The sequence below is a fragment of the Yersinia sp. Marseille-Q5920 genome (assembly GCF_946902935.1).
Taxonomy (GTDB): domain Bacteria; phylum Pseudomonadota; class Gammaproteobacteria; order Enterobacterales; family Enterobacteriaceae; genus Yersinia; species Yersinia rochesterensis.
The window spans coordinates 114,162-171,832 of record NZ_CAMPQA010000003.1 but is presented as its reverse complement, the minus strand read 5'-3'; the positions used below and the strand labels follow the sequence as shown (position 1 = coordinate 171,832).

Sequence of the window (57,671 nt, the reverse complement as noted above, 5' to 3'; positions counted from 1 at the left end):
TAGAATGTGTCACAGGTAAGTATTTGTTTATTGTCTGAAACAGGTGCCGAACCCGGCGCTTTGTCTATTCTGGCGGAACGCTGGGGTTTGGTGTCTGACGAAGAGTCCATTATGGCGCTGGTGCTAACCCCTGAGCGCCTTGAGCTGCGCAAGCGCGATGAGCCGAAACTCGGCGGAATTTATGTTGATTTCGTTGACGGCACACTCGCCCATCGCCGTAAATTTGGTGGCGGGCGCGGTGAGGCGGTTGCTAAAGCGGTTGGTATCAAAAAAGGGTATCTTCCGCGCGTGGTGGATGCCACCGCCGGCCTTGGGCGGGATGCTTTTGTATTGGCGGCACTGGGCTGCCATGTGCAAATGTTGGAACGCAATCCGGTGGTCGCCGCCTTGCTGGATGATGGTTTGCGCCGTGGTTATCAGGATGCCGAGATTGGCCCGTGGTTACGCGAGCGGCTAACATTGTTGCATGCGTCCAGTTTAACCGCGTTGGCGGATATTGAACCTCGGCCCGAAGTGGTTTATCTCGATCCAATGTATCCGCACCGGCAAAAAAGTGCGTTGGTTAAGAAGGAAATGCGGGTGTTCCAATCGCTAGTGGGCGCTGACGAAGATGCCGATGGGCTATTGGCACCGGCGCGGGCATTGGCGACCAAACGCGTGGTGGTTAAGCGCCCAGATTATGCAGAACCTCTGGCGGGGATTGCTGCGCAGGGCGCAGTGACCACTAAAAGCCACCGTTTCGATTTATATACCCATCTTCCTTGACGCCGCAGTGGTGTTAGCGGCACTCACTTACCCGAATCACTGACTTGTGTCAGCTCATCGGGATGCGTTTGTTTGCTGCCTTACTGCAACGCCAATGACTTTGGGTAATACCCATCTTCCTTGACGCGGAGTTGGTCAGTGTTAAAAAAGCGGCGGCAAACTATTGCCGGCGCTTTTGATTTTAAACATTCATTATTAGGCAGTGAGCAGCGGGCTGATGATAAAGTTATTTAATGTAAGTTGATGCTTGCCGGTGAGCTTGATCATCATGTCGGCTTCATGCACCTTATTATCAAAATCAACCATTAAATAAGTTATGTCCCTGACTTCATCATATTTCTGCATTATTTCTGTCTGACCACTAAAACTGAATTTGTCGACTAGAGCAATATCTTCATTACCATATATAAGTGGAGATAAATCTATTTTATCGTCACCTGCGTTAAAATCATGAATAGTGTCAGCGGAGGTTGTTAAAGAATCTTTAACATGGTGGTAGATAAAAGTATTATTTCCCTTACCTCCCCAAAGATGATCGGCCCCGTTGCCACCTGATAAACTATCATCGCCATCCCCACCCGCCAGGACATTAATTTCCTTATTACCCCATAATTGATCATTACCACTACCGCCAATAGCATTTTCTATCACCACGCCATAGGCAATGGAGATGTTGCCTTTTAGTCCCCCGATATGAGAGAAGCTGCCTGCGGCAAGGTTAATGACCTGATCTTGGGTTTGATGAGAAAAATCAAGAGTATCAATACCGTCGGCATCCCATATACAAAGTATGGGGGCATGGCTGGAATAGGTATAAATATTATTCCCGGTTCGGGTGCTCATATTCGGGCCATAAAGATATTGGAGTGCGGCGATATCGTACATTTGTGGTGTGGATGCGTTATATCCAGCATAGTTTCCACCTGAGTTCCACTCAGAGGCATAGCTCATGACGCTTTCTTGTTGTGTCAACCCAACAGTGTCATGAGTGTGTTTCAGGCCAACAGTATGCAAGATTTCATGGACAATAACGTGACCACCATAGTTTGACTGGGTGGGGGTAAGATTCTCCGGGAAATCAGCATTAATACACACCGGGCTGAGATTTCTTTGATTAGGACTATAGGCATAACCTGCGGCACTGATAGGTTGCTCGGGGTGGACATTGACAATGGGAATATTAGCGTTAACACTTTCATTAACTTCAATGAATCTGATGTTTGCCACATCGGATATGCTCTGCATCGCGATTCTTGTCTGCGATATTTGCCACTGATTAAGCGCAGAAATCGGGCCGTCATTCTTGAGTCGATAATAATGATACTCTTGAGAAATACTCTGCTTAAATGAATAAGTCACAGCGGTCATGTTGTGATTATCTTTATTTTCCCATTTGTATTCATAGACTATTGCTGAGAGTTCCATATTGTTTGGTATATTATTAATACTTGTTTTTTCATTGCTATTTATAACGTCAGTGTGAGTTTTTAAATATTCCTTTAACATTCCCATTCCTTAATCATTAAAAATGAATTATTTTAATATCTATTAATCCGAGAAGGGAATGTCACTGATTAGGTTCTTATTTTAAATAAGCGAAATCTTAAAGAGAAATTTTAATATAAATACGTTGGATTATATAAATACGATGGTTGAATGCCATTGGGTAAAAACATCCCATATTCTTATCAATGCTTATCTCAAAGAATATGGGTGTTTTATTATTTACAGCACGCCTTGGGCCAGCATGGCATCTGCCACTTTGACAAAGGCCGCAATATTAGCACCATGAACATAGTGGGTTTGCTTACCGTCACCGCCATACTCGACACAGGATTGGTGAATATCCAGCATGATGTGGTGCAAACGAACGTCAACTTTCTCTGACTTCCAGCTCAGGCGGGCCGCATTCTGGGCCATTTCCAGACCTGAGGTCGCAACGCCACCGGCATTGGCCGCTTTACCCGGTGCAAACAGAACGCCGGCATCCAAGAAAGCATCAGTGGCCTGAATGGTGGTCGGCATATTAGCGCCTTCAGCGACGGCTTTAACCCCATTGGCAATCAACTGACGGGCGGCAGGTAAATCCAGCTCGTTCTGTGTTGCACAAGGTAAGGCGATATCAACCGGGACACTCCACGGCTGTTGGCCCGCTAAATAGACCAGATTACGTTCACGGGCATAATCTTCGATGCTGCCGTAACGCTTGTTTTTAATCTCAGCCAAATGGGCCAATTTCTCCGGCGTAAAGCCTTCTTCATCAACCACAGTGCCACAGGAGTCAGAGGCGGTAATGACTCGAGCGCCCAGTTCCATAGCTTTTTCAATAGTGTATTGAGCCACGTTACCTGCGCCAGAAACAGAGACTCTTCTACCTTCAAAACCTAAACCGTGGCGCTTGAGCATGGCGTCGGTGAAATAAACTAAGCCGTAACCCGTGGCTTCCGGGCGAATAAGGCTGCCGCCGAAAGAAAGCCCTTTGCCGGTGAAAACACAGGCGGTGTTATTGGACAGTTTCTTCATCATGCCGGACATAAAGGCAACTTCGCGGCCGCCAACACCAATGTCACCCGCAGGAACATCAGTATCCGGGCCGAGATGACGATAAAGCTCGGTCATCAATGCCTGACAAAAACGCATAACTTCCGCCTGACTTTTCCCTTTCGGATTAAAATCAGAACCGCCTTTACCGCCACCCATTGGCAGTGTTGTTAGGGCATTTTTAAAGGTCTGTTCAAAACCCAGAAACTTAAGAATGGATAAGTTTACTGACGGGTGGAAGCGCATCCCGCCCTTATAAGGGCCAATCGCTGAGCTAAACTGAACACGCCATGCGCGGTTAACCTGAACTTTACCTTGGTCGTCAGTCCAGGCAACACGGAACTGAATGACTCGCTCTGGCTCGACTAAACGTTCCAATAAGCCTTGTTCACGGTAGTGAGGGTTTTGCTCCAGAAAGGGCCAAAGTGAGGTGAAAACTTCACGTACAGCTTGGAGATATTCTGGTTGGTTGGCATCACGTTGTTGTAAAGATTCTAAAAATGACTCCAGAGAGTTTAAACAATTCATCACTAATAATTCCTTGTACCCATTGAGACTCTCCTAACAGATTTTTTGCGGTCTATTATTATTATCCAAAATAGTGAGGAGACGATGTTGTGCATCTTCGACTATATCACTGGTTTATATTCATGCCGCAAGGGATTTTGACAAAAACTTAGTAGGGTTATTAATGTGTGGAGATATAGGGTGGGTGTGGGATTCAGCATAAAAAACGCCCGCTAAAGGCGGGCGTCAAAGGTGATTGATGCTAAGCTAATGAGACTCAGCAGCTTAATCGTCTTCACCATTCTCATCATCGCGCAGTGGTACGATGAGCATATCGACATGAACGGTATTGATCAACTGGCGTGCTGAAGACATCAACTTGCTCCAGAAATCCTGATGATGGCCGCATAATACCAAGTCCATATCGTATTTCTTAATGGCATCAACCAAGACCTGACCCAAATCACCACTGCCACTCAGTGTTTGTTCAATGGGATAACCGGCATTTTGAGAAAGTTCGGTCAATGCATTGTGCGTTTCTTCAGAAATGCGTTTCTGCATATCGCCAAGATTAACGTCGATCAGGCCGGTATAAAGGTCTGAATAGTTAACATCAACATGGATCAGGGAAACTTTGGCATTGTACGGCTTGGCCATAGAGACCGCTTTTTCCACCAACACCTTACTTTCCGGAGATAGGTCAACCGCAATCAGAATGTGTTTGTAAGCCATAAGTAAACTCCTTCCATAATGTTAATTAATGGGTAAGCAAACATTCAACCGTTGAACGGGTGCTAACGCGATATCGACATAGTACCATTATGACCCCTAACTGAAGTGTTTCACGGATCACAACACACTGTTTTGATGATGATCACTAAAATTAGCGTATGTCTTTTTACACCAATGTCCCATCAATCTCTACCGCGCATTGCCCTAATATAAGGTCATATTGATTGAATTTAAAGCAGTTCATTACCCTAAGTATAGCGCGGATTAGACATTGTGATTGACGTAATTCCATATTTTCTGCGCAAACATAACCTATAAGAAATGGCGATTGAATTAATGTAATTTAGTTAAGAAAGTTTAATATTTAGCCAGCTTTAGGAGGGGATAACAGCATTTTCGTACCAGAAAAGTTTGTTATAAGTTAATACTAATCGATACTTAATAAACGCCAAAATAGGCTTAATTTAGAGATTATCAGGCTATTTTTCATTTCATTTCCTACACTCATAAAGGGAGTCCAACACGTTCGGATAGTGTGTCGAGGGAATAATGCATCGAGCCACAATCAGAAAGCGAACGATAGGGGGTGGCTTTTGAAGCCCTGGGGGTGTTTGTATCAGCTAGAGTGAGCGATGGCGCACAGGCTCAGGGGAACTGACCTAATGCGGGTAATATCGCTGGGAGGATGATTATGATCAGTACCGTCGCGCTTTTTTGGGCTTTGTGTGTGGTATGTGTGATTAATATGGCGCGTTATTATTCATCATTGCGTGCTTTATTAGTGGTATTACGGGGTTGCGACCCGTTGTTGTATCAGTATGTTGATGGTGGTGGATTTTTTACCTCCCACGGTCAGCCGAGTAAGCAGATTAGATTAGTCGGCTATATCTTCGCTCAACGTTATCTGGACCATCACGATCCGGAGTTTATTCGTCGTTGTGATAGGTTGCGTGGGCAATTTATCCTGACCAGCGCATTATGTGGTTTGGTCGTGGTCAGTCTGGTGGGCTTAATGTTGTGGTATTAGTATGAAATTTTGGCATAAAAATAAGTAAAAAGGCGACCTGAAAAGGCCGCCTTTACTTTACCCAAATTCGAGTATAACTGTTTCGCTGGATTTAGATAAACTTCAACGCTATCCAGTACAAGCCACCGGAAAGAAGAATAGAGATTGGCAAGGTTAATACCCACGCCAACATAATGTTCTTCACCGTCTTACTCTGCACACCACCACCATCCACTAACATGGTGCCGGCAACAGCTGAAGAGAGCACTTGAGTTGTCGATACTGGCATACCGGTATAACTTGCAATACCGATGGAGACCGCTGCAGTCATCTGGGCAGAAACCCCTTGTGCGTAGGTCATGCCTTTCTTACCGATTTTTTCACCGATAGTCACTGCCACACGTCTCCAGCCAACCATGGTACCCAAAGACAGGGCCAGAGCGACGGCAACGATAATCCAGGTGGGTGCATATTCCACAGTTTCTAACAAATCTGTACGCAGATTATTGAGGAAACGGCGGTCTTCAGCACTGGTTTCTGGCAGTTTGGCAACAGTTCCTGCGGTTTCTGCAACACACATCAACAAGCGACGCATTTGGCCACGTTGGTCGACCGTTAGGTCGCTATAGCTTTGCAAATTGGCCAGCAGTGTTTGTGCGCGGTCAATCGCTATCATGGCGCGTGAGTTGTCACAATGGAACTGCGCTGGTGTACCCGGCAATGTATCTGGCTCAGGCACCAAGGGTTTCAGTGCGACGGCATGCGGCAATACCTCAACATGTTGCTGATAATATTGTTGCAGGTTAGTCACTGCATCGCGGGTGCGGGCAATGTCATAACCGGTTGCATTCATATTCACAATAAAGCCTGCCGGAGCCACGCCAATTAATACCAGCATGATCAAGCCGATCCCTTTCTGACCATCGTTAGCGCCGTGAGAGAAACTCACGCCAATAGCCGATATGATCAGTGCTGTACGGGTCCAGAATGGCGGTTTACGTTTACCGTCTTTCTTTTCACGTTCCGCAGGTGTCAGGTGAATACGTTGCTGCTTTTTGGTTCCGTTCCAGTAACGACGTAACAGGAACACCATCAAACCGGCAATAACCAAACCCACAATCGGGGATAAGATTAATGACAGGAAGATTTGAATCATCTTAGGAACGTTCAGCGCATCAACAACAGATGTGCTGGTCATTAATGCATTGGTTAAACCAATACCGATGATTGCACCAATCAGCGTATGCGAACTGGAGGCGGGGATACCGAAATACCACGTGCCCAAATTCCAGATGATCGCCGCCAGCAGCATAGAGAAGACCATCGCCAACCCATGTGCTGAACTGACATTTAACAGCAGATCAGTAGGCAATAAGTGAACAATGGCATAAGCCACGCTCAAACCGCCCAGCATCACGCCGAGGAAGTTAAACACCCCTGCCATCACGACAGCCACCTGTGAACGCATGGCGCGGGTATAAATTACGGTTGCAACCGCATTGGCTGTGTCATGAAAACCATTGATGGCTTCGTAAAACAGCACAAACAACAAAGCAAGAACTAACATTAGGCCGGTATGGAAATCCAGGCCAGCGAAAAGATGCAGCATAAGCGTTACGCCAGTTTGTGGACATGAACGCGGCGCATTATCAGTGACAATGGGGGTGGGGAAAAGGAAAATATGACCTTTTTTTGACATGACCGCATATGAATTCGTCTTTTTGAGCAACATATGCATGTTATATCAGCAGGTTACTTAGTTTTACCGTATGAGACATTTTCTTACTATAGCTTCCTGTCAGCGGGCGACTTACAATCTCCCGCCGCTAATTTATCAGTTGAATGAATAAACAGTATGCGTATTGGCGATAAAGCGAACAATTTTGCAGTGATGATGATTTTACTCAGTGAGGCCCAGTGTGGAACAGTTTGATGTGGTAGTGATAGGCGCAGGTGCTGCGGGCTTATTTTGTGCGGCTCAGGCCGGGCAAGCTGGGTGCCGGGTATTGTTGGTTGATAATGGTAAAAAAGCAGGGCGCAAGATACTGATGTCCGGCGGTGGCCGTTGTAATTTTACCAATATGTTTGTCGAACCCGCAGCCTATCTCTCACAAAACCCTCATTTTTGTAAATCTGCTTTGGCGCGCTACACCCAATGGGATTTCATTGATTTGATGAATCGCTACAATATTGCTTGGCATGAGAAAACACTGGGGCAACTGTTTTGTGATGATTCTGCTCAACAAGTGGTCGAGCTTTTGCTGAAAGAGTGCGAATTGGGGCAAGTTACGATTCGACTACGCAGTGATATTCTGTCAGTTGAAAAAAACGATGCCGGTTTCTTATTGCAGATTAATGATGTGAAAGTGAGCGCTCACTCACTGGTGGTGGCTTCAGGTGGGCTGTCTATGCCGGGATTAGGAGCCTCTCCATTTGGCTATAAACTGGCAGAACAGTTTGGCTTGAAAGTTTTGCCGATGCGCGCGGCTTTGGTCCCATTCACTTTGCATAAGCCTTTGTTGGAGCACTTGCAAACACTTTCCGGTGTTTCAGTACCGGCGGTAGTGACGGCAGAGAATGGTGTCAGTTTCCGTGAGAGCATTTTATTTACCCATCGTGGCCTTTCTGGCCCGGCCATTTTACAACTTTCAAGCTATTGGCAAGCTGGCGAGTATGTGAGCATTAACTTACTTCCTGACACTGACTTAGATACTTTCCTCAATAATGAGCGGCAAGCACACCCCAATCAGACCTTAAAAAATACATTGGCTCAGTTGCTCCCTAAGCGGTTAGTAGAATGTCTCCAGACCTTGGATCAGCTGCCGGATGTCACCTTGAAACAATTAAATGCGCCGCAGCAGGCCGCGTTAGTGGCCAATTTGCAACAATGGCGCGTGCAGCCTAATGGAACGGAAGGTTATCGTACTGCTGAAGTTACAATTGGCGGTGTAGATACTCAAGAACTCTCCTCTAAGACGATGGAGGCCCATAAAGTACCGGGGCTATACTTTATTGGCGAGGTTGTTGATGTCACCGGCTGGTTAGGGGGCTATAACTTCCAATGGGCCTGGAGCTCAGCTTGGGCCTGTGCGCAGGCATTGGCGGCTGTGAAACAGTAAAACATCAATGCTGTGCTCAGCAGCTAATGCTGCTAGAGCAAAAAGGTAGCCAGAAAGCGGGCTGATTTTCAGTTAGCTGATAGAAATCACCATGAGTTATCAACAGTATTCGTGTTATAGAATGATGATGTTCCATTATATTTTAGTGCAGATAAATACAGGGATATTGAAAGTAGTAAAGACATATCCATCACCTTGCTGATAAATTCGGATCCGTAATCCTCTATCTTTAAAAAGATAAAAATCAGGAACTAACGAAACCAACATTCTAGCCTGGTTATCGCTCAACGCTGAATTTTTCGATAACATGATAATCTCATTACCATTACGAGTATAATTAAATAATAACTGTTGCGATATTCTCTGGGTTCTTTCTCCTAATTTACTGAGTTCTCCCACTACGGCGACTTCACCATGATCGCCGTCAAAAGAGTATTTAGCCTGTGCATTGAAGTTTGTTTCGCTAGATATGATGTTGATTCGCCCCAAACAAGAAAAATGGTCTGAATTATAGCGATGAACTACTTTTGCAATAAGGGGAGAAAAGGCGAGCATGGTTAAAAAGACGAACAGGATAAGCGTTTTTTTACCGTTCATTTTTACGCTCTACAATATACAATTTCGTTAAACATGATGAAGTATTGTTCACATTTTTATCACAAATATGGATGAGTGAGCGTGTTCGGAATATATTCATTGCGATGTAGATTACCTGTCCGGGTTGACAATGAATGTCTCTTTTTTGGATAAAATTTAGATACTCGTCACGTGGCCACAAAATAGATGAACTGCTGGCATATACTTTACAATGATTCGTTTCCCCAATTTGCTGATAGTTTGAAAAGAAATCTACATTTTGACTGGTATCTTCATGGAAGTTTAACCAAAGAAAAATAAACAAACTTAATAGGCAGAATATAAGAAAAATCTTGATATATAAAGTAATCCGATTGGAAAAAAAAGGTTCGGGTGGTGGCTGTATTTCTCCATTAATCTTTTCGGGGGTAAGTGTATCAGTCAATGCTTCGTTGGTGATGTGACTTGTTGCATCCTGAGTTGCCTCCGCACTAGATTCAGCGTTTTCTTCACAGGGGTATGTCACTGTACCTGTAAATCGAACCCCTTCCTTCGGAATGGTTTTAATAATGTTGTCTTTAATACCTGAAGTTGCCAACGCCTTACGCAATAGATGTATATTTTGAAAATAAGTGTTGGCATTAGCAAACTGCCCTTTGTTTTCCCACACTTCATAAACAAAATCACTCTGACTGATAACGTTTCCCTTACGTTGCAGTAGCAATAATAAACATCGACTAACAGGCACATTCAAGGAAACGCCAGACCCTTGCTGTCCCATTGGTTCCAATCGATGCTCTTCAGAAAAGAAGCAAACCTGTCCATTAATAATAAATTTAGTGTGCATTTTTAATACCCTGATTAAAAATAGATCATTCTTTTGTGTGTCAATGCTACTTTATTCGTTTAAGTGTAATTCAATATTTTATGACAATAAATATTTTTTCTTAATAATGTAAATTAATACAATAAAAACAATGGCTTAAGTGGGTTTGCCTGACTGGCTTACACTATTGTTTTAACAATCTTTTCAATACGTTGTCGGTAGGGCACTTCTTAAGTAAATAAACATAAATAAAATTAAATAAACAAAGTTAATTATGATAATTCGAGATTGTTCAATAGTATTTATCTCACCCAACAGAACAAGTACGAACATTGTTTATGACAGAAGGATATAGGATAGGTAACACAGTCGAATAAAATATATTGTATCAAAGGTACTGTTTGCTATATCGGCTAATTCTAGGGTTCGCAGAATAGTATTTACATTATAATGACAATAAATTCACTGGAATTTAAATCTGTAAATATGCATTAAAATAACTTTTAATGCTAGCAAAAAAAATAGTGAGTTTTTAAGATGAAAAAACTAATAAAGCATACATAGATGAACATATTAACTGCCATATGAATGTGGGATGTAAAAAAATACTAAAATTTACAATCTGGTAATAAAATACTTTGCTATGTGTAGATGATTGCTTTGAGATTAGGATAACCTATATGATCAACAATCAATCGGCAGTAAAAATAAAATATATGCATTTGAATAAGGCTTTATGATTTATGGAAAACGGACTTTTTGGCTTCATCATTGATAATGATATTCAATTTGATATTGCTAATAAAAGATTAACGAGAATCTCAGCAGTTTATCCTGAGCGCTCAATGATTATGGGTGCCGTTGCTCTCAATGATGTGATGGTTAGATTTTTGAAGTGCTTGTTCACTCGAGTCGCTAAAGGGGAACAGACGGTTTCGAAAGAAATTTTCCTCAAGGAAGTCTGGGAAGACCACAACCTCGTTGCATCTAGCCAACAATTATGGAAAACGATAAGAGAATTAAGATTTAAATTAATCTCAATTGGATTGAACCAGGATTTTATTTTTAATGTTGGAAAGGTGGGTTATGCATTAAAATCCCATGCTATTACACCATTATTTTACCGCCTAATTTTGTAGAAGTTATGAAATTTCCAGTTGGCTGAGATACTTTCCTTACAAGATTCTCGTTTTATCAAAAAATTATACATAATAGTGTTTTTCATCATGCTATTTAGTTGTAACTTTAAGCCAGATAACAATGATGTTATAAAATTGAGAGTTAATTATCATAGCTGGTTAAGTATATATCTATTAGCGCGATGATAACTTTTGAAGTTTACACACATCTATACGCGAGAGTTGTGTGCATGATTTTTAACCCAGTGTATTTTAAATACATACCAATGATATAAATAGATCAAAAAGCAAAACAGGTCTCTGTATTGTTTAAGACTAACTTTATCTTATTTTCACAACGTCAATATATAGAAGGCATTAACATGAAAGTACATAATAAATTTTCAACACTGAAGATGTTACCGTTCAGTTTGTTAGCACTGATTCCGCTGGCGACTTCATCATATGCTGCGGAAGTTGCAGGTGGCACCATTAATTTCAATGGTTCTGTTGTAACCGCAGCCTGCGCTGTGAGCAGCAATAGCGCTAACATCAACGTGGAAATGGGGCAGGTAAGAACTGCTGCATTGAGTGCAGCAGCCAGTGAAGCATCAACGATGAAGAAATTCTCTATTATTTTGGAAGATTGTGACTCCACAGTATCTAAAGATGTTGCAGTGACCTTTAGTGGTACACCAAACAATGATGATCCTACTAGCTTGGCGGTAGGTTCAAATGGTGGAACGGGTACTGCGCAGAATGTAGCTGTTCGTCTTTATAGCGAACTGGGCACGGTCATTAAATTGGGTGAGGCATCCAGCGCTGTGGCCTTACGCGATGGTTTAAATACGCTAATCTTTGGTGCGAAATACTATTCACCTAAAGGTGGAGCTACTGCAGGTGATGCAAGCACTGTTGCTACTTACACCCTGACTTACTCTTAATTGATAGGTCTGGTAAGGATCGCCGGACCTTAAACTTTATTTCAACATTCAGGTATTTATCATGCGTATTCTGACGATATTTATTTTATTGGTCACTTCGTTGTGCACATCTACGGTATATGCCGGAGGTGTTGGGTTAGGTGTAACCCGAATGGTTTATTCAGGTTCAACCTCACAATCTTTATTAGACGTCAGAAATACAAATAAAGAATCATCTTTTCTTATTCAGTCGTGGGTTGAAAATGCTGAAGGGCAACGCTCTAGTGATTTTGTTATCACACCACCTCTATTCGTTCTTAAACCAGAAATAGAAAATTCAGTTAAGGTCATGTTTAATGGCCAACAGTTACCTCAAGACCGTGAAACGCTTTATTGGATAACCGTAAAAGCAATCCCTCAGTCTGGGCAGGAAAGTCATGCTAATACTTTACAGTTTGCCTCGGCGAGTCGTATTAAGTTGTTTTATCGACCAGACGCGCTGACAAAAAAAATCAATAATGAAGTGTGGGGAAGTCTTAGTGGCGAATTTCATAATGGTAAAATAAATATTACTAATCCGACTCCTTTTTATATTACGACTATAAATATGAAAGTGGATGGGAAAGCAGTATCGTCGGTCATGATCCCGCCGAGAGATACAGTGACGCTTGAAGAATCATTCAGCAACGCTCGTCAGCTTAGTTATCAGGCAATCAATGATTATGGTGCTTGGACGCCGAAAATTTCTATAATGTTAACAATGCGTTGAGTTGTTTTTATTATGAAATAATTCAGAATATATAAGAGTGTGCAGAGTGAAAATTAAAATAAATTGCGTTCTGCTATCCCATTTTTTATTGGCGGGCGTAGTTCACGCACAGAATGATATTCATTTTAATCCCGCATTTCTTAATGGCGAAAATGATAGCGTTGCAGATCTATCTTGGGTTAATGATGGTGGTGAATTACCTTCAGGCGTGTATAACGTCAATATCTATGTAAACGAAAGTTACGCATTTACTACAGATGTGAAATTTAACGTTAATCAGAAAAGTAATAATTCCGCACTTGAGCCATGTCTGACATTGGAGCAGATTAAATTAATGCTTATTGATGTGATTCAGGCTAAGGGTGATTTTTCTCTATCCGATGATCAGTGTTATTCTCTGGAGGACTATTTCCCCGACACAAAAGTCTCTTTTGAGCAAAATAAGTTATCTCTTTATTTTAATCTGCCTCAGCGGTATATGTTAAATGTGCCTCGTGACTATATTAATCCCAAAAGTTGGGAGCATGGTATTAATTCTGGTTGGCTGAATTACGTCGTCAATGGGGCTCGTAATGAATATCGTCACGAAAGTCGGGGAATAGACAATCAGATGTTTATTGGCTTGAACAGCGGAATGAATTTTGGCCCGTGGCGATTTCGCGATTATTCAACATGGACAAAAAATACGGATGATGGCTTAACGCATGTTCAAACGTGGGTGCAGCGTGATTTACCCCCATTACAGTCTCAGCTCTATTTGGGTGAAACCAACACCTCCGCACAAATTTTTAACTCTGTGGGGCTCAGAGGTGTGGCAATGAATACCGACGATAATATGCTGCCAGCTAGCCTGAGGGGCTATGCTCCTGAAGTCCGTGGCATTGCTCGCAGTAATGCCACTGTAACTGTACGCCAGAATGGCAATATTATTTATCAGACTTCCGTCTCCCCTGGTGAGTTTATATTAAATGACTTATATCCGACGGCCTCCGGCGGTGATTTATCCGTGACGATCCAAGAGGCCAATGGTACGGAATCGCATTACACAGTTCCATTTGCCAGCGTGCCGAATTTGGTACGTCCGGGGCAATTTAAATATGCTGCTGGGGTCGGGTATTTCCGCTCGAATGAAAACCAGGACTCTCCTTTTATTATGCAAACTGAAGCATTTTGGGGCTGGCAATATGGTTTGACGCTCTACGGTGGCGCTCAGTTTTCAGAAAATTACACCGGCCTGGCGATGGGAATTGGACAAAACGTTGGGCGTTTGGGTGCATATTCAATTGATGTGACTCATGCCCAAAGCCTGCTGGCCGATAGCAATCGTTACAGTGGTGACGCTTTACGTCTGCGTTACAACAAGTTAGTTAATAATTATGGAACCAGGTTTAATCTAAATTCATGGTTCTTCTCCTCTGATGGTTTCTATGAATTAAGTGATACCACCTACAAACGGATGCAAGGTGGAAATGTGGATTTCATAAAGGAGGCTGATGGCTCTATCAGCACTAATTATGAGAATGTCTACAATTTGGCTTTATCCCGTAAATCCAGAAACCAGGTCGTTTTGTCACAAAGTATGGGTGATGCTGGCGCGCTATCACTGTCGTGGGATAAACAAACTTACTGGAAATCAGATAAATCGGCTGAAAGCGCTCAATTTGCATGGAATAACACATTTGGTCGAGTTTCCTACGGGGTTAGCTACCAGCGTAGCACCAGCCTGTATGACAGGAAAAAAGATAATATTTTCGCTTTTTCGTTCTCATTGCCATTAGGCGATCCTGCGCTGTCCACTCGTGCCAATTATGCGCTGACGAACTCTGATTCATCAGGTTCTATTAACAATATAGGTCTTAATGGCTACGTGCCAGGGCAGGAAAATTTATTTTATAGCGCCAGCCAGCGTTACAGTGCCCAGCAACAGTCTGGTGGTGATCTTGCCCTTCGTTACCAAGGGGCAAGGGGTGACTACAACCTTGGCTACGGCTATTCGAAGAACGCTCGTAGCCTAAGTTACGGTATGAGTGGCGGTGTAGTGTTGCATGAAGATGGCCTGACATTCAGCCAGCCATTGGGCAACACCAACATTCTGATTAAAGCTGAGGGAGCAAGTGATGTTGCCATCCGTAGCCACCGAGGTGTTAGAACCGACAGTCGCGGCTATGCAGTTATCCCCTATGCGACCCCTTACCGTATGAACCGGGTAGAAATGGACGTTACGACGGCAGGGGATAGTGTTGAGCTGGACAATACAATGGTGAGTAAAACACCGACCGAAGGTGCCCTGGTAAGAGCAACAATCTCGACCAAGGTTGGCATGAAAGCGATGTTCTTTATTCGCCATAAAAACGGCGTTCTTCCATTTGGGACGATTGTCTCGCTGAATGACAAAAGCACTAACAGCGGTATCGTTGGTGATGAAGGGAGCCTTTATTTATCCGGGCTACCTCAGCAAGGACTGCTACGGGCGGTATGGGGAACAGGCAATGATAAAACCTGCACCGCACGTTTCAAATTGGATAAAAAATATCATAACCCTAATACGGGTCTCTATTCGCAGGAGTTGGTATGTCAATAATTTTAAGGCAGTCATTACTGACAATACTGGCACTTTCATTTTTACCCGCGCCGGTGCTGGCCTACGATGTGCTGGTCTCAGTGACGGGAAAACTGATTGGCAACACCTGTACAGTTTCGACTGATTCGACAATGCAGACTGTTCCTTTAGGAAATATCGGCACACAACAATTCGGTGCTGGGCACGGGATCAGCAATATTAAAACCCCCTTTTTCATCAATCTGGAAGAGTGTGGGCCGACATTTACCGGAGTCAAAGTTCGCTTTGTCGGTACGCCGGATGGCTCTGGGGCCGATCTGATTAAAATTGATGACGGTGGTGCTACGGGCGTTGCTGTTGAGTTATTGAATAAAGCTGAAAAGCCTCTGGCGCTAAATATGCAAACAGAAGTTTTGGGAACACCTGGCGCGGAGAATGTTCAGATGAAATTTTACGCCCGCCTTACTGCAACCGGCTCTCCGGTCAGCCCCGGCCCTGTATCGGCCATAGCCACTTGGGTATTGGAGTATCAATGATACGATTATTTGTCACTATTATTTTTGTGCTTTGCTGCGCAAGTAAGGCTTATGCTTTGGACTGGAAATCAAATATTACGTTATCGCCCCAGCCGATGAATTATGTCGGCCCTGCTGATTCAGTGAGGCCCGGTAATATTATCGGTTCCACTTGGAGTGCTACTGTATCAGTGCAGCAAGTATTTTGGTGCGGCTATATCTTCCATTGCAATAAAAGCACGATGATGCCGGGCAGCGGTGCAATCCCAACAGGTATGTCGGTAAATGTCGATGGCGTTAATTACGCTATTTTTGAAACCGGGGTGGCTGGCGTGGGTTTTATTATTGGGCTGAAAGATTTCAATAGCTCCGTCTATATACCGCTACTGGATGGAGAGACTCAGACATATAGCGGCTCCAGTCCGGATTTGGGCTGGTCGGCGAAAGTGACGTTTATCAAAACGGGTCATACACTCTCATCCGGTGTGTACCAGACAAGTTCTATTGATGCCGCAGTGCTGACGGCTTACAACAATGAGGTGAAAACTGCGCGAGTGATCATCAACCCTGTCAGTATCACTGTGCAAGCATCAGGGTGTACTGTTAACACCAAGGCTGCAAATGTGGATCTTGGGGTGATTGATGTCCGCACACTACCTTCGGTTGGTAGCACATCTGCTTTTGGTCATTTCGATATTGCCCTGAGTTGTGATGAAAATATTGCCGTTAACGCAGTGATGACAGATCAAGCTAAACCGGCAAACAGCTCCTCTGTGGTGTCATTAACCAGTAACTCAACTGCCGCTGGTGTCGGTGTGGAGTTTTTCTATAACGGTAATGGCCCGCTGATGTTAGGCCCGGACAGTTCGGCTTCTGGAACGCTCAATCAATTTTTTGTTCAAAGCACGGGTCAGGCACAAACACTGACACTGCCTTTCCAGGCGCGTTATATCCGCACGGGGAATTTACAACCGGGCACTGCAAATGCGCTTGCCAGCATAACATTCTCTTATCAATAGATAAGTATTAAACAGTAGTCCAAAAGGAGCCTGAACCGAGTGGTTGAGGCTTCTAAATATTAGCGTGCAAACTTTATCTTAACGAGTGTTCAGACTTTTTTCGCCTCACACGGCGGCTCATGGTTAATAAAATCATTCGGTTAGATTTTTTGGCTAAATTTAAACCATATTAAATGCAGTGGAAGCCTTATGGGGAGAGCTAGAAAACTTGAAGTTCTCGGGAATAATAATGAGCTATAAAAAAAGTAGACTAAATGACAAGCTACTCAATATAATCATATTATTCATACGCCAATGTTATATAAGGAGGATTGCCATGTTGACCCGTGAAATGTTTTTAATTTCGCTTGTCCTTAGCGATCGTCATAGCTCAAGCATTACCGGTATCGTGCTGCGATAACCTGCTTGAGCGAAGCTAACTAACAATCTGAGAACTTCCCTCCGGCTTACCGGTTATCGTCAGCAATTTTCGACGATAGGCATATTTATGCCTGAAAATCTGGATAAGCATCATGAGCACATTACTTTCCGCACAATCTGTCTGCTACGACAACACCTTCGGCCCATTGCTGGTTGAGATCTCCTTTAGCCTGAAAAAAGGCGATCGCATTGGTCTAATTGGCCATAACGGCTGTGGCAAAAGCACCCTGCTGAAAATCCTCAGCGGCGCACTTTCTGAGACCTCCGGCACCATCACCACCGCCAACCAATGTCTGATGGCAATGGTGGAACAACATCTGCCCTCTGCATTGAACGATGCCACTCTGATAGACGCGGTACTCAATCATCTGCCGGACAGCCTGCACCAACCTGAGCGCTGGCAAGCTGAAGTGCTGCTCGGCACACTGGGTTTTGATGAAAACGCATGGTCATTGACTGCTGGAACCCTGAGTGGCGGGCAGCATACGCGTCTGTTATTGGCGCGGGCGCTGATCCGCCAACCGGATTTACTGCTGTTGGATGAACCCAGTAACCATCTGGATTTACCGACTCTGCTCTGGCTTGAACAGTTTCTGCAAAACTGGGGCGGCAGCTTTGTGTTGGTGTCACATGACCGCAGCCTGCTGGATTGCGTAACCAACAGCACCTGGATCCTGCGCGATAAAACTCTACAATTTATTCGTCTGCCCTGCATACAAGCTCGACAAGCGCTGGAGGAGAAAGATATCGCCGATGCCCATCGCCATCAAGCTGAACAAAAGGAGATCGACCGCGTAGCGAAAAGCGCCAAACGGCTGGCTATCTGGGGCAGCGTGTATGACAACGAAAAGTTGGCACGTAAAGCCAAACAGATGGAGAAACAGGTCGACCGGATGAAGGAAGATCAAACCTTGCTGACGGCTGGTAATCAGTGGCAATTGCGGCTTAATGGCGAAGCATTGCCCGCTGACCGCGTGCTGGCGCTGTCTGATTTGCAGGTGCGCCCTGCGCCGGATGCGCTTGTCTTATTCGAACTGGGTGAAGTCAGGGTAAAAAGCGGTGACCGTATCGCGCTGATTGGGCGCAATGGTTGCGGTAAGTCTTCGTTATTACACAGTTTATGGCAAGCATTCAACCAACCAGATACCGCCGATGTGGGCATGGTTTTCCATCCCAAAGTACATATAGGTTATTACGATCAAAGCCTACATCAATTACATGATGATGATTCGCTCAGTGACGCGCTAGCACCTTTCGCACCATTGACAGAAGATCAGCGAAAAATGGCGCTGATCGGCGCAGGTTTCCCTTATCTGCGACATCAGCAAAAGGTCAGCACCCTCAGCGGTGGTGAACGTTCGCGGCTGCTGTTTATCGGCCTGACACTAGCAAACTATTCGTTGCTGCTACTGGATGAGCCGACCAACCACCTTGATATGGAGGGTAAGGAGGAACTTGCGGAAACGCTAAAAACGTTCAGTGGCGCGGTATTATTAGTGTCCCATGACCGCACATTAATTGAGCAAAGTTGTAATCGCTTCTGGTTAATTCACCAACAACGGCTTGAGGAGTGGCACGACCTGGCTCCGGTTTACGACATTCTGGCCGATAAATCGTTTATGGCACCGAGTCCGATTTCAGCCATTATAACTGAGGCCATTACCGCACCAATGGAGAGTGAGGAGGAATGCCTGCTGGCAACCTTACTGGAACTGGAAGCTAAATTGGCCGAGGATTTGGCGCGTAAACCTAAACACCAAAAAATTACATTACAACGTGAGTGGCGGCAACAAATCGACCAGCTTAATAGTTTGCTAGATTTGGGGTGAGGGCCAATCGGGCTAAAAATGGATCCCCGCGTTTTCAGCTCTCGTGGCCGGGAAAAACCGCCGAAAAGCTAACCGCGGTTGGTTAAGCCAAAATGTTCACTTGAGCCATCCTGCGGATGTATGACAATCAGCCTCATTATTTCTTGATGGGGCTTTTCATGCTTTCAACTTGGCGGAACGATACCGGTTCCGCATATTAGTTTTGTAGGCAGGCAATACTTTGATGAATTTCTCTTTCAATATCAGCCTCTGACCAAGTATTCAATTGTGATGAGAATGGTTCAAAAGCATATATTCCCTGATAACCCAGTCGTTCCAAGTTAGCCACTTGCTGCTTACTGTTCAGTTTATCCTGTTCACTCAGCATAATTCTGTTTTCATCAGTCAGTGCGGACTTTAACCGCATTTCTTCGACGCCGGAAAGATGCACTAGCCCGATAGTATTGATATCGATATGTGCATCGAACTCGGCCTGTGCAACATCGCTCAGATAGTAGTGAAAAGTATCCAACACCATTTTATAGGGCGCGGCTGACTTGCGAATAATAGATTGTGTTAGCAGGTGGGAACGTAATGAACTGATTTCAAAGCCTAAAGGTTCTACCAGCCCGGTTACTTGATATTTTTTAAATAGCGGGGCTAACAGCACTAAAGCATCTAGTGTGTCTTGTTCTTTTTGCTCGGCTGAACGGCGGTCATTGGTGCTACAGTTTGGGCATAAAATAACCCCACGGCAGTTAATCGCTTTTGCTTGTTTTAGCATGTTTTCTGCTTCTTTCAGCAGTGCTGGACGGTGTTCTGGCAGATTAAAATATTGCAACGCATTGATAGTAATAATGTCGATTCCATATTCATCAGCCAGAGTATTGAGTTGCGCTGAACTCAACTCATCCGTCACTTTCCCGCCCAGCATATCATTGCGTAATTCAACTTTATTTAACCCACATTTTTTAACTAAACAAAAAAAGCTTTCGATACTTAAGTTTGGGGCAATTTTGCGATTAATACAGAAACGATCTTGTGCAATAGGCATAGCTTTGCTCCTGCAATGATAGCCCGACGGCCAAACTGCCGATAAATACAGCCGATAACGACATTGGAGACTGCCAACCTGTCTCCAGCGGACGAAGATTAAAGTCACTTGCATACTGTTCAGCATGAAAACATTTATTTCATTTAACTTAAATAACGAAAAATTAATTTTTCGATCTAGCTCAAATATTAAGCTGAAAAATGTCGAATAGAAATCATTTAATGTGAGGTGTTGCCAAGTTAACATACATATTTTTTCTACATTGGCAGTTTTTATTAGTATAAAAAGTGAGATATTGCAGATGGATGGGGTATTGCGTTGATGCTCTGAGGATTTTGATAGTGACACGAACTCTTTGCAGGAACTTGCGATGCATCGCACAAAATAAAATTTTCAAAGAAAGTTATTTGAAACTTTTTTTTCAATAGCATAGAGTCTGCATATCGGCTGGCTTTTCGTCTTTCCGGCGGTTGGTCGCCTTGTGGGTTATATTGGCTTTATCCAAGATAACTCTTACTGATTAAGCGCATGGTTCGTTAGGTGTCTGGCATATAGCCATTTTCAATGACCCTTGCGATAGCCGCTATTTAAGAAGAGGGTGAGACATGAAAATCGTGAGTAACTTTATCGGCGGGAAGAATTCTTTGAGTTCCAGTAATCAGACTGTCGATATTCATAACCCAGCCACCGGCAAGGTTGAAAGTCAGGTTACACAAAGCACTGCTGAAGAAGTTCATCAGGCTATTGGCGTTGCTCATCAGGCTTTTGTCGATTGGTCACGAACTCCCCCTTTGCGCCGCGCTCGCATCATGTTCAATTTTAAAACATTAATTGAACAACACCGTGATGAATTGGCTGAGTTGATTGTTCGTGAGCACGGCAAGGTCTATTCAGATGCGTTGGGCGAAATCACTCGCGGTCTGGAGGTGGTCGAATTCGCCTGTGGTATCCCTCATTTATTGAAAGGCGAATATTCCGCAGATGTGGGCACCGGGGTTGATAGTTTCTCGATGATGCAACCTTTGGGCGTTGTGGCCGGGATAACCCCATTTAATTTTCCTGCGATGGTTCCAATGTGGATGTTCCCCATTGCATTGACGTGTGGTAATACCTTTATTCTGAAACCCCCTGCGCTCGATCCTTCAGCATCGGTTCGTTTAGCTGAATTGCTGACAGAGGCGGGCTTACCTGATGGCGTATTCAATGTTATTCACTGTTCAAATGAAAATGCTGCGCAACTCTGCACCGACTCACGAATTCAAGCTGTAAGTTTTGTGGGTTCCTCTACTGTTGCTGAACATATTTACACCACTGCCAGTGCACAGGGTAAGCGCGTACAGGCTTTTGGTGCTGCAAAAAATCAAGCGATTATCATGCCAGATGCTGATTTGGATGCGACAGTTAATGCATTGATGGGTGGTGCATTTGGGTCTGCCGGTGAGCGTTGTATGGCGTTGCCTATTGCCGTTGTCGTCGGTGATAGCACGGCGGATAAGCTCATTGAAAAGTTAAAACCACTTATTGCTCGTTTGCGTGTCGGCCCAGGTTTACAGCAAGGTGGGGAAGAAAATGAAATGGGGCCGTTGATTTCAGCAGCCCATCAGAAAAAAGTTCTTGGTTATATTGAGCAAGGTGTTAAAGAAGGCGCGACATTAGTCACAGATGGTCGCAACTATAATGTCACTGGCTATGAGCAAGGATATTATGTTGGCGGCACGCTGTTTGATTATGTCACTCCGGATATGAAAATTTATCGGGAAGAAATCTTTGGCCCAGTGTTGGGGATTGTCAGAGTTCCTGATTACCAAACCGCAATTAATACTGTAAATAGCCATGAATTTGGTAATGGGAGTGCGATATTTACCAGTAGTGGTCATTATGCACGACAGTTCGTACATGAAGTCCAGGCAGGGATGGTTGGCGTTAATGTCCCGGTTCCTGTGCCGATGGCATTTCACAGTTTTGGTGGTTGGAAGCGCTCTGTATTCGGTGCATTAAATGTTCATGGCACTGATGGTGTGCGTTTTTACACCCGTATGAAAACAACCACGGCCCGTTGGCCAACCGGCCAGCAAACTGTTTCCGAATACAGTATGCCAACACTGGGTTAATGCTGCTTGAGAGTGTTCGTTAGAGTAATTTCATGTTGCCAACAGGGGAGTCATCATGTCGACACTACTTGCCAAATGTCAGCTACCGGATGTGGATGGGCGTATTCAGCATATTTCTCCAGAGAACGCGGGCTGGCGTTTTGTCGGGTTTGATGTCTATCACTTGACGGCTGGAAAGACGTTGGTTCTAGACAGTGCTGATAATGAACTTTGCCTGGTATTGGTTGCTGGAATTGCCTCGGTATCAACACGCCGGGCTGAATATCCGCACATTGGCAAACGCATGAGTCCATTCGAACGAACACCGCCTTATTCTGTTTATGTTCCACATCATGAGCATGTGAAAGTTGTGGCAGAGACCGACTTGGAATTGGCTGTTTGCCGCGCCCCCGGTAATGGTTATTTACCTTCCCGGCTGATTACACCGGCGGATGTGGGTGTGGAACGGCGAGGTAAGGGGCGTAACCAGCGGTTAGTACATAATATTTTACCTGACAACCAACCCGCCGATAGCTTGCTGGTGGTTGAGGTTTATACTGATGAAGGGAATACCAGTTCATACCCAAGCCATAAACATGACCAGGAAAATGTTACAGATGAAACCTATTTGGAGGAAACCTATTATCACCGGCTGAGTCCAGAACAAGGTTTTTGCCTGCAGCGAGTGTATACCGACGATCGTTCACTGGATGAATGTATGCCAGTCTATAACCGGGATGTCGTGAAAGTACCAAAGGGCTACCACCCCGTGGCAACATTGGCAGGTTATAACAGCTATTATTTGAATGTCATGGCAGGGCCGGTACGGCTATGGAAGTTTACCTGGGAAAAAGATCATGCGTGGATCAATAGTGATCAATATCCGACAGGAAAAAGCTAAAGTGCTTTTGTTAAAAACGAATTGATGGGTAGGTGGGATTCTACCCATTCTATTGATCTGCCAAAGTTTACACTTGGTTTGTAGTTTATTGATAATACTGATTTATAGATTATTCTTTTGCGTTGTTCAGTGCTAATGAAACCGCTAAAGTTTGCGCCAGACACATAGAAGCAACTTGTGAGCGGAATCCATCGACTTGTGCTTCTCGCACCACAAAACACACATCACTGAAAGCCGCTAATGGGCTGACTTGGCTGTCAGTAATTGCAATCTGTTGAGCACCACTTTTCGCACCCAATTCGACCAGTTCTAATGCTTCTTGTGCATAGGGTGAATAGCTAATGGCAATAACTACGTCTTTGGGTTTCACCATACTCAATTGTTCAGCGAACATCCCCCCTAGCCCATCAATTAGAAAAGCTCGGCGTTCCAAATGACGTAATGCATAGGTCAGGTATGAGGCAACGCTGAAAGAGCGCCGCAAACCAATCACATAGATATTTTCAGCGTTGTTCAATAGCTCAACTGCTTTATCCAACTGTTCTGCGCTGGTTTGCACTGCAAGTTGTTGTAGGGCTTGTGCATTGACCATCGTAAATACATTCAGTATTTCAGCAGGTTTTTCTGGTGCTGTATTGCCATCAGTTGAGGTTTGACGGAATAACCGTGCGCGCTCGGTATAGTTAACGGTTTCTTCCATCAGATGTTGACGGAATACCTGTTTCATTTCATTAAACCCACTGAAACCAAAGGCATTTGCAAACCGAATTAATGTTGATGGAGGCACACTAGCTTGGGCCGCAATGGAAGCAACTGTATCAAATGCAATGCTGTTACTGTTATCCAAGATATAACGGGCAACTTGTTTTAAACGTTTGCTTAACGTCTCATAACGATGACGAATCTGGTCTTGTAACAATGATAGTTGAGTAGGGTTATTCATCCATTCGGCCCACGGCAGAGGAAAATTCAGGGGTTATCTGTCAGGCATTCTAACAGATGGTTGGAAAATTTCATTTGCTGATATCCGCATTTACTTTTATTTCATCGCGAATTCAAACTGTTCACGAAGCCATAATAAAGGAAACGGCTATAAGCAAAAGGTATTACTTTATCAAGTTTGACAAAAATCAGGATTTTTTCAGGCTAATAAGGAATAAATCGTGCAGATGGCAGCACAATGGCGCTGACGTTTTTCACATCAGCGCCAGTAAAGCTGTATTAAATTCAGATGACAGGCCGATAGTCTCGCCAATAACCTATCAGCGTTTGATAATTTTGTTTCACTTGCGCGATCAACTCTGCATCATTTAACTCACCTTGTAGCCAATGGCGAGATGCTTGACCGAAGATGGTGCGGCCAACAGCAAAACCTTTAACCCAAGGAGCTTGAGCCGCTGCGGCAAAACCCGCTTTTAATATAGCTTCTGAAGAGTCTAACCCAAGAATCAATACACCTCGGCAATAGGGGTCTTGAGTTTCAATCAAATTACCTACGTGTTGCCAATTTTCTGCGCTTAGTGGTGGTAGTTTCCACCAATCTGGTTGAATACCTAGCGCATAGAAATGTGCCATAGTTTCAATGTAATAACGTTCATCTTTGTCTTTATTATCTTCAGGTAAAATGACTTCCAACAGCAATTCATGCCCTGATTTACAGCATCCACGGTAAACATCCAGAATCAACTCATCCTGTTGCTGGCGTAGCTCTATGCTGTCTTTAGGATGATAAAAAATCAGGCACTTCACAACATGTTCCAGCGGCCAATCAATAAGTTGGGAGCCAATGTTGCCGTGTTCCAGACGTAATGGCCTTGAGCTGGGTTGCTCAATCGGGCGACCTATCCACCACCCTTGGCCAGTAATAGTGTTAAGTGCTTCCTGGCCATAAGTTGTATCTGCCAAAATGCCGCTCTTCTGTGTTAGCTCAGATTCTTGAGCAGCTTGCTGCGCAGCTTGGAGCAATAATGTCTTGAGCTGGGGGATACGTTCTTCACTAACCCCCGCCTCGCGAGCCATATCAACCAGTTGTTTGCGGTGATCAAAAGCGAAGACACAAAGTTCCGGCCATTGCTGTTTACGGCTAGTCACCCGGTGCAAGTGGTTAAGATGGGCATCACGATCTGGGCGTAGAATAGAGCGTTCACGGCTGAGGTAATTATCTAATTCTATTTTGGTTGGCATAGCAGGCGCACAGCCATGACGGGAAACAACCAGTGCACCGCAGGCATTGGCGTAACGGCAAGCTTGTTCCCAGCTCTCGTCATTAAGATAACCGCGCAGTAAGCCAGACATAAAGGCATCACCAGCTCCCAATACATTGAGAACTTCAACGCGAACACCCGAATGGAGTTTGACCCATTCCCAACGGGTGGGAATTCCCCCTTCGAACACTGAACAACCTTGTGCTCCGCGTTTACAGACCAGCGTCGCTTGGGTTGCTTTACGCACATTTTGTAGCGCTATCAGAGTATCTGTACTGCCACCGGCAATATGGAACTCTTCTTCCGTGCCGACAATTAAATTGAAATGGTGTAGGACTTCCTGTAATTGCTGAGTCACTTTTTCCGACTCAATGAAACGTGTTTCACCATCGCCAAGTGAGGTCAGACCCCATAATACTGGGCGATAATCAATATCCAAAGCGGTTCGTAGCCCATGTTTATGTGCATATTCCAATGCTTTCAGTACGGCATCGCGTGTATTGGGGTGCGAAAGATGTGTGCCAGTGATAGCCAATGCTCGGGATGATGCAATATAAGACTCGTCTATATCATCTTGCGTGAGGGCCATATCCGCACAGTTTTCACGGTAAAAGATCAGTGGGAAAGTCTCTTGATCTTTAATCCCTAGAATAACCAATGCGGTTAGACGCTGTTTGTCAGTAATAAGAAAACGGGTATCAGCACCAACACGTTGTAATTCCTCGCGCAGGAAGCGGCCCATATGTTCATCACCTACACGTGCCAGCATCCCTGAATTCAAACCTTGGATTGCCGTGCCGTAGGCAACATTACCTGATGAACCGCCTAAATATTTGGCAAATGTACTGGTATCTTCCAGTCGGGAACCAATCTGTTGTCCATAAAAATCGACGGCAATTCGCCCGATACATATGACATCCAGCACTTTGTGTTGTGTACCCATCCCCATTTCCTTCTTTTAAAACCCCGACAATGTCCAATGAAATGAACTGTAATGACGTTTCTGAAATTAGTATGAGGAATAAATATTTCAAACTCAAGGTTAAATGAAATTTACACCCCGAATATGTGACGGGGCTAAAAGCCTTGTATAACGCTCGGAAATAGAGTCCAAGCCAAAAGATAGTACAAATTATTAATGGTTTTCTTAGGGGGGACTAGTCGATATTGGAAATCAATATAAACCAAAGATATCAATAAATTACATGTCTATTTCAAGGTATTAAAATGATCCTTTTTTAAGTGGGTCAATGTGGGTATGACAGTTTCAGTGTTTACCTGATTATTTGATCCTCATCGCATAATGAAATGTTTCTTCTGTAATGTGATTTTATGAAAAAAATATTTGTTTATAATCCCTGCAATGTTTCACCTCATTGTTGTCAGCATAGCGGAAACCATCAAGCCGGCTTCTTCTGTGTGGCAAACGTATCTTCGGGGCTGAAAGTACCTCAGTCCCATGGTATCGCGCAAACATAGCAAAGGATGGGTAAATGAATAAGATTCGGCTAACCACGGCACAGGCATTAGTTCGTTTTTTGGACAATCAATACCTGCAAGTTGATGGTCAGGAAATCAAATTTATCAAAGGGATCTTTGCTATTTTTGGCCATGGTAATGTACTGGGGATCGGGCAAGCACTGGAACAGGATTGTGGCGAATTAGTCGTCCATCAAGGGCGTAATGAACAAGGAATGGCCCATGCCGCGACGGGCTTTGCAAAACAGAAACTACGCCAGCAAATTTATGCTTGTACCTCATCTGTTGGGCCAGGAAGTGCCAATATGGTTACTGCCGCGGCTACCGCAACGGCTAATCGCATCCCACTACTCTTGCTTCCTGGTGATGTATTTGCATCGCGTCAACCAGACCCCGTGCTACAGCAAATTGAGCAATCCCATGACCTGAGTATCAGCACCAATGATGCATTCAAACCCGTCAGTAAATACTGGGATCGCATTATGCGGCCAGAGCAACTGATGAGCGCGTGTATTAATGCAATGCGAGTTCTCACTGATCCAGCAGAAACCGGGGCTGTGACACTTTGTTTACCGCAAGATGTTCAGGCTGAAGCCTATGACTATCCTGATTATTTCTTCCAGAAACGCGTTCATCGTCTTGACCGAAGGCCAACCAGCGCTGTAATGCTGGCTGATGCGATTGCTTTATTGACCACCAAACGTAAGCCGATTTTGGTCTGTGGTGGGGGCGTGAAATACTCGCAAGCCGGTCAAGCATTACAACGATTTGCCGAATGCTTCGGTTTGCCCTGGGTAGAAACACAAGCCGGTAAAGGCACACTCAGCTCAGAACATGAACTGAATCTCGGTGGTATTGGTGAAACGGGGTGTTTGGCGGCTAACACATTGGCGAAACAGGCTGATCTTGTGATTGGCATTGGTACTCGTTATACCGACTTTACTACATCATCTAAGTGGTTGTTTCAGAATCCTGATGTTTCATTCCTCAATATCAATGTGAGTACTTTTGATGCCGGCAAACTCGATGGTTTGCAATTACTGGCTGATGCGCGTGAAGCATTGTCAGCATTGCATCAACAGCTTAATAGCTCTGGCTACCAGGCCGGTTGGGGGGGCGAAATTGCTCGGATGCGCGCTGAACAATTAGCGGAGACGGAGCGGGTCTATCAGGTGGAATACAATGCCGATGATTTTACCCCTGAGATAAATGACCATTTGGATCGTGAGCAGGTTTTTGCTGAGTTTATCAATAAAACCGGTTCTTTCCTGACACAAAGCCAAGTGCTGGGGGTACTGAATAGCCAATTACCTCAAGATGCCGTCATTGTTGCTGCTGCAGGGAGTTTACCCGGTGATTTGCAGCGGGTGTGGCGCACAAAAGGCAGTAATGGCTATCACGTCGAATATGGTTATTCGTGTATGGGCTACGAAGTTAGCGCTGCGTTGGGTGTGAAACTGGCTGAACCTGATCGCGAAGTTTATTCGTTGGTGGGTGATGGCGCTTTCATGATGCTGCATTCTGAGTTAGTCACATCCATTCAAGAGCGCTGCAAAATTAACGTTGTGTTGTTCGATAACATGACAAATGGCTGCATTAATAACCTCCAGATGGAACATGGAATGGACAGTTATGCCACTGAATTCCGTTTCCGTAATCAAGAAACTGGTCAATTAGACGGTGATTTTGTTCCAGTAGATTTTGCCATGTTGGCCGCTGCTTATGGCTGTAAGACATATCGTGTTTCCACTGAGCAGCAATTGGTCGATGCATTGGCCGATGCCCGTATGCAGACGATTTCAACCCTTATCGATATAAAAGTTCTACCAAAAACTATGGTGCATAAGTACCTGAGTTGGTGGCGAGTCGGGGTTGCTCAAGTTTCTGACAGTGAAAGGACGGACGCAGTGGTTCGGCTGTTGGAACAAAATATTGCCAAAGCCCGTGATTATTAACGTACCTGTAACTTGAAAGATGACGGGTACATTTGATCTGAATGTGAAGTCGTAAAACGAGCAGGAATCACCTGCAAACCAAAACTTCATGAGGGAAATAATATGTCGTTAAATATTGGTGTGATTGGCACGGGTGCAATTGGTCAGGATCATATTCGCCGTTGTAGCAAAGTTTTACAGGGGAGCCATATTGTTGCTGTGACTGATATTAATCGCGAGCATGCCACCAAAGTTATTCGTGATTTGGGTATCGAGGCGAATATATACACTGATGGCTATGAAGTGATTAATGCAAAAGAAGTGGATGCGGTGTTAGTGACTTCTTGGGGGCCAAGTCACGAAGAGTTCGTGTTGGCGGCGGTTGCGGCAGGTAAATATGTATTCTGTGAAAAACCATTGGCTGTGACCGCAGAGGGTTGCAAGCGGATTGTCGAAGCTGAAGCGGCGCAAGGTAAGCGCTTGGTTCAAGTCGGGTTTATGCGGCCTTATGACCAAGGCTATCGCGCACTGAAAGATGTGATTATCAGCGGGAAAATTGGTGAGCCATTAATGCTACATTGCGCTCATCGCAACCCGAGAGTCGGCGATAACTACACCACGAATATGGCTATCACAGATACCTTAATTCATGAAATTGATGTACTGCGCTGGTTGTTAGATGACGATTATGTCTCTGTTCAGGTTGTTTTCCCGCGAAAAGCCAAACATGCCAAAGCACATCTGAGAGACCCACAAGTCGTGCTATTTGAAACGGCAAAAGGGACGCGTATTGATGTGGAAATCTTTGTGAACTGCCAGTATGGCTATGATATTCAATGCGAAGTGGTTGGTGATATTGGTATTGCGAAATTACCTGAGCCATCTTCAGTATTGCTGCGTAGCGAAGCTCGACTATCACATGAAATCCTCACTGATTGGAAAGATCGCTTTATTGATGCCTATGATGTCGAGTTGCAAGCCTTTATCAACGATGTTCTGGCTGAAAAACTCACTGGGCCTTCTGCTTGGGATGGTTTTGCGGCTGCAGTCACCGCTGATGCCTGTATTGCTGCGCAGGAGAATGGTGAGATTGTCCCAATAGACTTACCACAACGGCCCGCTTTTTATAACAAATAATATCAATATCTGCTGTCTGTGCTTTAGCCAATAAGCTGCGGTGTGGCCATATTTTTGTTGCAGAGTCGGTCTATTTCAAGCTTGTACATATTTCACGCAAAACCGGGGGGCTATGAAGATTGCATTTGATGTTGATGTCATTAAAAACCTGGGTATCACTAATATGGTCCGTCAAGTGGCAGAATGGGGATATGACTATATTGAGCAGTCACCGCATCCGCAGCTGAACCCATTTTATAAGCACCCCAAAGCGGGCCGTGAAGTTATTGCTGAATATAAGAAAGCATTAAAAGAAACTGGAGTCGAAATATCATCTTTTATCGTGGTATATCGCTGGGCTGGGCCGCTTGAAGCTCGGCGACAGGCTGCAGTTACCAACTGGAAGAGAATGATTGAAATTGCTGTCGAGATGGGTGTTCCTGTGATTAACACTGAACTTTCTGGCGATCCGAATGAGCCAGAAATTTGCGAAGAGATGTGGTATCGCTCAATGGAAGATCTATTGCCAATTATTGAGCGCGAGGGTATTCGGGTAGAGATTCAATCTCATCCATGGGATTTCTGTGAAGAAAACAATGAAACCGCAGATTTAGTGAAATCATTACGCAGTGATAACGTGAAATACCTTTATAGCGTTCCCCACACCTTTTTCTATGATAAAGGCAAAGGCGATGTTGCCAGTATGCTGAAATATGCCGGTGATGATCTTTCTCATGTATTGATTGCCGATACTATGAATCACACTAAACACTGTCGTTATATTGTGAATCCGCCGGGTGTTGATGCTGTTATTCATCAACACGTGGGTATTGGCGAGGGAGAAGTTGATTTCTCCACATTATTCCAGACATTACGTGATATGGATTTCGCCAACCGTACTTTTAAAGTCGGTGGTGAATCAATTATTGCGACTTCTCTTTTTGGTTATCCGGAAAAAATGGTGCATCAGGCTGTTGCTACTCGCGAACATATTGAGCGCGAATTGTTAGGTAAATAAAACCCTATAGCCACCTGAGTATTAAGCATCATTTAAAACATAAATAAAGACTATTTTTGGCTTTGCAGGATGGGTAATTAATCACCTTTTAATTGTATTCATCTGGATAAGTAAGATATGTCGCAGAGGTTTATTATGAATAAAGATCGTGTGAAGTTGGCAATCGCTCCTATTGGTTGGACGAATGACGATATGCCAGATTTAGGCAAAGAAAATACTTTCCAACAATGTATCAGTGAAATGGCGCTGGCTGGATTTACCGGTAGTGAAGTTGGTAGTAAATATCCACGAGATCCTAACGTATTGAAACCTATGCTTGAACTCCGTGGCATACAGATTTGCAATGCTTGGTTCAGCACTTTTTTTGCCGATGATCAGCGCGCTAAAACCATTGATGAATTCACTAATCATATGAATTTTCTCCATGCAATGGGGGCCAAAGTGATTGGTTGTTCAGAACAAAGTAAAAGTATTCAAGGGACGACAAAATCTGTTTTTGAAGAAAAGCCTTATTTTACTGATATTGAGTGGCAACGTGTTGCGGATGGTTATAACGAGTTAGCCAAAATCGCTGCCACGAAAGGGATGCAAGTGTGTTTACATCATCATATGGGGACCGGTATTCAAACCAGTGACGAAATTGATCGTTATATGAGCATGGTTAACGATGATGTTTATCTGCTATTTGATACAGGGCATGCTTATTATTCCGAGGGTAGCCAGGAGGCGATGTTAGCTATTTTAGAAAAATACTTGCCGCGTATTAATCATGTTCATCTGAAAGACGTTCGTGATGAGGTGGTTGCGGAAGTTAAAGCGAAAAAATTCAGCTTTCTTGATGGTGTGAAAAAAGGCACTTTTACAGTACCCGGTGATGGTGTTATCGATTTCCGTCCAGTATTTAAATTACTGGATGAAAAAGGCTATCAAGGTTGGATGGTGGTGGAGGCAGAGCAAGATCCAGCCATTGCTAATCCATTTGAATATGCGGTGAAAGCCCGCCGTTATATCAAAGAAACAGCGGGTATTTAGCAATATTTGTCATCTTGCCAATGGCAGGAGTTTTTACTGCTCTGGTATGCCGTCTACCTGCAAACAGTCGCCGTAGGGGGTATAGGCCTTATCCCCCGATGGTTAGCTTGATTGCTTGATTCGTCCCATATGATAGGCATCAACAAACTGCCCATCGCGGAAAGCAAAACATGGGCTGGTGCCCTCAATTTCAAAGCCGAATTTACGGTAAAGAGCAATGGCGGCTAAGTTATCGACAAAAACAGTCAATTCAATCCTTTGTATATTCAGCCAGTTATCACATAAGTCGATCATGGTCGCCATTAATATGCTGCCCACACCTTGCCTGCAAAAGTCGGCATCAATAGCAATACCGAAAGTAGCCACATGACGACGGCGCGCTCGCTGATTTGCCTCGACAGTAAGTTGACCAACAATTTTGTCATCAATACATGCCACCAGATTATGCATCCCAGTGGGTGCTTCTCTGAGCTTTTTCGCCCACATATCTTGAGACGGTAGGGGGAGCTGTAATGTGTCGCGATAAACCTGTGGATGAGAAAATAGCTGCTGCAAGGCCGGATAATCAGTGAGTTCCACATGGCGTATCTGCACATTTTTCATAAACATACCCCTACTCTTACTGTTTGAATTACCTAATAAAATAACTATTTATTTAACTGAGTCAATAATATTGGTGGTGGTTAAAAAAAACACTTTACAAGTGAGAGTGATAATGATTATCATTGTCGTGCTTTCAGGTGAGGCCATCAAAGTTTAGGTGTTCACATTACGAAGGCACGACATTGCTCACATTGCTTCCAGTGTTTACTTAGCCAGCCGGGTGCTGGCTTTTTTTTTGTCTGTTTTTACTCATCCGTCTTTGTTTATTCTCGGCCAAAACACACCTTTTTCAGAGATTGGCATGCCTTTGCAGCCTAATTGCTTCAAATTTAAATCATTTGTCTTTTCACTGATTAATTAGTCGAATTTTTTGAACAGAGGGATGAGTTTTTTGCGCTTTCATATTCTTCAGCGACATCTAGACTAAAGAAAACGTTGAGGAGAACTGAACATGATTTATTTACGCAAAGCAGAAGAACGTGGCCATGCTAATCACGGTTGGCTAGACAGCTGGCATACTTTCTCATTCGCCGATTATCACGATCCAGAATTTATGGGTTTTTCAGCACTACGGGTGATTAACGAAGATGTCATCGATGCTGGTCAGGGTTTTGGTACTCACCCGCATAAGGACATGGAAATTCTGACTTATGTGCTGTCCGGGACTGTTGAACATCAGGATAGCATGGGCAATAAAGAGCAAATTCATGCGGGTGAGTTTCAGATTATGAGTGCTGGCACGGGTATCCGTCATTCAGAATATAATGGCCGTGATGATCAGCCGCTGCATTTGTACCAGATTTGGATTATCCCGAATAAGACCGGTTTGCAGCCGCGTTATGAACAACAAATGTTCGACATTCCGCAAGGGCGGCAACTGGTGTTATCACCGGATGCTCGTGATGGCTCGCTAAAAGTGTTCCAGGACATGACGCTATGGCGCTGGGCATTGAAACGTGAAGAGCAGTCAATTTATCAGATTCAGGCAGAGCGCCGTATATGGATACAGGTCGTGCGCGGCAAGGTATCTATCAATGGCCGCCATGCGGGTACCAGCGATGCATTCGCTATCTGGGATGAAGCAGCTCTTTCTATTCATGCCGATGAAGACAGTGAAATCTTGCTGTTTGATTTACCGCCAGTTTAAGTTTGATCGTCCTAAGTAAAAAAGGGTATGCATCGCGTCATACCCTTTTATTTGCTAGAATGGCACCCCGTTTACTTTGCCTCAGTTCATTGATAATGAAGAAAAAAAGGCCAGTGCTACAAGATGTTGCTGATATGGTTGGGGTCACTAAAATGACGGTCAGCCGCTATTTGCGCAATCCGGAGCAAGTTTCTGCGATGTTGCAGGAAAAAATTGCACTGGCGCTAGACGAACTGGGCTATATCCCTAATCGTGCTCCCGATATCCTGTCCAATGCCACCAGTCATGCTATTGGTGTCTTGCTGCCATCATTAACCAATCAGGTTTTTGCCGAGGTGCTGCGGGGGATTGAAAGTGTAACGGATGCTCATGGCTACCAAACCATGCTGGCACATTATGGCTACCAGAAAGAACGTGAAGAGCAGCGGTTGACCTCTCTGCTTTCCTACAATATTGATGGATTAATCCTCTCCGAACGGCACCACACGGCGCGTACATTGAAAATGATTGAGGTCGCGGGCATTCCTGTTATTGAGCTAATGGATTGTTCTTCGCCCTGCATTGATTTGGCTGTGGGCTTTAATAACTTTGAAGCTGCAAGACAAATGACCCAGCAGATTATCGCCAAAGGCCACCGTTACGTGGTGTATTTTGGCGCGCGTCAGGATGAGCGGACGGTGATTAAACAGCAAGGTTATGAGCAGGCGATGCGCGAGTCAGGTTTGGAACCGATGAGTGTGATGACTAGCCGTTCTTCATCATATTCTGCTGGCGCGGAGTTATTGCGCGAAGCACAGGTGAATTATCCGCAGATCGACAGCATTTTCTGTACCAATGATGACTTGGCGATTGGCGCAGTATTCGAGTGTCAGCGGCAGGGGCTTTCTATTCCGCATGATATGGCGATAGCGGGGTTCCATGGTCATGATATTGGCCAGTCGATGGTGCCGAAGCTGGCCAGTGTACTGACCCCGCGCGAAAGAATGGGGCAAATTGGTGCCGAGCGCTTGCTGGCGCGGCTACGCGGAGAGGTGGTCACACCCAAAATGGTCGATGTGGGCTTCACCATCCTCCCCGGTGGCAGTATTTAACTCACTGTTATTATTAGATAACGGTTGCCAATAACAGGCAGCCGACTAACCCGCAGACAGAAATAATAGTCTCCAGCACTGACCATGATTTGAAAGTCTCGACGATTGTCAGGTTGAAATATTCTTTAAACAACCAGAAGCCTGGGTCGTTGACGTGAGAGAAAATCACACTGCCCGAACCCACTGCAATGACCATCAATTCAGGGCTGGCACCAGTGGTGGCAATGAGTGGCGCGACAATCCCCCCGGCCGTGATGGCGGCCACAGTCGCAGAACCTAGCGCAATACGCAGGACGGCTGCAATTGACCATGCCATCAGAATTGGTGATAGCCCGCTGCTGTTCATCATGCTGGCAATGTAGTGGTCAACGCCGCTGTCGACTAAAACCTGCTTGAAAGCCCCGCCACCGCCAATAACCAACAACATCATCGCAATGATTTTGATGGAGTCAGTCACGGTGTCCATCACGGACTCCATTGAGCGGCCACGGTTTAAACCAAAGGTGAAAATCGCGATTAACACGGCGATCAGTGTGGCGATCACCGGGTCGCCCAAGAACTCAGCATAAGAGAGGACCGGGTGGCCTTTGGGCAAAATCATCTCTGCCACAGCCCGCAATGCCATCAAAATAACCGGCACCAACGCAGTGCTGACACTGACACCAAAACTTGGCATTTCTTCGTCAGTAAAGGTTTTCGGGTTATACAGCCCCTCCGGCACAGGTTTATCAATCCCTTTCAGGAATCGTGCAAATACCGGGCCAGCCAGAATCACGGTTGGAATAGCCAATAATGTCCCATATAACAGGGTCTTACCCATGTCGGCATGGAAGATGGTGGCAATGGCGGTTGGGCCAGGATGAGGGGGCAAGAAACCGTGAGTCACTGACAGCGCCGCGGCCATCGGGACACCCACATATAATAATGGAATGCGGGCTGATGCCGCGATACTGAATACTAGCGGCAACAACAACACGAAGCCGACTTCATAGAATAGAGCAAAACCGACGGTGAAACCGGTCAGTACCACCGCCCACTGAATGTGTTTTTTACCAAATTTATCAATTAAGGTTGTGGCAATTCGTTGAGCGCCACCGCAGTCCGCCAGTAATTTACCGAGCATGGCGCCGAAGCCCATAATCAGCGCTAGGCTACCTAGTGTTCCACCGACCCCTGCTTTGATTGAGCCGACAACTTTATCGACCGGCATCCCTTGCATGACACCCACCGCTAGCGCGACCAGTATCAACGAGATAAATCCGTTGAGCTTGAAACGGATCATTAGTAACAGCAGCATGGCAACGCCAACCGCGACAATGACTAATGGCATAGTATTTCTCCATTTATTTAGAGTATATGTATCGCTTTTTATTATGGTTACAGTCAGCTGGAGCCAGCGTGATTGCGCGATTGAGTCCAATGACGATGTTCTATCCGGTGTGATAAAAGTCACATCTCCATTTGTTACCGGTATCATGATACCGGTAACATGGTAAAATACGGAACCATAGAGAGCAGTAAAATTCCTATTCTGAGATAGAGATCAACATTATGGCTGGACGTAGCATTATCGTGATGGGTGTATCAGGTAGCGGTAAAACCACTGTGGGAGAGGCAGTGGCACGGCGAATTCATGCCAAATTTATTGACGGTGACGACCTACACCCCCGTGCTAATATTCAGAAAATGGGCAGCGGACACCCTCTTAATGATGAGGATCGCATGCCGTGGCTAGAGCGCCTGAGTGATGCGGCCTACAGTCTGAATCATAAAAATGAAACTGGCATTATTGTCTGTTCGGCCCTGAAACGCCGCTATCGCGATCGGCTGCGGGAAGGTAATCCGGAAATGGTATTTTTATACCTGAAAGGCAGTTTTGAGGTCATTATGGGGCGGTTAAAAGCCCGTTCCGGCCATTTTATGCCCACTGATTTATTAAAAAGCCAGTTTGATGCATTGGAAGAACCGGGGTCAGAAGAACCGGACGTTATCTGTGTGGATATTGATGCGGATATTGATGAAGTCGTGCAGCGCTGTGTGTTAGCGCTGGAAAAACAGGGCTAATCAGTGAGTGATGCAAACCCAAAGAGGGTTATTCAGACGGCTAATAAGGTCAAATGAAGGGGAAATGTGCCGAATGGGTCGTAGCGGCTTAGGCCGCCGGAGCGCCCATCGGTGCAGTCGCCCCGCGAGTCTCCGAGCTATAAAATAGGTTTGTCAGCAACCTCAAAGGGTTATTGCCCCTCTGAGGTCATATAACCGGCGTGTAAACTTATTTAGTCATTTAGTTAGATAGGCGCGCACGCCATCCAAAAACATCTGCGTTGATAACATCACCAAAATTAACCCCATCAGCCGCTCCAAAGCACTGACACCTTTATTGCCCAACAAGCGCAGGAACAGGTTCGACATCAGTAAAATAGCCGTCGATAAACCCCAGGCAATCATCAAAGCCAGTACCAAATGGCTAAGCTGATTAGGATATTGATGGGATAGCAGCATCAAGGTCGCCAGAATAGACGGGCCTGCCACTAATGGAATTGCCAGTGGAACCAGGAAGGGTTCTTCCCCTGCCGATAGCCCGGTAACATTGCTTTCTGGAGAGGGGAAAATCATCTTAATGGCGATTAAAAACAAAATGATACCGCCGGATATTGAGACGGTTTCAGTGCGCAGATTCAAGAATGCCAGAATCTTCTCGCCAGCGAACAGGAAAATCAGCATCAATATGAGCGCGATCAGCAATTCGCGAATCAATACTATGCGCCGCCGTTTAGGTTCCAGATGTTTAAGCACCGACATAAAAATCGGCAAATTCCCCAGCGGATCCATAATCAAAAACAGCAGCACGGTTGCCGCAATCATCTCTGTCATTATTACCTCAAAATAATCAAAACGACTGGCATTTCCCGCCAGTCAAAGTCACATATTAGAAAGATTGCTTTGAATCATTCTGGTATCGAATAATTTAACTTGCCACTTTGTCCATATTTCGTAAGGTGGTATCAGGTCTCCCTCGTCAGTGCGCTGTATGCACCAGCAGTAATGCGAGACAGACATCCATTAATCAGTGTCACCTTCCAAGGCAGGACAGTAAACATGAAAAACGTTGGTTTTATCGGCTGGCGCGGTATGGTCGGCTCAGTACTCATGCAGCGCATGATTGAAGAACGCGACTTTGACGGTATCCGCCCGGTCTTTTTCTCTACCTCTCAACATGGCCAAGCCGCCCCGTCTTTCGCCGGCCAGCAAGGTACATTGCAAGATGCTTATGATATTGATGCGCTGAATGCATTGGATATTATCATCACTTGCCAAGGGGGAGATTATACCAACGAAGTTTATCCAAAGCTGCGTAAAGCGGGTTGGCAAGGTTATTGGATTGATGCCGCTTCTTCTTTGCGTATGCAAGATGACGCAATTATTATTCTGGACCCGGTAAACCACGGTGTTATTCAGCAGGGGCTGGATAAAGGTATCAAAACCTTTGCTGGTGGTAACTGTACCGTCAGCCTGATGCTGATGTCATTGGGCGGTTTGTTTGCTAATGATTTGGTTGAGTGGGCCTCTGTGGCCACTTATCAGGCGGCTTCCGGTGGTGGTGCGCGCCATATGCGCGAGTTACTGACCCAAATGGGCATGTTACACGCCGATGTAGCAAAAGAGCTGCAAGACCCGGCTTCGGCCATTCTGGATATTGAACGCAAAGTGACGGCGGCCACTCGCAGCGGCAAATTGCCGACCGATAACTTTGGCGTGCCATTGGCGGGCAGTTTGATCCCTTGGATCGACAAAGCGCTGGATAACGGCCAGAGCCGTGAAGAGTGGAAAGGCCAAGCCGAAACCAACAAAATTTTGAATACCGGCAGTGTTATCCCGGTTGATGGTCTGTGTGTGCGCATCGGCGCACTGCGTTGCCACAGCCAGGCTTTCACACTGAAACTGAAAAAAGACGTGCCGCTACCTGAAATCGAGCAATTGCTGGCCACTCACAATGACTGGGTTCGCGTTATCCCGAATGACCGTGAGTTGAGCATGCGCGAACTGACCCCTGCGGCAGTAACCGGCACCTTGAACACCCCGGTGGGCCGTCTGCGTAAACTGAACATGGGGCCGGAATATCTCTCCGCCTTTACCGTCGGTGATCAGTTGCTGTGGGGCGCGGCAGAGCCACTGCGGCGTATGCTGCGAATTCTGCTGTAATTTATTATCCAGCTTTAACGGATAGAATAGAAACCGCCCTAATTTGATGATTAGGGCGGTTTTTAAATTATACATTTCTAATTTTAAATAATTAAAATAACCATTATATTATATTAATTTTTTATTTAAATTAATACGGCTGAACGCGCATTTTATATGTGCTGAGGTGTTTATTGCAATATAGAGTTTAATGCCATACTCTGGGTTTTAATTTAACTCAGCGGAAGTTAATATAAAAATATCAGGTTGTGCTATTAGTTCTCTGAATGTTCTGATAACAATAGTTTTTTATACATTCTTTTATATGGTAATGCTATATTTACCTAATTTTATATTAGATGGTGAACTTCCCGATCTTGGGAATAAGTTATATCTATCTATCTTTGTGGCGATTATTTGTACTTTCATTCCTTTTTTTGATGGGATGAAAAAGTTTATAGATGATTATTTAAAGATAAAAGGAAAATGAAATTCATTTGTATCTATATAGGAGCTATATATGAAAATATTATCAGTATTAGAGACTGAACAAGTTAGTGGTGGTACTTCCGGAAGAGAGTTAGCTCAAAGCTCAGGTGCACTAGTTGGAACAGCCATTGGTGGTCGTTTTGGCAGGACAGCAGGGGCTACAGGCGGGGCGACATTGGGAGTGTTGCTGGAGAAAACCTATGATGGCGTTTCTCATGTCATTAATTCAGCGCCGCGAATTACGATTCCAGCAGTAAGCTATGATCCCGCAACACTAGGTCGGCCCGCCTATATGAGTGGCCCTGATAGTTATTATATTTGCAGAATGACTGGCAAGCTAAATTGCGGTTAATATGTTAACTCTCAGATATAAAAATAAAAGCACACCCTATTAATTATGCTCTATTGATACTTAATAGAGTGTGTTTTTATTTTTTTCAAATGACTCTTTAATAAGGTGTGGCGGGATTATATATGTTCAGTCAGGAAGCCTTTGATTATAAAAAAAATTGACAGGCGCTTTATCAAATAGATGTAGGTAAAGTGACGGATTCTGGCAGGGTGAGTAAAAATAGTCAGCAAGCGATAAAACGTCAATTAGCGCAGGTCGATAATATTATTAAGAAGTTGCTTATGCACAGTCCTATCAGTTGGTGGAAAATAGCCGTCAGCATGTTGAATCCATGAGTAAAATAGTGGAAATTATGGCGAATATTAGCGGAGAGGGCTAATTACGACAACAGTTTGGTATTTCAGCACGTGGTGCAACACTGAATACATTGATGGATATTGCCAGTTCACTCAAATTTAAAACTAGGGCTTTATCACTTGATATTAATGAGTTATCGGCACTTAAAACTCCATGTATCCTGCATTGGGACGTAGAGTTATCAGCATAAATGAATTTTCTCAGCATTTTACTGCTATTTATATCATCATGCGCCTGATAACTTATCGTCATTACCGACAGGCTTCTGAAGCATTATTGGTTAAAGGGGCTAAAGCCAGTTCACATTTTATGGAGACGCTATACGGTATTAGCGCACTGAAAGCTCTGGGTTTGTTAAAGACGTGCTCCCAACACACCGGTTGCTTTTTCCGTATGTAATCTGGTTTATCAATATGACAATTTATCTAAACCTATTATTAATGGCCTTAATCTTGATATTAAATCAGGAGAGAGTGTCGCTAATGGGCTGGATATTCATAGCATCGGTATCAACAATTATCGCCAATATATTGCCTGTGTTTTGCAGGATGACAAACTGTTCGCGGGTTCTATTGCAGAGAATATTGCCAGTTTTGATGTTTATCTCGATCGAGAATCCATTATTAGTTGCGCCCGCTATTGCAATATCCATGATGATATTATGCCAATGGGATATGAAACTTTACTTGGGGAGTTGGGCGGCAGTTTATCTGGCGGCCAAAAACAGCGCTTATTGATTGCACGTGCGCTGTATCGCCGCCCTGGGATCTTGTTTATGGATGAAGCGACCAGCCATTTGAATCTGGATAATGAAGATTATATCAATGCCAGTATTGCCGCATTGAAAATAACCCGGGTGATTATTGCTCACCGGCCTTCAACCATTGCTTCGGCTGATCGGGTTATTACATTAGTCTGAATGAATAATTAGCTTGAGTGGATCATTCACTAGCCGTAATAAACGGCAACTTAATGATAATGCGAGTGAATTCATCGGCTTTATTTATCACTGTCACGCCATATTCATTGCCATAACGCACTTTAATCCGCCGATCCACCAGGTTCATACCCAGCCCATCGCCATTAGGCTGCGGTTGATACAATCCGGCGTTATCCTCAACTTCCAGCACCAGAATATGGTCATCCAGCTTGCCGCGCAGGGTGATGCGCCCATTACTGAACATCTGTGAGATACCGTGCTTGATGGCATTCTCAACCACCGGTTGCAGGGAAAATGCGGGCAACCGCGCATCCATCAGCTCATTGGGCAATGAAATTTCGACACTCAGACGATCAGCAAAGCGCGCTTTTTCGATTTCCAGATACGCATTCACATGCTCAATTTCATCACTCAGTGTGACCACATCGTGGCTGCGTTTAAGGTTTTTGCGGAAAAATGTCGACAGCGAAAGCACCAGTTTACGGGCATGGTCGGGATTACGGCGGATCACCACTGACAAAGTATTAAGCGCATTAAACAGGAAATGAGGGTTGACCTGGGCGTGCAGCAGTTTGATTTCTGATTGCGCCAGCATTTGCTTTTGTTGTTCAAATTCACCGGCCAGAATTTGCGCCGACAGCAAGTGAGCAATACCTTCACCCAATGTGCGGTTAATACTGGAGAATAACTTACTTTTCGGCTCATACAGCTTGATGCTGCCCACCACCCGATGTTCTTCACCGCGCAGCGGGATAACCAAGGTGGAACCCAGTTTACAAGTCGGAGAAATTGAGCAGGTATAGGGCACGGCGTTGCCGTCGGCATAGACCACCTGATTTAGCTCAATCGCCCGGTGGGTATGGTCGGAAGTAATAGCGCCGCCCACCAGGTGGTGGTCAGAGCCGGTGCCAATAAATGCCAGCAACTTCTCGCGGTCAGTAATGGCCACTGCGCCCACGCCCAGTTCTTCATACAAGATACGCGCCACCCGCATACTGTTTTGCTGGTCAAAACCATGGCGTAATAACCCCTCCGCTCGCGCGGCAATTTGTAAAGCTTTAGCCGAGAATGCCGTGGTATATTTTTCGAAAATAGCCCGTCTATCCAATAAGATACGCATAAACATTGCGGCCCCGATGGTGTTGGTTATCATCATTGGCAGGGCAATGTTCTCAACTAACTCGACGGCTTCATGGAATGGGCGAGCCACCGCCAGGATAATCAGCATTTGCAGAACTTCGGCCACCAAGGTAATACCGGCGACAACCAGAGGCTGGAAGAGCAGATCAAGGCGATTTTTGCGGATCAAATAACTGTGGAGCAGCCCGCCTAATAATCCCTCTGTTACAGTGGATAACATACAGGCGGTAGCGGTCATTCCCCCCATGGAATAGCGGTGTAAACCGCCGGTTAGCCCAACCAGAAACCCGACTGATGGCCCCCCCAGAACCCCCCCCAATACAGCGCCAATAGCGCGGGTATTTGCGATGGAGTCATCAATATGCAAACCAAAATAGGTTCCCATGATACAAAACATGGAAAACGTGAGGTAACACACCAGTTTGTGGGGCAACCTAATGGTAACCTGCATTAAGGGGATAAAAAGCGGTGTTTTACTCAACAGATAGGCAATGACCAGATAGACGCACATCTGTTGTAAAAGGGAAAAAATCAGTTCGACCTGGCTAACGCCCATGTTGGATAACCACTGTAATGACTACGATTATTTATTTCTGCCGCTATTGTATCCAGATTTCTCTGTTGAGAAGTTAACCAGCCCCTTTTTTTAGCAAAAAAGCCCTATGGGACCAAATAGCGTGTCAGTTTCTTGTTTTGCACATTTTATCTGGTGGGTGTCACTTTTTCTTTGTGTGACTCATAAAAGCATTTCCATCACATATGTGTTTCTTACACAGCTTAATCTCCTTTTTTTCACTTATTTGCGTGAGAAAAAATTTCATTAATCATAAGCCAATTTTTTTAGCACTCATTGACTATGCTTATAGTTTGGGGCGAAAAATCCTATAGCTAAGTGCGCAATCATAAAGACAGGTTAAGGCATTAAGTCTATTTATTGACCTTGATCATGCCCCATTCATTAAATAAATTACATGATTAATAGGCTTAATTTTAGCCGTGCATCTAAAATTAAGTATAAAAATCATTAAGTTAATCAAAGGGAGAGGATATGCCAGTACTTCCCGACCGTCAGGTGATTAATCAGATTATTTCCGGCCATTATGCCGATCCTTTCGCCGTTTTGGGTATGCACCAAACTGAATCGGGGTTACAGGTCTGTGCGCTGTTGCCGGATGCCAAAGAAGTGTGGTTGGTTGAAACAGACACTGGGCGTAATGTGGTTCAACTTCAGAGTGAAGACCCGCGCGGCTTCTTCCTTGCCAAACTCCCTCGCCGTAAAACGCCATTCCGCTATCAGTTAGCGGTTACGTGGCAAGAAAGCACACAAATCCTCGACGATCCCTACCGATTCGGCACCTTATTGCAGGATATCGATGCTTGGTTATTGGCTGAAGGCACCCATTTACGCCCTTATGAACGCTTAGGGGCGCATTTGATGAGTCTGGATGGCGTGCCGGGTGTCAGTTTTGCGGTTTGGGCACCTAATGCTCAGCGCGTTTCTGTGGTCGGTGAATTTAACTTTTGGGATGGCCGCCGTCACCCTATGCGGCTACGGCGTGAAAATGGTATTTGGGAGCTATTCTTGCCCGGTGTGCAAGCAGGGCAGTTATATAAATTTGAGATAATAGATTGCCATGGTCAGGTGCGGTTAAAAGCGGACCCTTATGCCTTTAAAGCCCAAATGCGGCCAGAAACCGCCTCGTTAATCAGCCCATTGCCGGAGGTGGTGGAAAATACTGCTGCACGGCAAAAAGCCAATGACTTGCGCTCACCGATTTCTATCTATGAGGTGCATCTCGGTTCGTGGCGACGTCATACCGAAAACAATTTTTGGCTCAGTTACGGCGAGTTAGCTGAACAACTAGTTGAATACGTTAAATATATGGGATTTACCCATGTGGAATTACTGCCCATTAATGAACATCCGTTTGATGGCAGTTGGGGCTATCAGCCGTTAGGTTTATATGCGCCGACCCGCCGATTTGGTACGCCGCAGGATTTCAAAGATTTCGTCGCCAAATTCCATGAAGCAGGAATTAACGTCATTCTTGACTGGGTTCCCGGTCATTTCCCCAGTGATGAACATGGATTATCGACTTTTGACGGCACCGCCTTATATGAATATGCCGATCCGCGCGAAGGCTACCATCAGGATTGGAATACCCTGATTTATAACTATGGGCGCAATGAAGTTCGTAACTATTTGGCGGGAAATGCATTTTATTGGATGGAGCGTTTTGGCATCGATGCATTGCGTATTGATGCTGTTGCTTCAATGATTTACCGCGATTACAGCCGTGCTGAAGGGCAATGGGTACCCAATTATTACGGCGGGCGCGAAAATTTGGAGGCGATTGCCTTTCTGCGCTACACCAATCACACCATCGGTGTTGAGCGCCCCGGCGGCGTCACTATGGCCGAGGAGTCTACTGACTTCCCTGGGGTGACATTACCTCCTGATGCGGGTGGATTGGGCTTTAATTATAAGTGGAATATGGGCTGGATGCATGACACGCTCAATTACCTACAATGTGACCCTATTCACCGCAAATACCACCATAATCTCATGACTTTCGGTATGTTATACGCCTATACCGAGAACTTTATTTTACCGATTTCGCACGATGAAGTCGTCCATGGCAAACATTCGATTCTCGACCGCATGCCCGGCGATGCATGGCAAAAATTTGCCAACTTACGGGCGTATTATGGGTTTATGTGGGCGCATCCGGGCAAGAAATTGCTGTTTATGGGGTGTGAGTTTGCCCAAGGGCGCGAGTGGAATTTCGATACCAGCTTGGACTGGCACCTGCTGGATGATGAAAATGGTTGGCATAAGGGAGTGCAGCGGTGGGTTCGCGATCTTAATCATTGTTATCAAAGACATGCGCCATTGTATGAATTGGATTACCAACCTGCCGGTTTTGAATGGCTGGTGGTGGATGACCATGAAAACTCGGTATTTGCTTTCCTGCGCCGTGATGCTGATGGTAACGAACTGATTGTTATCAGCAATTTCACACCGGTTCCGCGCTATAACTACCGCGTAGGTATCCCGCAGGGCGGGCATTATCGCGAAGTGCTGAATTCTGACTCTGAGTTTTATCGTGGTAGCAATATGGGTAATCAGGGCGGTATTCATAGCCATGATGTAGGCAGCTATCATCACCCCCATTCATTACTGTTAACTCTGCCGCCGCTGTCGACTATTTATCTGGTGCGGGAGGGTTAGGATGACGAGGTTGACGAGTGGCTCTCCGACACCGGCTGGCGCTCATTTTGATGGGAGCGGGATAAATTTCACCCTGTTTTCGGCCAATGCCGAGCAGGTCGAACTGTGTCTGTTCGATGATGATAATCAGGAATTCCGCATTCCGTTACCGGCCCGCAGTGGGGATGTTTGGCATGGTTATCTTCCCGGAGGAAAGCCGGGGCAGCGCTATGGTTACCGTGTCAGCGGGCCATTTTCCCCGCAACAAGGCCACCGTTTTAATCCGCATAAGTTATTAATAGACCCTTGCGCCCATGCGCTAGACCGAAAAGTAGGCGATGACCCTAGATTAAATGGCGGGGTGAATCAGCCCGACGATCGCGACAGTTCCGCCGCCGCGCCTAAGTGTATTGTGGTGCACGAAACATATGATTGGCAGGGGGATAGTCCTCCAGCGATTCCTTGGGGCAATACCGTCATTTATGAAGCCCATGTGCGCGGTTTAACCCAATTGCACCCGGATATTCCCGCGAACCTGCGCGGTACTTACGCCGGTTTGGCTCATCCCGCCATGATCCGCTATTTGAAAAAACTGGGTATTACCACCTTGGAACTGTTGCCGGTGCAATTTCATGTTGATGAGCCACGGTTACAGAAAATGGGGCTGAGTAATTACTGGGGCTATAACGTATTAGCGCCCTATGCGGTTGATCCAGAATATGTTTCTGGTCGCGAGGGCATCTCCCCGCTGCAAGAGTTGCGCGATGCAGTTAAAGCCCTGCATAAGGCCGGCATTGAAGTCATTTTGGATGTGGTGTTCAACCATTCGGCTGAACTAGATGTATTCGGCCCCACGTTGTGCCAGCGGGGGATCGACAATGCCAGTTACTACTGGCTGACTCCCGAGGGCGAATACGACAACATGACCGGCTGTGGCAATGCGCTGCGTCTTAGTCAGCCTTATGTGATGCAGTGGGTGCTTGACTGCCTGCGTTACTGGGTTGATTGCTGCCACATTGATGGTTTCCGTTTTGACTTGGGCACAGTTTTGGGCCGCACACCGGATTTTGATCAGCATGCGCCCTTGTTTGCCGCACTGGCCGCGGATGAAAAACTCAGTGCCTGCAAGATGATTGCGGAACCCTGGGATATCGGCTGGGGAGGCTATCAACTGGGGAACTTCCCGACTGGTTTTAGCGAATGGAATGACCAATATCGCGATGCCATGCGCCGCTTCTGGTTACGCGGCGATTTACCTTTAGGGCAATTCGCCCAGCATTTTGCCGCTTCCAGCCATTTATTCAGACATCGGGAGCGTTTGCCTTCCGCCAGTATTAATCAAATTACCGCCCATGATGGTTTTACCTTGCAGGATTTGCTGTGCTTTAACCAAAAACACAATCAAATCAATGGCGAAGAGAACCGTGATGGCAGTGATAACAATCTTAGCAATAATTTTGGTAGTGAGGGTTTGGTCGCGGATGACGCTATCTGGCAACGGCGCAAAGCTTGCCAGCGGGCATTGCTGGCGACTTTGTTGCTTTCGCAGGGAACGCCAATGCTACTTGCTGGCGATGAACATGGTCATAGTCAGCAAGGCAACAACAATGCGTACTGTCAAAACAACATTCTCACTTGGCTTGATTGGGGGAGTCGCGATCGTGAATTAACAGCATTTACCGCCGCACTGATTCAGTTACGCCAGCAAATTCCTGCGCTGATTAAAGACACATGGTGGGAGGACGGCGATGGCAATGTGCAATGGTTGGATAGCCGGGGACAAGCGTTGAGTGATTCGGCTTGGGAGCATGGCTGCCAGAAACAACTGCAAATCCTGTTATCTCAGCGCTGGTTGGTGGTGATAAATGCCACGGATCAACAGTGTGAAATGCATTTACCTGCGGGGGAATGGGTGGTGGTTCCTCCTTTTGAGCCGTCAGAGCATACGGAATTATTAACCGTATGGAACGGCTCTGCACATGCCGTTTGCGTGCTCGCACAGAAATTTTAAGGAGTCTCGATGGTTAAGTTTGAGAGCAAAGATCCGCTGATGTTAGCCAGATTATTACCGAATAAATCGGTGGCACTAATCTTGGCGGGTGGTCGTGGTTCACGGCTGAAAGATTTAACAGCTACCCGTGCAAAGCCCGCTGTCCATTTTGGTGGCAAATTTCGCATCATTGATTTTGCGCTATCCAACTGTCTGAATTCCGGTATCCGGCGCATCGGCGTGATAACACAATATCAATCCCATAGTCTGGTTCAGCATATTCAACGCGGTTGGTCATTCCTCAATGAGGAAATGAACGAGTTTATCGACTTATTGCCCGCTCAACAGCGCCTGAGCACTGAGCAGTGGTACAAAGGCACCGCTGATGCGGTTTACCAGAACTTGGATATTATCCGCCGCTACCAAGCGGAATACATCGTCATTCTAGCGGGTGACCATATCTACAAAATGGACTACTCCCGCATGTTGCTCGACCATGCCGAAAAAGGGGCGCAATGCACTGTGGCGTGTATCCCGGTGCCAATTAAAGAAGCCACTGAGTTTGGTGTCATGGAAGTTGCCGAGGATTATCAGATAACCGCTTTCTATGAAAAACCGGCTAATCCTCCCGCGATGCCAGGCCGCCCGGATATGGCGCTCGCCAGTATGGGCATCTACATTTTCAATGCCGATTATCTGTTTAAACTCTTAGAAGACGACCAGAGTACCCCCGGCTCTAACCATGATTTTGGTCAAGATATCATTCCGAAATTGACGGAACAAAAAGTGGCCTGGGCGCATCCGTTTGACCTTTCCTGTGTGACCTCGAATGCTGAATTGCCCCCTTATTGGCGTGATGTCGGGACGCTGGACGCCTATTGGCGAGCCAACCTCGATTTGGCGTCGGTCACTCCAGAGCTGGATATGTATGACCGCGATTGGCCGATTCGTACCCATATGGAACCACTGCCGCCGGCCAAGTTTGTGCAAGACCGCTCCGGTAGCCATGGTATGACCATGAACTCCTTGGTTTCCGGTGGTTGTATTGTTTCCGGCTCGGTAGTGGTGCATTCGGTGTTATTCCCACGAGTGCGGGTCAATTCGTTCTGCACCATTGATTCCACATTACTGCTACCGGATGTCAATGTTGGCCGTTCCTGCCGGCTACGCCGCTGCATTATTGACCGTGCCTGCCAAATACCCGAGGGGACGGTTATTGGGGAAAACGCCGAAGAAGACAGTAAGCGTTTTTACCGCTCGGAAGGTGGGGTGGTGTTAGTGACGCGGGCAATGCTCGCTAAACTTAAAAGTGAATAGGAAAAATGATGCGGGTTCTACACGTATGTTCTGAGCTATTCCCATTGTTAAAAACCGGGGGATTGGCCGACGTTGTTGGTGCTTTACCTGCCGCCCAAATTGCTGAGGGGGCCGATGTTCGGGTCATGCTGCCGGCTTTTCCTGATTTGCGCCGGGGCATTCCAGACACGGTTTTGGTCAGGGAGATTGATACCTTTGCAGGCCGTGTTTCATTACGTTATGGGCATTATCAGGGTATTGGTATTTACCTGATTGATGCTCCGGGTCTCTATGACCGGGCAGGTAGCCCGTATCACGACCAATCTTTACATGCTTATGCCGATAACTATCGTCGTTTTGCATTACTGGGATGGATGGCTTGCGAACTGGCTTGTGGTCTGGATGGTTACTGGCGTCCTGAAGTGGTACATGCCCATGACTGGCATGCTGGGCTAGCCTGTGCTTATCTCGCCGCACGCGGTCGCCCTGCGCGATCGGTATTTACCGTCCATAATTTGGCTTATCAAGGGTTGTTTTCTGGTCATCATTTGGCTGAAATACAACTACCCGCTGCATTCTTCCAAATGTACGGGCTGGAGTTTTACGGCCAAATTTCCTATCTGAAAGCCGGGCTGTTTTTTGCTGACCATGTCACCACAGTCAGCCCGACCTATGCTAAGGAAATTACCCAACCCGCTTTTGGCTACGGCATGGAGGGGTTGCTACAAGAGCGGGCCAGTCAGGGACGATTGACCGGGATCCTCAATGGCGTAGACAGCAATATTTGGGCCCCCCAAACAGATGCTTTGCTCCATGCTCGCTATGATGCAGAAAACCTGCAAAAGAAAGCGGTGAATAAAGCACACTTGCAAACCACTATGGGCTTGGAAGTCACTGAAAAGAAACCTATTTTTTCCGTAGTCAGCAGGCTGACGGAGCAAAAAGGGTTAGATTTAGTGCTGGAGGCGCTGCCTGATTTACTGAAATTGGGCGGACAATTGGCTGTTCTGGGCGCGGGGGATGCCATTTTGCAAGAGGCGTTTTTGGCGGCTGCGGCAGACTATTCCGGCCAGGTTGGGGTACAAATAGGTTATCACGAAGCATTCTCGCACCGAATCATTGCTGGTGCGGATGTGATTCTGGTACCCAGCCGTTTTGAACCCTGTGGGCTAACACAGTTGTATGGTTTGAAGTATGGCACATTGCCGCTGGTCCGGCATACGGGCGGGTTGGCAGATACCGTGGTGGATTGCGCGCTAGAAAATCTGGCTGATGGCAGCGCCTCGGGGTTTGTGTTTGATGAATGCGATGCACAGGCATTGGTGCGGGCGATTCGCCGTGCTTTTGTGCTGTGGAGTCGACCAAAACATTGGCGTCATGTTCAGCGCCACGCGATGGGGTTGGACTTTGGTTGGCAAGTAGCAGCGGCAGATTATCTGTCACTTTATCGGCGTCTTTAATTGTCGATTTGTTGTAACCACGAATTGGGAAAAACGCTATGACATCACCGTTCAGTTATACCTCACCTGTTGTCAGTGTGGACGCGCTGAAACACTCCATTGCCTACAAATTGATGTTTATTGTGGGTAAAGATCCCACTATTGCGACTCAGCACGATTGGCTGAATGCGACCTTATTTGCCGTGCGCGACCGGATGGTTGAACGCTGGCTGCGTTCTAATCGCGCACAATTATCACAGGATGTTCGGCAGGTTTATTATCTGTCGATGGAGTTTCTCTTGGGGCGAACGCTCTCTAATGCCCTGTTATCGATGGGAATTTATGAGGATATCGAGCAGGCGCTGGATGAAATGGGCCTCAATCTATCTGAGCTGTTGCAAGAAGAAAATGACCCCGGTCTCGGCAATGGCGGATTAGGGCGATTGGCGGCGTGTTTTCTGGACTCACTGGCCACATTGGCACTGCCGGGGCGCGGCTACGGCATTCGCTACGAATATGGCATGTTCAGCCAGAAAATCGTCAATGGCCAACAGATGGAATCGCCGGATAACTGGCTGGAATATGGTAACGCCTGGGAGTTCCCGCGGCACAATACCCGCTATAAAGTGCGTTTTGGTGGCCGGATTCAGCAAGAAGGCAGCAAAGTCCGCTGGCTGGAAACTGAAGAAATCCTCGCCTGCGCTTATGATCAAATCATCCCCGGTTTTGATACCGACGCCACAAATACACTTCGCTTATGGTCTGCGCAGGCCAGTAATGAAATCAATCTGGGGAAATTCAATCAGGGCGATTACTTCGCGGCGGTTGAAGATAAAAACCATTCAGAAAACGTCTCTCGGGTGCTTTACCCCGATGACTCGACCTACTCCGGGCGCGAACTGCGCCTGCGGCAAGAATACTTTTTAGTCTCCGCCACTGTGCAGGATATTCTCAGCCGCCATTGGGCGATGCATCAAACCTTCGATAATTTGGCTGATAAGATTGCTATTCACCTCAATGATACTCATCCGGTGCTCTCTATCCCTGAGATGATGCGTTTGCTGATTGATGAGCATAAATTTAGTTGGATGGACGCCTGGGATGTGGTGCAGCAAGTGTTTTCCTACACCAACCACACCCTGATGAGTGAGGCGCTGGAGACTTGGCCCATCGACATGATTGGCAAGATCCTGCCGCGCCACCTGCAAATTATCTTTGATATCAATGACCATTTCCTCAAACTGGTGCAGGAACAATATCCGAATGAGCCAGAATTGCTGCCGCGTGTATCAATTATTAATGAGCATGATGGCCGGCGAGTTCGTATGGCCTGGCTTGCGGTGATCGCCAGCCATAAAGTGAACGGCGTGTCGGCCCTGCATTCAGAATTAATGGTGCAATCGCTGTTTGCCGATTTTGCCCGTATTTTCCCTAATCGTTTCTGTAATAAAACTAATGGCGTCACCCCACGGCGCTGGCTGGGGCTGGCTAACCGGCCATTGGCGGCGGTGTTGGATGACAGCATCGGCCACAACTGGCGCACTGATTTGAGCCAACTCAGCGAGCTGGAAAAGAATCTCGATTACCCGAGTTTCTTGCAGGCGCTACAGAAAGCCAAGCTGGAGAACAAGAAGCGGCTGGCTGTCTATATTGCTGAAAAACTGAATATTGTGGTGAATCCTGCGGCGCTGTTTGATGTGCAAATCAAGCGCATTCATGAATACAAACGGCAGTTATTGAATGTGCTGCATGTGATAACTCGCTATAACCGCATTCTCGAAGCTCCTGATGAGAAATGGGTGCCGCGCGTGGTGATTTTTGCCGGGAAAGCGGCATCAGCCTACTATAGTGCGAAGCAAATCATTCGCTTGATCAATGATGTAGCGAAAGTGATCAATAATGATCCACGGATTAATAATCTACTGAAAGTGGTATTCATCCCGAACTACAGTGTCAGCCTGGCGCAGTTGATCATTCCGGCGGCGGATCTCTCCGAACAGATCTCATTGGCGGGTACCGAGGCATCAGGAACCAGTAATATGAAATTTGCGCTGAATGGGGCGCTGACGATTGGCACTCTGGATGGGGCGAATGTCGAGATCCGCGAACATGTGGGCGAGGAGAATATTTTTATCTTTGGTAATACTACCGAGCAGGTTGAGGCGCTGCGTAACAGTGGCTATAACCCACGGAAATATTACGACGAAGATCCGGAGCTGCATTTGGTCTTGACGCAAATTGCCACCGGCGCTTTCAGCCCAGAAGAACCTCAGCGATACACCAGCTTGTTTGATTCACTGGTTAATCTGGGTGATCACTATCAATTACTGGCAGATTATCGCAGCTACGTGGATACCCAAGAGCAAGTCGATACACTCTATCGCCATCCGGATGAATGGACACGTAAAACCTTACTCAATATCGCCAATATGGGCTATTTCTCGTCAGACCGGACCATTGAAGAGTATGCCGATGATATTTGGCATATTAAGCCAATCAAGCTCTAAATATTCGGTGAGTTAATAACAAAAAACCTCTTCAGCAGCGAACTGTGAAGAGGTTTTTTTAACAGATTAATGATGAGTATTTGCTATCAGGAAACTAAGGACAATGTCTGTTGTTTCTTCGCCTGAACGTGCGCTAGCCATTCGGAAATCCGCTGTTTTTGCGCTTCATCTAGCATCATACCTAACTTGGTGCGCCGCCAGATGGCATCATCGAGTTCAATAACCCACTCTTTTTCAACCAGATAGCGCAATTCTGCTTCATACAAACCATGGCCAAAATGTTCGCCCAAGCTGTCGAGGCTGGTGGCTTCCGCCAAAATTAGTTCGCTGTGGCTGCCATAGGTACGGGTATAGCGGCGCGCTAACCCTTCTGGTAGCCAGTTATAGCGATGGCGCAACTGCACAGTATAGTTATCACGGCTGCCGCCAATATCTCCGCCCGGTAAAGAGCCGGTTTTTGTCCACGCCGGGCCAACATTCGGATAATAGCCGGACAGTTTTTCCAGCGCGTGTTCTGCCAGTTTGCGGTAAGTGGTCAGTTTGCCGCCAAATACCGACAGCAGCGGCGCTTTGCCGCCTTCATCCGCGACATCCAGTGTGTAATCGCGGGTAACCGCTTGCGGCGAATCTGATTCATCATCACATAGCGGACGGACACCAGAGTAAGTCCAGACGATATCGTCGCGACCCAGCTGCTTTTTAAAGTGGTCGTTATAGACCTTCAACAGATAATCAATTTCCTGGTCATCTATTTTCACCTCTTTAGGATCGCCGTGATATTCCACGTCGGTGGTGCCGATGATGGAATATTCATCCAACCATGGGATGACGAAGACAATACGATGGTCTTCGTTTTGTAGAATATAGGCTTGTGGTTGGTTATGAACTCGCGGCACCACAATATGGCTGCCTTTAATTAGGCGGATACCATAAGGTGATTTGAGTTTCAGGCCATCATCGAAGAACTGTTTAACCCATGGGCCGGTGGCATTCACCAAACCTTTAGCACGCCAGGTAAAGGTTTGGCCGGTGTCGACATCCACAGCTTCCACCATCCATAAACCTTGCTCACGCCAGGCGCGAGTCACTTTGGTGCGAGTACGCACTTCGCCGCCGCGCTCGACCACTTCCTGAGCATTCAATACCACCAGACGGGCATCATCGACCCAGCAGTCTGAATATTCGAAACCGCGCACTAATTCGGGCTTCAATACTGATTCTGGTCCAAAACGCAGCCCTTTACTGGCTGGCAGGCTGGTGCGTTTGCCCAAGTGGTCGTACAAGAATAAGCCGGTGCGAATCATCCAAGCCGGGCGCAGATGGGGCTGATGGGGTAGGCGGAAGCGCATCGGGAAAGCAATATGAGGAGCCATTTTCAGCAAAACCTCACGTTCGGCCAATGCTTCACTGACCAAGCGGAACTCATAATGTTCCAGATAGCGCAGGCCACCGTGGATGAGTTTGGAACTGGCGGAAGACGTAGCGCAGGCCAAATCTTGTGCTTCCAGCAGCAGAACGGACAGGCCACGCCCTGCAGCGTCAGCAGCGATACCGGCACCATTAATGCCGCCACCGATCACGATCAAGTCTTTGGTTTCCATGCTTACCTCCTCCGGATGTTCGAAACAGCTCTTTAATGTTCGTTTTCGCTCATGATTGTAATCAAAAACCAACAAACAAGCCAAGACTTAACCAAAAAAAAACATTTATGCGTGATGGAAGTAACAGTTTTGTTATCAGGATGTGGGGGGGAGGTTTGGATTTGGATTTGGTGAATAGTTGATCTGGTTTGGTTGTTAGAGCATTTGAGTCAAGAGCAAATTGGATTATTGTTTAGGTTGATATTCGTTCAGTGATCACCTGGCTCTCGCCGCCTCAACCGAGCAGGAGGGCAGGCCTGCCCTCCTGCACCTGCGGCTTGCGCGAAATATTACTGCTATTCGCAGTCCCCTCCGGTAGTCGTTGGCCTTATCGAGCCAGCGCGATGGGCATCCCTGCCCAAGCGCGCTTTTCGCGGGCGTCCATGCTCGCTCACTCGGGCCATCGTCTTTGTCGGTAATATCCCTAATTGCGCTCAAGGTCAAAAGAGAAAGTCAAAACCCTGCCTTTAGATTTTGATGTTAAAAGCACATTTGAGCAGCCGAGTGAAGAATGAAGGTAGGACGCGAGACATGGATGCCGAGCGAGGGCCGCTTGAGCATGGATGCGAATCGGCCCGATCCGTCAGCGAAATGATGAGTGAGGGAACCCTCGCAGTGGGCAAGCGATACGTGCGCAAGCGCGGGATTGCACAAGGGCCACGCTTATGGCCCCTTTGCCGGTTGGTTCATCGGAGGTTAAGTAAACTCAGTTGCTCTAACAACCGAATCAAATCACTGAACTGAATCACCAAAACAAACGGCTAACACAACTCTAATTGAACATTATGCTGCTCAATAATCTTCATCACGCTGGCTGGTGGCATCTGATCGGTAAACAAATAATCAATCAGATTCATGTTCCCCAGATTCACCATCGCGTTACGGCCAAATTTGGAATGGTCGGTGACCAGCATCACGCAGCGGGAGTTTTCGATAATCGCCCGTTTGGTCCGCACTTCATGATAATCAAACTCCAGTAGAGAGCCGTCCATATCAATACCGCTGATGCCGAGGATGCCGTAATCGAGGCGGAACTGGGAAATAAAGTCCAGCGTGGCTTCACCAATAATCCCACCATCACGGGTACGAACTTCACCACCGGCTAGAATTAGCCGAAAATCCTCTTTGGCGGTTAACAATGTCGCCACGTTCAGATTATTGGTCACCACGCGCAAGCCTTTATGATTCATTAAAGCATGAGCGACCGCTTCTGGTGTGGTGCCGATATCAATAAACAGTGTCGCGCCATCGGGGATCTGGCTGGCAACACGTTGGGCAATGCGCGCCTTTTCTTCCGACCACATTACTTTACGGTCGTTATAAGCCGCGTTGACTGAACTGGAGGGTAATGCGGCACCACCATGATGGCGGTGAATCTTGTTTTGATCCGCCAAATCATTCAAATCGCGTCGGATGGTTTGCGGGCTAACGGCAAAATGCTCCACTAGCTCTTCAGTACTGACGTAGCCTTGTTGGCGTACCAATTCAATAATCGCATCATGCCGCTGCGTTTGCTTCACGGTAATCCCCTAATTCGCCTGGTTGTTCCAGGCAGTTATTGTGTGGTTCTTGCGCTGTTGCGCGTATCCCAAAATGCCATCAGTAACCCAATAATCAGGCCTGAAACATGCGCTGCGTTGGCGATCGACAAACCTAAAATATCGAAATACCCAGCAACCAACCAGAGAACAGAAAAAGCCATTAAGCCGCGAGGCAACGAAATACCGCGCTCGGGTGCGCGCTCGCCAGTCAGCCAAACATAACCCATTAAGGCATATACCACGCCAGAAAGGCCGCCAAAATTCACACCACTAAACAGCGATTGACCCCAACCACTAAATAAGGCGGAAACAATAGTTAATACCAGCAATTTACCGGTGCCAAGCCGTTTCTCCATCTGCCCGGCCAGATACCACCACCACATCAGGTTAAACAGGATGTGCAACAGGGAAAAATGCAGTAAAGCATGGCTGACCCAACGCCATACTTGCAGATATTGGCTCTCGTCACGAGGCCACGCCAACCAAGACATCACTGCGGCATCACCGACGATTTGCATCAGAATATAGATGGCGATACACAGCACCATAATACTCAGCGTCAGTGGGCCAGCCTGACTGCGGAGAGTCTGGAGGTAGGAAAAGCGTTGGTACGGCAAATTAGAATGCAGATTGCCCGATTGCCAACTGGCCGCTTGGTAGCGCGGATTGAGGGGGTCGAGTAAAAACTGTTCCAGCTCATGCTGCACCAAGGGCAATTGTTCATCATCCGCTAACCAAATCTCAGCACCCTGAGCATCTGGCCGCACTTCCAGCGCCACCTTGTGAGTGGCCATATAATCAACAAAGGCCTGCGCCAGACGTAGATTAGATATTGCTATCACACGAACCATTTTGTCTATCACCGTCTAACGAGATTTTAATCTAAGTGTTTAAAAATATCACAATCTGGTTGGCTGTGGCGAATAGCAGGTTACAAATAGGCAACAGAATCAGACATTTTCACGAGTGATTTCTTGCGGGTAGCTCCTGGCCCAAGCTTCAAAACCGCCATCAATGCTGTAAACCGCCTCAAAACCTTGCTGAAGGAGATATTGCGCCGCGCCTTTGCTGCTGTTGCCGTGATAGCACATCACCAGCACCGGTTGTTCAAAATCAGTTTGTTGCATAAAGGTGTGCAAACTGCTGTTGGTCAGATGGAACGCCTCCGGCGCATGACCCGCTTCAAAACTTTGTGGGTCGCGGATATCAACTAAAACTGCTTTGTTTTCTTTTAGGCGGTTATAGGCCTGCTCAATACTGATTGTTTCAAACTGTTCCATACTGCTGATGACCTTTAATCGCGATTGAATGTTCAATCGCGAGATTGTAATCAATTTTTCGCCAATAAAGACCAGTTAAATAGAGTGGTTATTAGCCGCCTTACCCCGCCAGAGAGAGATTCTCAGGATAAATGGCGGTCTGTCATTAATATCTAGGCCAATGATTGTCAATCTGCCAGAGAGATAAAATTCAATTTAACTCACTGATATTTAAATTTAATGACAGAGTTTTCGTTAAACATACCCCATCATTTGTAATAACCGTTGCGCTTGTTGTACTGCGTCTTGCCGGTGGGCGACACCTAACTTTTGATACAAATTACGAATATGCGTCTTAATGGTGGTGGCCGCCACTTCTAGCTCGCCCGCTATTTGGTCATTACTGTAGCCGGAGTAAATCAACCCCAAGACCTGCCATTCGCGTTGGGTAAGCG

At 46.0% G+C, this 57,671-nt stretch carries 46 protein-coding genes and 1 pseudogene (2 of these 47 cut by a window edge); 29 read left to right on the top strand and 18 right to left on the bottom strand.

Features of this window, described 5'->3' with window-relative positions:
- Both prlC and rsmJ read left to right on the top strand, forming a co-directional pair.
- Window positions 1-3, top strand: partial view of an oligopeptidase A gene (prlC, locus tag OVO64_RS06055; protein WP_038637423.1) — the end only. 2,040 nt of this gene lie to the left of the window's left edge; the window shows 3 of its 2,043 coding nt (coding positions 2,041-2,043); its start codon lies off the left edge, out of view; its stop codon occupies window positions 1-3.
- 3 nt (window positions 4-6) lie between these two features.
- The gene (gene rsmJ, locus OVO64_RS06050; RefSeq protein WP_145509398.1) at window positions 7-765 is read left to right on the top strand and encodes a 16S rRNA (guanine(1516)-N(2))-methyltransferase RsmJ; all 759 of its coding nucleotides are present in this window, start codon (window positions 7-9) and stop codon (window positions 763-765) included.
- 195 nt (window positions 766-960) lie between these two features.
- On the opposite strand, the gene OVO64_RS06045 is transcribed toward rsmJ, so the two are convergent.
- The 3 genes from OVO64_RS06045 to uspA all read right to left on the bottom strand — a co-directional run bounded on the left by OVO64_RS06045 (window position 961) and on the right by uspA (window position 4,545).
- Window positions 961-2,271 (bottom strand): M10 family metallopeptidase, encoded by a 1,311-nt coding sequence (locus tag OVO64_RS06045; RefSeq protein WP_186377385.1) that lies wholly within the window; start codon window positions 2,269-2,271, stop codon window positions 961-963.
- Window positions 2,272-2,490: 219 nt separating this feature from the next.
- On the bottom strand, window positions 2,491-3,834 hold the full coding sequence (gdhA, locus tag OVO64_RS06040; RefSeq protein ID WP_004388942.1) for an NADP-specific glutamate dehydrogenase: 1,344 nt from the start codon (window positions 3,832-3,834) through the stop codon (window positions 2,491-2,493).
- A 264-nt stretch (window positions 3,835-4,098) separates the two neighbouring features.
- A complete protein-coding gene (gene uspA, locus OVO64_RS06035) occupies window positions 4,099-4,545 on the bottom strand; it encodes a universal stress protein UspA (protein WP_004874931.1) in 447 nt (148 codons plus the stop codon).
- A 691-nt stretch (window positions 4,546-5,236) separates the two neighbouring features.
- Between uspA and uspB the strand changes: the two genes are divergently transcribed.
- On the top strand, window positions 5,237-5,572 hold the full coding sequence (gene uspB / locus OVO64_RS06030) for a universal stress protein UspB (protein ID WP_038639924.1): 336 nt from the start codon (window positions 5,237-5,239) through the stop codon (window positions 5,570-5,572).
- Between the two features lie 91 nt (window positions 5,573-5,663).
- Here the strand turns inward: uspB and pitA are convergent, their stop codons facing one another.
- The gene (gene pitA / locus OVO64_RS06025; protein ID WP_038639922.1) at window positions 5,664-7,160 is read right to left on the bottom strand and encodes an inorganic phosphate transporter PitA; all 1,497 of its coding nucleotides are present in this window, start codon (window positions 7,158-7,160) and stop codon (window positions 5,664-5,666) included.
- Window positions 7,161-7,470: 310 nt separating this feature from the next.
- Between pitA and OVO64_RS06020 the strand changes: the two genes are divergently transcribed.
- Window positions 7,471-8,670 carry an NAD(P)/FAD-dependent oxidoreductase gene (locus tag OVO64_RS06020; RefSeq protein WP_038637416.1) on the top strand — a complete coding sequence of 400 codons (1,200 nt, stop codon included), beginning with the start codon at window positions 7,471-7,473 and terminating at the stop codon, window positions 8,668-8,670.
- Window positions 8,671-8,805: 135 nt separating this feature from the next.
- On the opposite strand, the gene OVO64_RS06015 is transcribed toward OVO64_RS06020, so the two are convergent.
- Complete coding sequence (locus OVO64_RS06015; RefSeq protein WP_038637412.1) at window positions 8,806-9,267, bottom strand: hypothetical protein; 462 nt, start codon at window positions 9,265-9,267, stop codon at window positions 8,806-8,808.
- Entirely contained in the window at window positions 9,257-10,093 is an 837-nt protein-coding gene (locus tag OVO64_RS06010; RefSeq protein ID WP_050291860.1) for a winged helix-turn-helix domain-containing protein, read from the bottom strand. Before OVO64_RS06010 ends, OVO64_RS06015 begins: the two co-directional genes overlap by 11 nt.
- A gap of 722 nt (window positions 10,094-10,815) precedes the next feature.
- Between OVO64_RS06010 and OVO64_RS06005 the strand changes: the two genes are divergently transcribed.
- From OVO64_RS06005 to OVO64_RS05975, 7 genes are all read left to right on the top strand, one after another.
- Window positions 10,816-11,211, top strand: coding sequence for a winged helix-turn-helix domain-containing protein (locus OVO64_RS06005; RefSeq protein ID WP_038637405.1), 396 nt, complete (start codon window positions 10,816-10,818; stop codon window positions 11,209-11,211).
- A gap of 362 nt (window positions 11,212-11,573) precedes the next feature.
- Entirely contained in the window at window positions 11,574-12,134 is a 561-nt protein-coding gene (locus OVO64_RS06000) for a fimbrial protein (protein ID WP_038637401.1), read from the top strand.
- Window positions 12,135-12,195: 61 nt separating this feature from the next.
- The gene (locus OVO64_RS05995) at window positions 12,196-12,882 is read left to right on the top strand and encodes a molecular chaperone (RefSeq protein ID WP_050291856.1); all 687 of its coding nucleotides are present in this window, start codon (window positions 12,196-12,198) and stop codon (window positions 12,880-12,882) included.
- A 46-nt stretch (window positions 12,883-12,928) separates the two neighbouring features.
- Window positions 12,929-15,463: a fimbria/pilus outer membrane usher protein gene (locus tag OVO64_RS05990; protein WP_038637398.1), complete on the top strand. Its 2,535-nt coding sequence runs from the start codon at window positions 12,929-12,931 to the stop codon at window positions 15,461-15,463.
- Window positions 15,454-15,978, top strand: a complete 525-nt coding sequence (locus OVO64_RS05985; RefSeq protein WP_038637394.1) for a fimbrial protein — start codon at window positions 15,454-15,456, stop codon at window positions 15,976-15,978. Before OVO64_RS05990 ends, OVO64_RS05985 begins: the two co-directional genes overlap by 10 nt.
- Window positions 15,975-16,976: a fimbrial protein gene (locus OVO64_RS05980; RefSeq protein WP_038637392.1), complete on the top strand. Its 1,002-nt coding sequence runs from the start codon at window positions 15,975-15,977 to the stop codon at window positions 16,974-16,976. The genes OVO64_RS05985 and OVO64_RS05980 overlap by 4 nt, the downstream gene beginning before the upstream one ends.
- Before the next feature lie 512 nt (window positions 16,977-17,488).
- Window positions 17,489-19,225, top strand: a complete 1,737-nt coding sequence (locus OVO64_RS05975) for an ABC-F family ATP-binding cassette domain-containing protein (RefSeq protein ID WP_050291850.1) — start codon at window positions 17,489-17,491, stop codon at window positions 19,223-19,225.
- Window positions 19,226-19,421: 196 nt separating this feature from the next.
- Here the strand turns inward: OVO64_RS05975 and OVO64_RS05970 are convergent, their stop codons facing one another.
- A complete protein-coding gene (locus tag OVO64_RS05970; RefSeq protein WP_050291849.1) occupies window positions 19,422-20,258 on the bottom strand; it encodes a TIM barrel protein in 837 nt (278 codons plus the stop codon).
- A 605-nt stretch (window positions 20,259-20,863) separates the two neighbouring features.
- Here OVO64_RS05970 and OVO64_RS05965 point away from each other — a divergent pair.
- Window positions 20,864-22,369: a CoA-acylating methylmalonate-semialdehyde dehydrogenase gene (locus OVO64_RS05965; protein WP_038637387.1), complete on the top strand. Its 1,506-nt coding sequence runs from the start codon at window positions 20,864-20,866 to the stop codon at window positions 22,367-22,369.
- A 55-nt stretch (window positions 22,370-22,424) separates the two neighbouring features.
- Window positions 22,425-23,249 (top strand): 5-deoxy-glucuronate isomerase, encoded by an 825-nt coding sequence (gene iolB, locus OVO64_RS05960; protein ID WP_038637384.1) that lies wholly within the window; start codon window positions 22,425-22,427, stop codon window positions 23,247-23,249.
- Between the two features lie 109 nt (window positions 23,250-23,358).
- On the opposite strand, the gene OVO64_RS05955 is transcribed toward iolB, so the two are convergent.
- Both OVO64_RS05955 and OVO64_RS05950 read right to left on the bottom strand, forming a co-directional pair.
- Window positions 23,359-24,192 (bottom strand): MurR/RpiR family transcriptional regulator, encoded by an 834-nt coding sequence (locus OVO64_RS05955; RefSeq protein ID WP_004388956.1) that lies wholly within the window; start codon window positions 24,190-24,192, stop codon window positions 23,359-23,361.
- 284 nt (window positions 24,193-24,476) lie between these two features.
- A complete protein-coding gene (locus OVO64_RS05950) occupies window positions 24,477-26,396 on the bottom strand; it encodes a bifunctional 5-dehydro-2-deoxygluconokinase/5-dehydro-2-deoxyphosphogluconate aldolase (protein ID WP_162928762.1) in 1,920 nt (639 codons plus the stop codon).
- A 550-nt stretch (window positions 26,397-26,946) separates the two neighbouring features.
- Here OVO64_RS05950 and iolD point away from each other — a divergent pair.
- The 4 genes from iolD (at window position 26,947) to iolE (ending at window position 32,032) form a co-directional block, all read left to right on the top strand.
- On the top strand, window positions 26,947-28,887 hold the full coding sequence (gene iolD / locus OVO64_RS05945; RefSeq protein WP_038637379.1) for a 3D-(3,5/4)-trihydroxycyclohexane-1,2-dione acylhydrolase (decyclizing): 1,941 nt from the start codon (window positions 26,947-26,949) through the stop codon (window positions 28,885-28,887).
- A 102-nt stretch (window positions 28,888-28,989) separates the two neighbouring features.
- Window positions 28,990-30,003, top strand: a complete 1,014-nt coding sequence (locus OVO64_RS05940; protein ID WP_038637376.1) for a Gfo/Idh/MocA family protein — start codon at window positions 28,990-28,992, stop codon at window positions 30,001-30,003.
- A gap of 112 nt (window positions 30,004-30,115) precedes the next feature.
- Complete coding sequence (locus tag OVO64_RS05935; RefSeq protein WP_038637373.1) at window positions 30,116-31,000, top strand: sugar phosphate isomerase/epimerase family protein; 885 nt, start codon at window positions 30,116-30,118, stop codon at window positions 30,998-31,000.
- A gap of 135 nt (window positions 31,001-31,135) precedes the next feature.
- Complete coding sequence (gene iolE, locus OVO64_RS05930) at window positions 31,136-32,032, top strand: myo-inosose-2 dehydratase (RefSeq protein ID WP_038637370.1); 897 nt, start codon at window positions 31,136-31,138, stop codon at window positions 32,030-32,032.
- 102 nt (window positions 32,033-32,134) lie between these two features.
- Here the strand turns inward: iolE and OVO64_RS05925 are convergent, their stop codons facing one another.
- A complete protein-coding gene (locus OVO64_RS05925; RefSeq protein WP_038637366.1) occupies window positions 32,135-32,635 on the bottom strand; it encodes a GNAT family N-acetyltransferase in 501 nt (166 codons plus the stop codon).
- A gap of 451 nt (window positions 32,636-33,086) precedes the next feature.
- On the opposite strand from OVO64_RS05925, the gene OVO64_RS05920 reads away from it, so the two are divergent.
- Window positions 33,087-33,782, top strand: coding sequence for a pirin family protein (locus OVO64_RS05920; protein WP_038637363.1), 696 nt, complete (start codon window positions 33,087-33,089; stop codon window positions 33,780-33,782).
- A 95-nt stretch (window positions 33,783-33,877) separates the two neighbouring features.
- A complete protein-coding gene (gene gntR, locus OVO64_RS05915; protein WP_050291846.1) occupies window positions 33,878-34,873 on the top strand; it encodes a gluconate operon transcriptional repressor GntR in 996 nt (331 codons plus the stop codon).
- A 13-nt stretch (window positions 34,874-34,886) separates the two neighbouring features.
- Here the strand turns inward: gntR and gntT are convergent, their stop codons facing one another.
- Window positions 34,887-36,203, bottom strand: a complete 1,317-nt coding sequence (gene gntT, locus OVO64_RS05910) for a gluconate transporter (protein WP_038637357.1) — start codon at window positions 36,201-36,203, stop codon at window positions 34,887-34,889.
- Between the two features lie 221 nt (window positions 36,204-36,424).
- Between gntT and OVO64_RS05905 the strand changes: the two genes are divergently transcribed.
- A complete protein-coding gene (locus OVO64_RS05905) occupies window positions 36,425-36,937 on the top strand; it encodes a gluconokinase (protein ID WP_038637355.1) in 513 nt (170 codons plus the stop codon).
- 216 nt (window positions 36,938-37,153) lie between these two features.
- On the opposite strand, the gene OVO64_RS05900 is transcribed toward OVO64_RS05905, so the two are convergent.
- Window positions 37,154-37,747, bottom strand: coding sequence for a YhgN family NAAT transporter (locus OVO64_RS05900; protein ID WP_186377454.1), 594 nt, complete (start codon window positions 37,745-37,747; stop codon window positions 37,154-37,156).
- 225 nt (window positions 37,748-37,972) lie between these two features.
- Here OVO64_RS05900 and asd point away from each other — a divergent pair, with 225 nt between their 5' ends.
- The 4 genes and pseudogenes from asd to OVO64_RS05875 all read left to right on the top strand — a co-directional run.
- Complete coding sequence (gene asd, locus OVO64_RS05895) at window positions 37,973-39,076, top strand: aspartate-semialdehyde dehydrogenase (protein ID WP_145509954.1); 1,104 nt, start codon at window positions 37,973-37,975, stop codon at window positions 39,074-39,076.
- Window positions 39,077-39,575: 499 nt separating this feature from the next.
- Window positions 39,576-39,896 (top strand): hypothetical protein, encoded by a 321-nt coding sequence (locus OVO64_RS05890; RefSeq protein ID WP_145509889.1) that lies wholly within the window; start codon window positions 39,576-39,578, stop codon window positions 39,894-39,896.
- 430 nt (window positions 39,897-40,326) lie between these two features.
- Window positions 40,327-40,443: a cysteine peptidase family C39 domain-containing protein gene (locus OVO64_RS05885; protein WP_235896345.1), complete on the top strand. Its 117-nt coding sequence runs from the start codon at window positions 40,327-40,329 to the stop codon at window positions 40,441-40,443.
- A gap of 17 nt (window positions 40,444-40,460) precedes the next feature.
- A pseudogene (locus OVO64_RS05875) lies at window positions 40,461-41,172 on the top strand (ATP-binding cassette domain-containing protein); the annotation flags it as partial.
- Between the two features lie 22 nt (window positions 41,173-41,194).
- On the opposite strand, the gene OVO64_RS05870 reads toward OVO64_RS05875, so the two are convergent.
- Complete coding sequence (locus OVO64_RS05870) at window positions 41,195-42,889, bottom strand: sensor histidine kinase (RefSeq protein ID WP_145510066.1); 1,695 nt, start codon at window positions 42,887-42,889, stop codon at window positions 41,195-41,197.
- Window positions 42,890-43,381: 492 nt separating this feature from the next.
- Here OVO64_RS05870 and glgB point away from each other — a divergent pair, with 492 nt between their 5' ends.
- Genes glgB through glgP form a run of 5 tightly spaced genes read left to right on the top strand, consistent with a single transcriptional unit; the run spans window position 43,382 to window position 52,776 of the window.
- Window positions 43,382-45,565 carry a 1,4-alpha-glucan branching protein GlgB gene (glgB, locus tag OVO64_RS05865; protein WP_120011555.1) on the top strand — a complete coding sequence of 728 codons (2,184 nt, stop codon included), beginning with the start codon at window positions 43,382-43,384 and terminating at the stop codon, window positions 45,563-45,565.
- A gap of 1 nt (window position 45,566) precedes the next feature.
- The gene (glgX, locus tag OVO64_RS05860; protein WP_050291839.1) at window positions 45,567-47,555 is read left to right on the top strand and encodes a glycogen debranching protein GlgX; all 1,989 of its coding nucleotides are present in this window, start codon (window positions 45,567-45,569) and stop codon (window positions 47,553-47,555) included.
- A gap of 9 nt (window positions 47,556-47,564) precedes the next feature.
- On the top strand, window positions 47,565-48,851 hold the full coding sequence (gene glgC / locus OVO64_RS05855) for a glucose-1-phosphate adenylyltransferase (protein WP_145588037.1): 1,287 nt from the start codon (window positions 47,565-47,567) through the stop codon (window positions 48,849-48,851).
- An 8-nt stretch (window positions 48,852-48,859) separates the two neighbouring features.
- Window positions 48,860-50,290, top strand: a complete 1,431-nt coding sequence (gene glgA / locus OVO64_RS05850) for a glycogen synthase GlgA (protein WP_120011554.1) — start codon at window positions 48,860-48,862, stop codon at window positions 50,288-50,290.
- A gap of 38 nt (window positions 50,291-50,328) precedes the next feature.
- On the top strand, window positions 50,329-52,776 hold the full coding sequence (gene glgP / locus OVO64_RS05845) for a glycogen phosphorylase (RefSeq protein WP_038637313.1): 2,448 nt from the start codon (window positions 50,329-50,331) through the stop codon (window positions 52,774-52,776).
- Window positions 52,777-52,862: 86 nt separating this feature from the next.
- On the opposite strand, the gene glpD is transcribed toward glgP, so the two are convergent.
- From glpD to malT, 5 genes are all read right to left on the bottom strand, one after another.
- Window positions 52,863-54,377, bottom strand: a complete 1,515-nt coding sequence (gene glpD, locus OVO64_RS05840; protein ID WP_038637311.1) for a glycerol-3-phosphate dehydrogenase — start codon at window positions 54,375-54,377, stop codon at window positions 52,863-52,865.
- An 800-nt stretch (window positions 54,378-55,177) separates the two neighbouring features.
- Entirely contained in the window at window positions 55,178-55,936 is a 759-nt protein-coding gene (locus tag OVO64_RS05835) for a DeoR/GlpR family transcriptional regulator (protein WP_038637305.1), read from the bottom strand.
- A gap of 35 nt (window positions 55,937-55,971) precedes the next feature.
- On the bottom strand, window positions 55,972-56,808 hold the full coding sequence (gene glpG, locus OVO64_RS05830; RefSeq protein ID WP_038637301.1) for a rhomboid family intramembrane serine protease GlpG: 837 nt from the start codon (window positions 56,806-56,808) through the stop codon (window positions 55,972-55,974).
- Window positions 56,809-56,907: 99 nt separating this feature from the next.
- A complete protein-coding gene (gene glpE / locus OVO64_RS05825; RefSeq protein ID WP_050291838.1) occupies window positions 56,908-57,237 on the bottom strand; it encodes a thiosulfate sulfurtransferase GlpE in 330 nt (109 codons plus the stop codon).
- A 234-nt stretch (window positions 57,238-57,471) separates the two neighbouring features.
- Window positions 57,472-57,671: the final stretch of an HTH-type transcriptional regulator MalT gene (gene malT, locus OVO64_RS05820; RefSeq protein ID WP_042562529.1), read on the bottom strand. Its footprint extends 2,512 nt past the window's final position; only the last 200 of its 2,712 coding nucleotides appear in the window; its start codon lies beyond the right edge, outside the window; the stop codon is at window positions 57,472-57,474.

Coding starts and splice junctions, on each gene's coding strand:
- glpD (WP_038637311.1), bottom strand. CDS start 54,377: ATGGAAACCAAAGACTTGATCGTGATCGGTGGCGGCATTAATGGTGCC.
- OVO64_RS06045 (WP_186377385.1), bottom strand. CDS start 2,271: ATGTTAAAGGAATATTTAAAAACTCACACTGACGTTATAAATAGCAAT.
- OVO64_RS05955 (WP_004388956.1), bottom strand. CDS start 24,192: ATGAATAACCCTACTCAACTATCATTGTTACAAGACCAGATTCGTCAT.
- glpG (WP_038637301.1), bottom strand. CDS start 56,808: ATGGTTCGTGTGATAGCAATATCTAATCTACGTCTGGCGCAGGCCTTT.
- OVO64_RS05925 (WP_038637366.1), bottom strand. CDS start 32,635: ATGAAAAATGTGCAGATACGCCATGTGGAACTCACTGATTATCCGGCC.
- iolD (WP_038637379.1), top strand. CDS start 26,947: ATGAATAAGATTCGGCTAACCACGGCACAGGCATTAGTTCGTTTTTTG.
- OVO64_RS05940 (WP_038637376.1), top strand. CDS start 28,990: ATGTCGTTAAATATTGGTGTGATTGGCACGGGTGCAATTGGTCAGGAT.
- glgB (WP_120011555.1), top strand. CDS start 43,382: ATGCCAGTACTTCCCGACCGTCAGGTGATTAATCAGATTATTTCCGGC.
- OVO64_RS05965 (WP_038637387.1), top strand. CDS start 20,864: ATGAAAATCGTGAGTAACTTTATCGGCGGGAAGAATTCTTTGAGTTCC.
- OVO64_RS05995 (WP_050291856.1), top strand. CDS start 12,196: ATGCGTATTCTGACGATATTTATTTTATTGGTCACTTCGTTGTGCACA.
- glgP (WP_038637313.1), top strand. CDS start 50,329: ATGACATCACCGTTCAGTTATACCTCACCTGTTGTCAGTGTGGACGCG.
- glgX (WP_050291839.1), top strand. CDS start 45,567: ATGACGAGGTTGACGAGTGGCTCTCCGACACCGGCTGGCGCTCATTTT.
- glgC (WP_145588037.1), top strand. CDS start 47,565: ATGGTTAAGTTTGAGAGCAAAGATCCGCTGATGTTAGCCAGATTATTA.
- uspB (WP_038639924.1), top strand. CDS start 5,237: ATGATCAGTACCGTCGCGCTTTTTTGGGCTTTGTGTGTGGTATGTGTG.
- OVO64_RS06015 (WP_038637412.1), bottom strand. CDS start 9,267: ATGAACGGTAAAAAAACGCTTATCCTGTTCGTCTTTTTAACCATGCTC.
- uspA (WP_004874931.1), bottom strand. CDS start 4,545: ATGGCTTACAAACACATTCTGATTGCGGTTGACCTATCTCCGGAAAGT.
- gntR (WP_050291846.1), top strand. CDS start 33,878: ATGAAGAAAAAAAGGCCAGTGCTACAAGATGTTGCTGATATGGTTGGG.
- iolB (WP_038637384.1), top strand. CDS start 22,425: ATGTCGACACTACTTGCCAAATGTCAGCTACCGGATGTGGATGGGCGT.
- OVO64_RS06010 (WP_050291860.1), bottom strand. CDS start 10,093: ATGCACACTAAATTTATTATTAATGGACAGGTTTGCTTCTTTTCTGAA.
- glgA (WP_120011554.1), top strand. CDS start 48,860: ATGCGGGTTCTACACGTATGTTCTGAGCTATTCCCATTGTTAAAAACC.
- OVO64_RS05885 (WP_235896345.1), top strand. CDS start 40,327: ATGGATATTGCCAGTTCACTCAAATTTAAAACTAGGGCTTTATCACTT.
- OVO64_RS05905 (WP_038637355.1), top strand. CDS start 36,425: ATGGCTGGACGTAGCATTATCGTGATGGGTGTATCAGGTAGCGGTAAA.
- OVO64_RS05985 (WP_038637394.1), top strand. CDS start 15,454: ATGTCAATAATTTTAAGGCAGTCATTACTGACAATACTGGCACTTTCA.
- OVO64_RS05950 (WP_162928762.1), bottom strand. CDS start 26,396: ATGGGTACACAACACAAAGTGCTGGATGTCATATGTATCGGGCGAATT.
- OVO64_RS05980 (WP_038637392.1), top strand. CDS start 15,975: ATGATACGATTATTTGTCACTATTATTTTTGTGCTTTGCTGCGCAAGT.
- asd (WP_145509954.1), top strand. CDS start 37,973: ATGAAAAACGTTGGTTTTATCGGCTGGCGCGGTATGGTCGGCTCAGTA.
- OVO64_RS05975 (WP_050291850.1), top strand. CDS start 17,489: ATGAGCACATTACTTTCCGCACAATCTGTCTGCTACGACAACACCTTC.
- iolE (WP_038637370.1), top strand. CDS start 31,136: ATGAATAAAGATCGTGTGAAGTTGGCAATCGCTCCTATTGGTTGGACG.
- pitA (WP_038639922.1), bottom strand. CDS start 7,160: ATGCTGCATCTTTTCGCTGGCCTGGATTTCCATACCGGCCTAATGTTA.
- gdhA (WP_004388942.1), bottom strand. CDS start 3,834: ATGAATTGTTTAAACTCTCTGGAGTCATTTTTAGAATCTTTACAACAA.
- OVO64_RS05920 (WP_038637363.1), top strand. CDS start 33,087: ATGATTTATTTACGCAAAGCAGAAGAACGTGGCCATGCTAATCACGGT.
- OVO64_RS05935 (WP_038637373.1), top strand. CDS start 30,116: ATGAAGATTGCATTTGATGTTGATGTCATTAAAAACCTGGGTATCACT.
- OVO64_RS05890 (WP_145509889.1), top strand. CDS start 39,576: ATGAAAATATTATCAGTATTAGAGACTGAACAAGTTAGTGGTGGTACT.
- OVO64_RS05900 (WP_186377454.1), bottom strand. CDS start 37,747: ATGACAGAGATGATTGCGGCAACCGTGCTGCTGTTTTTGATTATGGAT.
- OVO64_RS05870 (WP_145510066.1), bottom strand. CDS start 42,889: ATGGGCGTTAGCCAGGTCGAACTGATTTTTTCCCTTTTACAACAGATG.
- OVO64_RS06000 (WP_038637401.1), top strand. CDS start 11,574: ATGAAAGTACATAATAAATTTTCAACACTGAAGATGTTACCGTTCAGT.
- OVO64_RS06005 (WP_038637405.1), top strand. CDS start 10,816: ATGGAAAACGGACTTTTTGGCTTCATCATTGATAATGATATTCAATTT.
- glpE (WP_050291838.1), bottom strand. CDS start 57,237: ATGGAACAGTTTGAAACAATCAGTATTGAGCAGGCCTATAACCGCCTA.
- gntT (WP_038637357.1), bottom strand. CDS start 36,203: ATGCCATTAGTCATTGTCGCGGTTGGCGTTGCCATGCTGCTGTTACTA.
- OVO64_RS05970 (WP_050291849.1), bottom strand. CDS start 20,258: ATGCCTATTGCACAAGATCGTTTCTGTATTAATCGCAAAATTGCCCCA.